This is a genomic window from Streptomyces sp. NPDC051740 (genome assembly GCF_044453165.1).
In the GTDB taxonomy this organism is placed as follows: Bacteria; Actinomycetota; Actinomycetes; order Streptomycetales; family Streptomycetaceae; genus Streptomyces; species Streptomyces atrovirens.
On sequence record NZ_JBITCL010000001.1, the window covers coordinates 278,504 to 336,174 of the forward strand.

Here is a 57,671-nt window from a genome sequence, read left to right on the forward strand (position 1 = left end):
CACCGCCTGGAACCCCCGTGGCCGTACCGCGTCGGCCGACACCGACACCCGTGCCCGCCGGCGGCCGTACCGCGTCAGCCGACACCGACACCCGTGCCCGCCGGGACGTGCCCTGCTCAGTGGAGGCAGAGGCAGAACGGGTGACCGGCCGGGTCCGCGTAGACCCGCCAGTTGGTTCCCGGGCGGAGCTGGTCCGTCCGCTCCAGCACGGTCGCGCCGAGGGCGAGCGCCCGCTTCTCCTCTCCGTCGAGGTCGTCCACGTCGAAGTCCAAATGGAGCTGCTGCGGGCGGTCCTGGCCGGGCCATTCGGGCGGCCGGTAGCCGTCGACCCGCTGGCAGGCCAGCGGAATCCCCTCGAAGCCGTGCACCTCGACCCACTCGGGAGCGTCCGGGTCCGCGACCACCCGGCCGCCGAGCAGATCCGCGTAGAACTGCGCGAGCCCGGCTGGATCGGCGCAGTCCAGTGCGACCATCTGCAGCTTTCGAATCACTTCCGGCACCCCTCGCCTCTTCGGCCGTTTCCGCGACACTCCCGTACGGGAGGGGCCGTACCCGCCACCGCGGCGGACATGCGCGGCAGGTGCTTTCGGGCCGGTCGGGACGACCGTGTACGCGTCGGTCCGGCGCGTACGCACCAGGGCGGGCGGGTCGGGAGACCGGTCTGGCGGCGTTGGCTCACAGATCCGTCGGTTCCAGCGCCCCCAGCCGCGCCATCAGCCCCAGCCGGTCGTACTGCCACCAGCCCTCGACGATCTTCCCGTTGTCGCCGAAGCGGAAGATGGTCGTGCCCGTCATGGCGGCCTTCCTCCCCGTCGCCGGGACGCCGAGGAAGTCGCCCTTGTGGGTGCCCTCCCAGCTCCACCGGGTGCACACCCGGTCCCCCTGCGCGAGCTGGTCCTCGATCCGGAACGCGAAGTCGAAGCCGCCGCGCCACACGTCCATCTCGCGCCGGAGGTGGTCGAGGCCGATGACGTCCTGCTCGTTGGCCGGATCGTGGTCGTGGTAGTGCTCCTCGATCAGGCCCGTCATCGGGGAGAGGTCGTCCTCGGTGGCCAGGATCTCGAAGAAGCGCCGCGCGGAGTCCGTGTTCAGCCGCGCGTCGCGCACCACGTCCAGGTCCGTGAAGGTCGGCATGCCGTCACACAGGGCCACCATCTCCCGGAAGATCCGGTCGGTCTCCGGCAGCTTCGAGTTCCGCATCGCCTCCTCGTACGACGGGAACTCCACGATCTCGACGACGTGCGACGTGTCCGCGCGGTCCTTGCCGACCACCGCGTGCGTCGCCGTCCGCTTCCCCCTGGTCTGCTCGACCCACTGGTCCAGGAGCCGGTCCATCTCCTCGAACCGGCTGGTTTTGCAGTCGATGAGCTGTAGGAAGGTCATGGCTCTCGCCTCCGGTCCCCCCTTGCGTCCGGGTCGGTTCCGTCAGCACCCATTTTCTCCCGGGGAGCGGGGTCCGTCCCGCTGTGGCGGAGCGGCCGTCGGGCTATCCCTGCCGGGGCCCGTACTTCCGTCCCGTCCGCGACGAGATCCCGCCCAGCAATCCGCGCGGGACCAGCTTCGCCGCCCCCATCAGCGCCTTGTACCGCGGATCCGGGATCGACAGCGTCTTGCCCCGGGCCAGGTCGGCGAGCGCCGCCGCGGCGACCTTGTCCGCGTCCAGCCACATCCAGTTCGGGATGTTGTCCGTGCCCATCCCGGCCCGCGCGTGGAACTCGGTGCGCACGAAACCGGGGCACAGCGCCATCAGCCGCACGCCGTGGCCCGCGAGATCCTGTGCCGCGCCCTGGGTGAACTGCACGACCCACGCCTTGGACGCCCCGTAGGTCCCGCGCGGCACGAACGCGGCGGTCGAGGCGACGTTCACGACACCTCCGCGCCCGCGCCCGCGCATCGCCTCCACCGCCGCCGACGTCAGCCGGAGCACCGCCTCGCAGTGCACCTTGAGCATCCTCAGCTCGTCGGCCATGGGGACCTCGAGATAACGGCCCCGGTGGCCGAAGCCGGCGTTGTTGACCAGCAGGTCGACGGGGTTCTTGCGGTCGCCGAGGCGGCCGGCCACCGCCTCGATGCCCTTGTCCTCGGCCAGGTCGGCGGTCAGCACCTCCGCCTCGATGCCGTGGCGGTCGTGCAGCTCGGTCGCCTGTTCGCGCAGCCGGACGGTGTCGCGGGCGACCAGCACCAGGTCATGTCCGTCGGCCGCCAGCCGCCGCGCGAACGCGGCACCGATCCCAGCCGTCGATCCCGTAATCAGAGCCGTTGTCATGGCGCAAGAGTAGTTACCCGGAGGGGAGGCGTCCGCTTCGTGTCATCCCATGGACATGCCGTCAGGCCGTCGGCTCCGTCCCGTACTTCTCCACGTACGTCCGCGCCGTCGCCAGAGCCTCCGGATGCAGTGCCTCGCCCGCCGCCAGCAGCCGGGGCAGCAGCGTCCGCTCGGTCGTCACCGCGCGGAACTGCAGCGCGACCGTCACCTCGTGCTCCGGCCGGTGCACGATCCGCACGGCGTCACCCGCGCGTATCCCACCGGGCCGGATCACCCGGAAGTACGCCCCCGGCGCGCCCCGCTGCGTGAACCGCTTCACCCAGCCCTTCTCGCCCAGATGGCCCTGGAAGGTGCGGCAGGGGACACGCCCGGAGGTGACCTCCAGCACCACCTCGGGACCGACGGCCCAGCGCTCACCGATCAGGGCGCCGGACACGTCGATCCCCTCGGTGGTGAGGTTCTCGCCGAACATGCCGTTCGTCAGCGGGCGCCCCAGCGCGCGCTCCCACTCGTCGAGGTCCTCGCGGGCCACGGCGTACACCGCCTGGTCGTCCCCGCCGTGATGCCGCCTCTCGCACACCGCGTCCCCGGTCAGGCCGCTCCCGCCGACCCCCATCGGCCCCGGCGCCGCCACCCGGACCGGCCCGTCCACGGGCTGCTTGTCGATGCCGGTCACGCCGTCGCGCTGGTCCGTGTACGGCACGGCCTTGGGACGACCCAGGTTCACAGACAGAAGCTTCATGGGTCGCACGGTAAGCGATGAACGTCAAAGCGTCGACGCGTTATCCGGCGCCATGTCAAAGTCCGGCTTATCCTTGAGGTGTGATCGAAGCCCGTCACCTCCGCGTGCTGCGCGCCGTGGCCACCTCCGGTTCCTTCTCCGCGGCGGCCCGCGAACTGGGCTGCACCCAGCCCGCCGTCAGTCAGCAGATGAAGGCCCTGGAGGCGTCCGTCGGGACGCCCCTGCTCATACGCAGCGGCCGTGAGATGCGCCTGACGCAGGCCGGAGAGGCGCTGGTGCGGCACGCGGCCGGGATCATCGCCGGACTGACCGCCGCCGAGGAGGAGGTCGCCGCCATCGCCGGGCTCCGCGCGGGCCGGGTCCGGCTCGTCTCCTTCCCCAGCGGCAGCTCCACACTCGTCCCCACGGCCCTCGCCGCCCTGCGCGCCGCCCATCCCGGCACCCGGGTCTCCCTGGAGGAGGCCGAACCGCCCCGCTCCGTGGAGATGCTCCGCGAGGGCGACTGCGACGTGGCCCTCGCCTTCCGGTACGAGGGGGCGGCGGGCGCCGAGGAGTGGGACGACCTCGTCGTACGGCCGCTGCTGTCTGACCGGCTGGTGGGGCTCGTGCCCGAACGGCACCGGCTCGCCCGCGCGGAGTCCGTCGCCATCGGCGAGCTCGCCGACGAGCCCTGGATCGCCGGCTGCCCGCGCTGCCGGGGCCAGCTGGTCGAGGTGTGCGAGACGGCCGGCTTCACCCCGCGCATCGACTTCGCGACCGACGACTACCCGGCCGTCGCCGGACTGGTCGGCGCCGGACTCGGGGTGGCGGTGCTGCCCCAGCTCGCCATCGAGTCGGTACGGCCCAGGGGAGTGCGCACCGTGGCGCTGGAGCCCGCCGTGCGCCGGGAGATCGTCGCGCTCACCCTCCCGGACCTCGCCCAGGTGCCGGCGGTCACCGCGACGCTGGAGAAACTGGCCGGGGCGGCTGCCCGGTAAGGGGGTCCCGGGTGCGCGGTCACCGCGCGTGAGGAGCGGTTGGTCACCCCCAGTGACGGAGCAAGGGCACGCGTACGGGCCCCGTCTTCCTGGAGAAACGTTCCTTCAGTTGTTCGAGGCGGTGTGCCCGCCGCCGGCCGATGCCGACACCAGCCGGTTGCGCGCCCGCCCCATCAGTTCTTCGCGCTCGTCCTCGGTCAGTCCGCCCCACACGCCGTACGGCTCGCGTACCGCCAGCGCGTGTGCGGCGCACTCGGCGCGCACCGGGCACCTCATGCAGACCTCTTTGGCCGAGTTCTCGCGAGCGCTCCGAGCCGCCCCACGCTCGCCCTCCGGGTGGAAGAAGAGCGAGCTGTCCACCCCGCGGCAGGCAGCCAGGAGCTGCCAGTCCCACAGGTCCGCGTTCGGTCCGGGAAGGCGGGAGAAATCTGCCATTGCGTGACCCCTTGTAGCCGTTCTGGGCGGATCCGGTGTCCACGACCGTACAACTACGATCAAAGGAGATGAAAATATGACTCATTGCGAATCTAGCCCCGGACACCAACAAAGGGGAAGAAAAGGGGCTGAATGGGGCACGGGTTGTGGTGAAAGTTCGGAGGTCCGTCGCGCGTATCTCCATCGTGTCCGTCTCCTCACGTAGAGTGCCGAAGGTGGCAGACGGCCCCGTAACTCTTTCGAGTGACCGTCGTTGAGAGTGCGAGGCGGTTGAAGGAACAAGCGCTCGGACGGACGTCCGAGACGGTCGACCGCACAGGTGACGATTTCGTACCAGCCTGGAGGCTCAAGGTGACGCGCATCAGCTGCGGAGGGCGGCCATGACTTCCGTCCTCGTCTGCGACGACTCCCCGCTTGCCCGAGAGGCGCTCCGCCGCGCGGTTGCGACCGTGCCCGGCGTCGAGCGCGTGACCACGGCCGCCAACGGCGAGGAAGTCCTCCGCCGCTGGGGAGCCGACCGCTCGGACCTGATTCTGATGGACGTACGCATGCCCGGTCTGGGCGGCGTCGAGACGGTCCGGCGACTGCTGTCCGCCGACCCCGGAGCGCGCATCATCATGCTCACGGTCGCCGAGGACCTCGACGGTGTGGCGCTCGCGGTGGCGGCCGGCGCGCGTGGCTATCTGCACAAGGACGCCTCCCGCGCGGAGCTGCGGGCCACGGTCACACAGGCGCTCGCCGACCCGACCTGGCGGCTCGCCCCGCGACGGCTGCGCTCCGCCGAGATGGGCGCGGCGCCCACACTCACCGCGCGTGAGATCCAGGTCCTCGAAGGCATGAGCCACGGCCGCTCCAACGCCGAGATCGGCCGCGAGCTGTTCCTCTCCGAGGACACTGTCAAGACACACGCGCGGCGGCTCTTCAAGAAGCTCGGCGCGTCGGACCGGGCCCACGCGGTGGCGCTCGGCTTCCGGTGGGGCCTGGTGCGCTAGGGCCGGCTCGCGTCGGGACCAGGCGGGGCAGCGAGCAGGGCCCCGGGCCCTGCACCGCGGGACGGCGGCGGAAGCCGGGGCGTGTGTGTGGCCTGGCGGGGTTCGGGGGCAGGTGCCCGGCGGTTTGGATCGGCGGGCAGCCGGGCGCGGCCGGCGCGGAAGCGAGGGCCCCGGGTTCGGCACGATCCGCACGAGAGGCCCTGGGCCCCTTCCGCCTCGGACCGGTCCACCCTGGCGAGCGGCGCCTGTGAACACTCCTGTCCGGGCCCGGCCACTGGGACCAGCGCAGCACACCCGTGTGACCGGCCACGCACGCACCGGGCCCGAGCGAAGCCCGCCGGCCACGAGGTCCCGCGCCCTGACGGGACGTGGTTCCTGCGGGGCACGGAGCCTGCGGCTGCGCGGGGTGCGCGGTGCGCTTCCGGTGACGGTGGGTATGCGGGTTGTGGCTCCGGGCGGTGTCTTTTCCGGTGTGCGGATCGTGACTCCGCGCGGTCCGTTGTCGGTGGGCGCGGGATTCGTGGTTTCGCGCGGTCTGTTGTCGGTGGGCGCGGGATTCGTGGTTTCGCGCGGTCTGTTGTCGGTGGGCGCGGGATTCGTGGCCTCGCGCGGTGTGCTGTCGGTGTACGGAAAGTCCGTGGCTGCGGTGGCGTGCCGCAGGTGGGGTGAAACCACTGGTCCCGCGCGACGCGACACGGACCCACGGACCCGAACCGAGCCGCACGGCAGACCATGGAGCCGACCGAGCGGGTCCCGGGGCAGGCCGCGCCGGCCCCGGAGCACACCGAGTCGGCAGAGTCCGCCGGATCCGCCGGACCTGGGATGTGCAAGCCCTCGTCGTCGGCTGTGCTCGAAGCGCGGGCATGCCTGTCGTCCGCCGCGCGGGGTGTGGAAGCCCCGTGGTCGGTCGGGCCTGGGGTGCGGGCGTGCCCGTTGTCCGCCGCGCGGGGTGCGGGGCTCTGTCGTCGGTCGGGCCCGGAGTGCGAGGGCCCTCGTCGTCGGTCGCGCCCGGAGCGCGGGCATGCCTGTCGTCCGCCGCGCGGGGTGTGGAAGCCCCGCCATCCGCCGCGCCCGGGGTGCGAAACCCCCGTCCACCAGCGCCTCGGCGGCAGCCGCCAGGCGCCCACTGCTCGTTTCGCCGCGGATGCCGCATCCTTGAGGTGTGGAGTTCCTCGGGGACGAGTCGGTCGAGCGGAAGGGGAGGGCGCAAGGGATGAGTTCCGGCGCACCTGCTCATAACGCTTCGGTGCACAACCAGGGACACGGTGCCGCGGACCAGACGTCCGCAAGGCACCATGGACCGATGCGCGACGACGAGGCGGGCACTGCCCAAGGGGCGATCGGTGCGCTCGTCCATCGCGCGGTCGACGGAGACGAGCAGGCCACGCACGATCTGCTCGCCCATGTCCACCCCCTGGCGCTGCGCTACTGCCGCACCCGTCTGTCGAGGCTGCCCGGCGACGCCCGGCACTTCGTCGAGGACCTCGCCCAGGAAGTCTGCGTCGCGGTGCTCCTCGCGCTGCCCCGCTACAAGGACACCGGCCGGCCCTTCGAGGCGTTCATCTTCGCCATCGCCTCCCACAAGGTCGCCGACCTGCAGCGCGCGGCGATGCGGCACCCCGGCTCGACGGCCGTGCCCTCCGACGAGATGCCCGAACGCCCCGACGACTCCCTCGGCCCGGAGGAGCGCGCCCTGCTCAGCAGCGACGCGGAATGGGCCAAGAAACTGCTGGCCAACCTGCCCGAGAACCAACGCGAGCTGCTTCTGCTGCGGATCGCCGTGGGCCTCACGGCGGAGGAGACTGGACAGATGTTGGGAATGTCACCCGGCGCCGTCCGGGTGGCCCAGCACCGCGCGCTGAGCCGGCTGCGCGCCCTGGCGGAGCAGTAACCCCCGCCACCGCGCCGCCCCTTCGGCATACGAACGGAATATGAACGGAAGACCAGCCGTTCCCGTACGAACATACGAAGCCCGGAGCCGTGCGGAACCGTGGAATGAGACACCCGCGCTTCCCGTTAGCATGGACATCCGCACCGATCAAGGCCATTTGGGGAAGGTGTCATGACTGCCAACGTCGACGGAGTGCCCGGTAAATTCGCGACACTCGGGCTGACCTACGACGACGTGCTGCTGCTGCCGGGCGCGTCGGACATGGCGCCCGACCAGATCGACACCGCCTCGTACGTCTCCAAGAACGTGCGGGTCAACATCCCGCTGCTGTCCGCCGCCATGGACAAGGTCACCGAGTCGCGCATGGCGATCGCGATGGCCCGCCAGGGCGGCGTCGGCGTTCTGCACCGGAACCTGTCCATCGAGGGCCAGGCCAACCAGGTCGACCTGGTGAAGCGCTCCGAGTCCGGCATGGTGACCGACCCGATCACCATCCACCCGGAGGCCACGCTCGCCGAGGCCGACGCCCTGTGCGCCAAGTTCCGCATCAGCGGCGTCCCGGTCACCGACGGCAACAAGAAGCTGCTCGGCATCGTCACCAACCGCGACATGGCCTTCGAGACCGACCGCTCCCGTCAGGTGCGCGAGGTCATGACGCCGATGCCGCTGGTCACCGGCAAGGTCGGCATCTCCGGCCCGGAGGCCATGGAGCTGCTGCGCCGTCACAAGATCGAGAAGCTTCCGCTGGTCGACGACGGCGGCGTCCTCAAGGGCCTGATCACGGTCAAGGACTTCGTGAAGGCCGAGAAGTACCCCAACGCCGCCAAGGACGCCGAGGGCCGGCTGCTGGTCGGTGCCGCGGTCGGTGTCGCCGGTGACGCGTTCGAGCGCGCCCAGGCACTGATCGAGGCGGGCGTCGACTTCATCGTCGTCGACACCGCGCACGGCCACTCCCGCCTGGTCGGCGACATGGTCGCCAAGATCAAGTCGAACTCCTCCGGCGTCGACGTCATCGGCGGCAACATCGCCACGCGTGACGGCGCCAAGGCCCTCGTCGACGCGGGCTGCGACGGCATCAAGGTCGGTGTCGGCCCCGGCTCCATCTGCACCACGCGCGTCGTCGCCGGCGTCGGCGTCCCGCAGGTCACGGCGATCTACGAGGCCGCGCTGGCCGCCAAGGAGGCCGGTGTCCCGGTCATCGGCGACGGCGGCCTGCAGTACTCCGGCGACATCGCCAAGGCCCTCGTCGCGGGCGCCGACACGGTGATGCTGGGCTCGCTGCTCGCGGGCTGCGAGGAGTCCCCGGGCGAGCTGATGTTCATCAACGGCAAGCAGTTCAAGTCGTACCGCGGCATGGGCTCGCTCGGCGCCATGCAGACGCGCGGCGACCGCAAGTCGTTCTCCAAGGACCGCTACTTCCAGGAGGGCGTCGCCTCCGACGAGCAGCTCGTGCCCGAGGGCATCGAGGGCCAGGTGCCCTACCGCGGCCCGCTCTCCTCGGTCGTCCACCAGCTGGTCGGCGGCCTGCGCCAGTCGATGTTCTACGTCGGCGGCCGGACCGTGCCCGAGCTCCAGGACAACGGCCGCTTCGTACGGATCACCTCCGCGGGCCTCAAGGAGAGCCACCCGCACGACATCCAGATGACGGTCGAGGCACCGAACTACAGCCGCAAGTAGTCAGAAGAGGCCTTCCTGGGCGGTCCCGGACACCTCCGGGACCGCCCTCGGCGTGTCCGTCGGGGATACTGGAAGGCGCTGCAACGCATCAGGGAAAGGCCACAGACGTGACTGAGATCGAGATCGGGCGCGGCAAGCGCGGCCGCCGGGCGTACGCCTTCGACGACATCGCCGTCGTCCCCAGCCGCCGTACGCGGGACCCGAAGGAGGTCTCGATCGCCTGGCAGATCGACGCCTACCGCTTCGAGCTGCCGTTCCTGGCCGCTCCCATGGACTCGGTCGTCTCGCCGGCCACGGCGATCCGCATCGGCGAGCTCGGCGGCCTCGGCGTGCTGAACCTCGAGGGCCTGTGGACGCGCTACGAGGACCCGCAGCCGCTGCTGGACGAGATCGTCGGCCTGCCCGCCGAGGTGGCCACCCGCCGCCTCCAGGAGATCTACGCCGCTCCCATCAAGGAGGAGCTGATCGGGCAGCGCATCAAGGAGGTGCGCGACTCGGGCGTGGTCACCGCCGCCGCGCTCTCCCCGCAGCGCACCGCCCAGTTCTCCAAGGCCGTCGTCGACGCGGGCGTGGACATCTTCGTCATCCGCGGTACGACGGTGTCGGCGGAGCACGTCTCCGGCGCGCACGAGCCGCTGAACCTGAAGCAGTTCATCTACGAGCTCGACGTCCCGGTGATCGTCGGCGGCTGCGCCACGTACACGGCCGCCCTGCACCTGATGCGCACCGGTGCGGCGGGCGTCCTCGTCGGCTTCGGCGGCGGCGCCGCGCACACCACGCGCAACGTGCTCGGCATCCAGGTGCCCATGGCCACCGCGGTCGCCGACGTGGCCGCAGCCCGCCGCGACTACATGGACGAGTCCGGCGGCCGGTACGTGCACGTCATCGCGGACGGCGGTGTCGGCTGGTCCGGCGACCTGCCCAAGGCGATCGCCTGCGGCGCGGACTCCGTGATGATGGGCTCCCCGCTGGCCCGCGCGACGGACGGTCCGGGGCGGGGCAACCACTGGGGCATGGAGGCCGTCAACGAGGAGCTGCCGCGCGGCCAGAAGGTCGACCTCGGCACGGTGGGCACGCTGGAGGAGATCCTCACCGGCCCGTCCCACAGCCCCGACGGCTCGATGAACCTCTTCGGCGCCCTGCGCCGCGCGATGGCCACCACCGGCTACAGCGAGCTGAAGGAGTTCCAGCGCGTCGAGGTGACGGTCGCGGACTCGCAGCACCGGCGGTAGTCCTTCGCACGTTGCATGAAGGGGCCGGTCACCCGGGTGGGGTGACCGGCCCCTTTCGCGTGTCCGCGTGCGCGGACGGGGCGCCCATATCCGAGGGCGGGCTATGGGCCGTCTCCGCAAGGCCCACCGCCTGGGACCGGATCCATCTGCGGATGGTGAAGTTCCGGAGGAGGCGTGTCGTGTGGCTTTGCGGAAAGTGAGCGGCCACCGTTCCTTCGAACTGAGCAGGAGTGAGCCCGTCCAGCCGCACGCCCCGAACGGTCTTGAGCGCACTGGTCCCCGGCATACTCAACCCCAGGACGGCGACACGCATCGTGTGCGTGGTCCGGTCCCAGGAGGCCAGTTCCCTGCGTGACCTGCTACGCACGTACGGCCGGAGGCGACGAGGAGGCCCCGAACCATCACTCCGGTGGAGCGGGGGCCCCGCACGCCCGGCGCCGTACCAGCGCCCAGATCGCACGATCACGTTAGCCCGGTCGGCCGAGTGCAGCGCAAGCCCGCGGGTATGCCTTCACTCGATCGAGTCAACTTGTCCTCCGCGTACTCCCTGGTAGGCGTTACCGACCCGTCGGCCATCCGGCGCTCCCTCACAACCGATGCGCCGCCCCCGTAGGAGTGGCCCCCCGCGTGTCCAGCATCAGCTGGGCCTTCACCGACAGGCCCTGGAGGTCGTACGTGCGGTGCTGCTGGAGGAGGATCGTCAGGTCGGCGTCGGCGGCGGCCTCGTAGAGGGAGTCCGCGCGGGGGACGGGGTGGTCGAGGACGTTCCAGGACGGCACGTGCGGGTCGTGGTAGCTGACGGAGGCGCCCAGCTCCATCAGCCGGACCGCGATCTCCTGGGCCGGGGATCCCTGCCGGTCGGCGAGGTCGGGCTTGTAGGTGACGCCGAGGAGCAGTACCCGCGCGCCGCGCGCGGACTTGCCGTGCTCGTTGAGGAGGGCGGCGGCACGCTGCACGACGTAGCGGGGCATGCGGCCGTTGACCTCCTGGGCGAGTTCCGCCATGCGCAGGGTGCGGCCCGCGTGGGCGGTCAGGTCCTGGGGGACGGCGTGGCCGCCGACGCCGGGGCCGGGGCGGAACGCCTGGAAGCCGAAGGGTTTGGTCTCCGCGCATCTGAGGACGTCCCACAGGTCGATGCCCAGGTCGTGGCAGAGGGCGGCCATCTCGTTGACCAGGGCGATGTTGACGTGCCGGAAGTTGGTCTCCAGGAGTTGTACGGTCTCCGCCTCGCGCAGGCCACGCGCGCGTACCACCTTGTCGGTGATCCGCCCGTAGAAGGCGGCGGCCGACTCCGTGCAGGCGGAGGTGAGGCCGCCGATGACCTTCGGGGTGTTGGCGGGAGTGTGGTCGCGGTTGCCGGGGTCGACCCGGCTCGGGGAGTAGGCGAGGTGGAAATCGCGCCCCGCGTGGAGGCCCGAACCCGATTCGAGCAGGCGCAGCAGGGGGCCCTCCGTCGTTCCGGGAGGCACGGGGGACTCGAGGATCACCGTGGTGTGCGGGCGCAGCCGGGCGGCGAGGGTGCGGGCGGCCGTCTCCACCTGGCCCAGATCCAGCCCGCCGTCCGCACCGCGCGGAGTGGGTGCGCAGATGACGGCGGTGCGCACCCGGCCGAGCTCGGCGGCGTTGGCGGTCGTACGGAAGCCCCGCGCGAGCATGCGGCGCTGTTCGGCGGCGCTGAGGGAGCCCTCCTCGGGGCCGGTCCGGTAGCCGATGGTGGAGATGCCGGCGGCGACGGCGGCCTGGGCCAGGGGCAGGCCGTACGGGCCGAGTCCGATGACGGCGAGATCTGCGGGCATGGCGTGGGCCGTCCTTCCCAATAACCGGAGTGCGACAGGTGCGCAAGCCCTGTGGACTGGACAGGCGAGCGCAATGTCAGACTAGGAGTAAATATGACCGATATAGGGGATTGGTCGGCTGAGTTTCGGTGAGTCGTTCCGCTGGGGGTTGTCCACAGGCTGGGGTCCGTGGTGGCTGAAGTCGGGCAAGCCGGTCAGAATTTGGGCATGAGGGTGGGGGACCGGGCTTCGCCCGACGGGTGCGGCCGATGCGACCGATGAGCGGGAGGCAGCGGTGAGGACAGCGACACTGGGGCCGGCGCAGCGCGCCGAATCACTCGCGTCCATGGCCGAGCACGAGCTGGACGTGCTGGTGGTGGGCGGCGGAGTGGTCGGCGCGGGTACGGCGCTCGACGCCGCGACGCGCGGCCTGTCCACGGGCCTGGTCGAGGCGCGTGACTGGGCGTCGGGCACCTCCAGCCGGTCCAGCAAGCTGATCCACGGTGGCCTGCGCTATCTGGAGATGCTCGACTTCGTGCTCGTACGGGAGGCGTTGAAGGAGCGCGGCCTGCTGCTGGAGCGGCTCGCTCCGCATCTGGTGCGCCCGGTGCCGTTCCTGTACCCGCTGCAGCACAAGGGCTGGGAGCGGTTGTACGCCGGATCGGGCGTCGCGCTGTACGACACCATGGCGATGGCCCGGGGGCGCGGGCGCGGCCTGCCCGTGCACCGTCACCTGACCCGTAGTCACGCACTGCGGGTGGCACCCTGTCTGAGGAAGGACGCGCTGGTCGGAGCCCTGCAGTACTACGACGCCCAGATGGACGACGCCCGGTTCGTGGCGACGCTGGTGCGCACGGCGGCGGCGTACGGCGCGAAGGCCGCCAACCGCGCGAGGGTCACGGGGTTCCTGCGCGAGGGCGAACGCGTCGTGGGCGCCCGGGTGCAGGACGTCGAGGGCGGCGGCGAGTACGAGATCCGCGCCAAGCAGATCGTCAACGCCACCGGGGTGTGGACCGACGACACCCAGGCGATGGTCGGCGAACGCGGACAGTTCCACGTACGCGCCTCGAAGGGCATCCACCTGGTCGTCCCCAAGGACCGCATCCACTCCACGACCGGGCTCATCCTGCGCACCGAGAAGTCCGTGCTGTTCGTCATACCCTGGGGCCGGCACTGGATCGTGGGCACCACGGACACCGACTGGGACCTCGACAAGGCGCACCCGGCCGCGTCCAGCGCGGACATCGACTACCTGCTGGAACACGTGAACTCGGTGCTCGCGGTGCCGCTGACGCGGGACGACGTGGAGGGTGTGTACGCCGGTCTGCGGCCGTTGCTCGCCGGTGAGTCGGACGCCACGAGCAAGCTGTCCCGCGAGCACACCGTGGCGCATCCCGTGCCCGGACTCGTCGTGGTGGCGGGCGGCAAGTACACGACGTACCGGGTCATGGCCAAGGACGCGGTGGACGCGGCGGTGCACGGACTCGACGTGCGCGTCGCCGACTGCGTCACCGAGGACACGCCGCTGGTCGGCGCCGAGGGCTACCACGCGCTGTGGAACGCGCGGGCGCGCACAGCCGCACGCACCGGCCTGCACACGGCACGGGTGGAGCACCTGCTGCACCGGTACGGCGCGTTGGCGGAGGAGGTCCTGGACCTCATAGCCTCGGACCCTTCGCTGGGCGAGCCGCTCCGGGCCGCCGACGACTATCTGCGTGCCGAGATCACCTATGCCGCCTCGCACGAGGGCGCGCGGCACCTGGACGACGTGCTGACCCGGCGCACCCGCATCTCCATCGAGACGTTCGACCGGGGGACGCGCAGCGCCCGTGAGGCGGCCGAGCTGATGGCGCCGGTGCTGGGCTGGGACAAGGACCGGATCGAGCGCGAGGTGCGGCACTACGAGAAGCGGGTGGAGGCCGAACGGGAATCGCAGCGGCAGCCCGACGACCTGACGGCGGACGCGGCACGGCTGGGGGCACCGGACATCGTGCCGTTGTAGCCGCAGGCCGCGGTTCGTGGGCTGTGGGCCGCTGGCCACCCGCCCGAATCACTCGAACGGGTGGCGGGATCCGGGATCTTCGTTCGGAACCCGGTCGTTCTAGGAGGTGCGAGGGCAGAACTCGGCCGCGAGCACCGCGGATTCGAGACCGGGGTCCGCCATCGCCTCCGTGTTCACGCGGAAGGTGAGGACACGCCGGCCGTCGACCGTGGCCGCGGTGCGCACGTAGCTGCCGGAGATACGCCCGTTGTGCCCCCACACCGTGGTGCCGCACGGAAGCGTCACAGGGAACAGGCCCATGCCGTACGAGCCGTGTGCGGTGCGGGTGTCGAGCATCTCGCGCAGCCGGCGCGGGGGCAGCAGTTCACCGCCGAGCAGGGCCGCGTAGAAGCGGTCCAGGTCGGCGAGTGTGGTCACCAGCTCGCCCGCGGCGCCGGCCACCCGCGGATCGAGCCGGGTGACGTCGGTTCCGTCGGTCGCGTAGGAGCGGCCGTGCGGCGAGGGCAGAGAGGTCAGGGAACCCGGGAAGGAGGTGCCCGTCAGGCGCAGCGGAGCGATGATGCGGCGCTCGGCCTCGGCGGCGTACGAGCGGCCGGTGACCTGTTCGACGACCAGGCCGAGCAGGACGTAGTTGGTGTTCGAGTAGGAGAAGCGGCCGGGGTCGGCCGGGGGGTGGGTGAGTGCGATGCGTACGGCCTGAAGAGGGAGGACCGGCACGGTGCCTCGCGTGTCCGCGGAGAAGTCGTACAGGCCGCTGGTGTGGGTGAGCAGGGAACGCAGGGTCAGCGCGCGGCCGTCGTTGCCCGCTCCCCGCACCAGGCCGGGCAGATGCTCCTCCACGGTGTCGGACAGCGACAGACGGTCTTCGTCGGCCAGTTGCAGGACGACCGTGGCGACGAACGTCTTGGTGATGCTGCCGGCGCGGAAGTGGTCGGCACGCTCGATACCCGGGCCGGCGTCGGCGTAGCGGGAGCCGGTCTCCTCCAGGGCCAGCAGGGCCGCGGCGGGGGCGCCACCCCGTGTGACCAGCAGCGGAAGGAGTGTGTCCGTGGGCGGGACGGCCGGGGCCGAGGAGGCGGTCGGGGCCAGGGCGAGCAGGGCCAGGGACACAGGAACGGCCAGTAGTGTCCGAAGCGGCGGCATCCCGGCTCCTCCCGTGTCGGAGGCCCATCATGCAGGGCGGGGGAACGCGTCCGTCACCCGGGTGCCGTGCGGGCCGGGCCCGGTGTGTGGCCAGAGGCACCCTGGGCGTCGACCACTTGTCGGGTGAGGGACAATGAAGGCTCTGTCAGGGCGGGTTGCATGAGGGGACGCATGTCGGAGGCGGAGCGGGCGGGGACATCCCGTCAGAACAAGAGCGCACGTCTCCTCGCCGGGCGGTACCGGCTGGGAGATGTGCTCGGCCGCGGCGGCATGGGCACGGTGTGGCGGGCCGAGGACGAGACCCTGGGGCGGACCGTCGCCGTCAAGGAGCTCCGTTTCCCGTCGAACATCGACGAGGACGAGAAGCGGCGGCTGATCACGCGGACCCTGCGCGAGGCCAAGGCGATCGCGCGGATCCGCAACAACAGCGCCGTGACCGTCTTCGACGTGGTCGAGGAGGACGACCGGCCCTGGATCGTGATGGAACTCGTCGAGGGCAAGTCGCTCGCCGAGGCCATCCGGGAGGACGGCCTGCTGGAGCCGCGGCGCGCGGCGGAGGTCGGCCTCGCCATCCTGGACGTCCTGCGCTCCGCGCACCGCGAGGGCATCCTGCACCGTGACGTGAAGCCGTCGAACGTGCTGATCGCCGAGGACGGCCGGGTCGTACTCACGGACTTCGGCATCGCCCAGGTCGAGGGCGACCCGTCCATCACCTCGACCGGCATGCTGGTCGGCGCCCCCTCCTACATCTCCCCGGAACGGGCCCGCGGGCACAAGCCGGGGCCGGCGGCCGACCTGTGGTCGCTCGGCGGGCTGCTGTACGCGGCGGTGGAGGGCACTCCGCCGTACGACAAGGGGTCCGCGATCGCGACGCTCACGGCGGTGATGACCGAGCCGCTCGACGAGCCGAAGAACGCGGGACCGCTCAGGGACGTCATCTACGGGCTGCTCAACAAGGACCCCGCCCAGCGGCTCGACGACAGCGGCGCCCGGGCCATGCTGAACGCGGTCCTCGACGCGCCCTCGCCCAAGGAGGCCGGGGAACCGGCGGACGCGACGAAGGTCGTGCCGCTGCCCGAGCTGCCGGACGGGCGGGCGGGCGCCGGGGGCAGGCGCGGCGAGGAGGCCGGGGAGAAGCTGCGGGGCGCGCTGCGTTCCGTGCGGAAGGCGGCGGTGGCGGCCGGCTCGGCCGGTGCCGCCGCGGCGACCCGCGTCAAGTCCGGCGGTGGCGGCGCCGCTTCGGCCGCCGAGCCGGCCGCGGGAACCAGGAGCACGCCGGCGGGTGCCTCCGGGACGAGGCCCGGCGTGGCGTCGTCCTCCGCCCCGGCCGTGAACCCTGCCGCGAAGCCGGCCCAGGCGTCCGGCCCGGGTGCGCAGGGGGCCGCGCGGCAGAAGCCGGCCACCGGTGGCCGTAGTTCGGGCTGGCCGGTGATGACGCCGCCGGACCTGCCGGCCAGGGCCGTGCCGCGGGCGCCGCTCACCGATGTGGTGCCGCGCCGGACGCTGATCATCATCGCGGTGGTCGTGGTGCTCGCCGTGCTCGGCACCGTGCTGGCCCTCACCCTCGGCGGCGACGACGAGGGTGACAAGGGAGCCAAGGGCAGCGGCGGGGGGACCGTCGTCAGCGGGACCCCGAGCGCCGACACCAAGGGTGACGAAAGCGACGGCACCCACACCGACGGCACGGCGACCGAGTCGACGGGCACGGGAACGGGAGCGGGTTCGGCGACCGCCACCGCGGGCGCCGGTGGATCGGCCGGGGACGAGGACGAGGCCGGGGAAGAGGCCGGGGAAGAGGAAGAGGACGGCGGCGGTACGTCGGCGGCGGAGACGTACAACGGGAATCAGGGGTACTCGATCGGGCTGCCCGAGGGATGGAAGTTCCAGTCGACGGGGGCCGCCGGGGACCGGTTCACCGGGCCGGACGGGCAGAAGCTGCTCATCGGCTGGACGACCACGCCGAAGGACGACCCGGTCGCGGACTGGAAGAACCAGGAACGCGCCATGGTGCGTTCCCAGTACCAGCGGATCCGTATAGAGGCGGTGGACTACCGGGGCTGGAACACGGCCGACTGGGAGTTCACCTATGTGGAGAGCGGGACCAAGTACCGGTCCATCGACCGGGGGACCGTCGTCGGCGACCGGCTCGGGTACGGGCTGATGTACACGGCCAAGGCCGCCGACTGGGGCAGCGATCAGCGCAAGGACACCTGGCGGACGCTGACGGAGACGTTCCGGCCGAAGTCCTGAGCATGACCGGTCCGCGGAATGGGGAGTCAGATGTGGCATCCCCTCTCTGCGGGTTGCCTCCGGCACGTATCGTGAATGCCTGCGGACCGTACGCAGCCGGAACGGCCCGCCGGGCGAACGGAACCGATCGACCGTAGTGCCGGGGGAGGCAACGTGGACGACTACGCGGGACGGGTTCTCGCCGACCGCTACCGCCTGCCGCTGCCGCCCTCCGACGAGTACGAACTGACCGAGACCCGCGCCTTCGACACCTACAGCGGGCAGGAAGTCCTGGTCAGGCAGGTGCCGTTGCCGGAGGTCGTCGAGGCCGAGGTACTGGACGCGGAGGGGCTGCCCGACGGTTTCACCGCCCGTGACAGGGGTGCGCGGCGTGGCGGACCCGGGCCCGCGCGCGGGGGCACGCGGCGGCCCGCCGATCCGGTCGTGCGACGCGCCGTCGAGGCCGCGCAGGCGGCGGCCGCCATCCCCGACCACCCGCGCCTGGACCAGGTCTTCGACGTGTTCGCGGAGGGCGGTTCGCTGTGGATCGTCAGTGAACTCGTGTCCGCGCGTCCGCTCGCCGCCCTGCTCGCCGAGAAGCCGCTGTCCCCGTACCGGGCGGCCGAGGTCGCCTCCGACGTCCTGACCGCACTGCGGGTACTGCACTCCCACGGCTGGGTGCACCGCAACATCACCGCGCGCACGGTGCTCGTCTGCGACGACGGCCGGGTGATGCTCACCGGTCTCGCGGTCGGTGCGGCGGAGGAGGCACTGTGCGGGTACGACCCGGTGCCCGCTCCGGACGAGGAGCCGGGGCGGACAGCGGGGGCGATCGAGACTCTGGGGCCGGTGGTACCCGCGGGCACGCCGGACGCCGGGCGCGGCCCGTCCTGGCCGCCCGGATTCACCCGCGAGCCCGAGCCCGAGCCCGAGCCCGATCCCGATGCCGCGCGTCGGGCCGCCATCGAGGCACGGGCCGGCCGGATGTCCGGCGGCGGGGCGGACACGGCGGGCGGCCTCTCGCCCGTGGCGGCCCCCAAGGCCCTCGACAGCGCGGGCGACGTGCGGGCGGCCCGCGCGGGGGCGATCGCCGCGTACCGGGCGGGCGCCCGTGCCGCCGCCCGGGTGCAGGAGGCCCAGCAGAACGGCCGTGCCGCCCTGCCCGGCGCCCGGCCCGCCCCCGAGGAGGGCGGCGGCCCGGCCTCCGCCCCGCGGCACGGCAGCGGCTCCGCGCAGCCGCCGTACGTCTCCCGGCCGGGGGACGAGGGCGCGGGCACGACGGCCGCCGCGATCCCGCCGGGACAGATAGCCGACCCCTACGGTGTGGGTGCCACCGGCTGGCACGGGGCCGCACCCCGTACGGGCAGCGGGGACGGCAGCGGACGCACCGCCCCCGGAGCACCCGAAACCCCGGCGGCCCTCGAACCGGCGGCCGCCGCCGCCCCGCCCGCACGCTGGGACGACCTGGTGGCCCACGCCCCCGCGCGCCGTGGCCCGACCACCGCGCTGGCCGCCGAGCGGGCGCGGCAGGCGCGCATGGCCGTCGTGGGGCCCGTGACCGAGCGGTGGGCGCCGGAGCAGGCCGGACCCGTGCACGAGAACTGGCAGCTGGCCGCCCCGATCGGCCCCGCCACCGACCTCTGGGCGCTGGGCTCCCTGCTGTTCCGGGCCGTACAGGGACACGCGCCCTACCCGGAGGAGTCGACGGCCGAGCTGGTGCAGATGGTGTGCGCCGAGCCGCCCGCGTTCGCCGAGGAGTGCGGGCCGCTGCGGCCGGTCGTGGAATCGCTGCTGCGTCAGGACCCGACCGAACGGCTCGACTTCGAGGAGCTGCGCGGCTGGCTGCGTTCGCTGGTGCGTTCCGCGCCCGAGCCCGAGGCGGGTGTGCACGTCATAGCGGCACCGCCCGCCGACGCGAGCAAGCTGCCCGTCATACGGCGCCGGGGCGAGCTGGTGCGCAGGCGCCGTGCCGGACTCCCCGCGCACCACGGGCGGCACAAGCGGGCCAAGCAGGAGGCCGGTTCCCCGCGTCGGCTCGGCCGCACCCTGCTCCTGCTGGTGCTGCTCGCCATGGCGGTGGCGGTCGCGTACGCCATGCTGTTCATGCCGAAGTCCGGTGAGAGCGAATCGGGTTCGGCCGACCGCACCGGAGCCGCCGGTGAGGTGAGCCCCGCGCCGAGCCCGCCGGACGCCGAGCAGAACTCACCGAAGCCCGAGAACGGTCCCGAGAACAGCCCCGGGGAGTCGGCCGCCTCCACCGAGACGCAGACCACCGGCCCCGAGGCCGCCGACGGTTTCACCCTGGCCAAGGACCCGGAGGGTTTCCGGGTCGCCGTCGCCGAGGGCTGGCAGCGCACCGCGAAGAACGGAAGCGGTCAGGTCGTCTACGCCAAGGGCGACTTCGAGCTCATCGTCGTACCGGGCCGGGACAGCGCGCAGCGGTACGGCGGCGACCCCATGGCCTACCAGCGGGACGACGAACGCGAACTCCAGCCCTACCGCGACTCCAGCTGGGCCACCTCCACCGGTCTGAAGACCATCGAGGTCGGCGGACGCACCATGGCCGAGGGCCAGTTCACCTGGACCGGCGACGGCGGCGAGCTGTACGTCCGCAACCTCGCGGCGCTGATCGACGGCCGCTACCACGTGGTGCAGGTACGCGGACCGGAGGCCGAACGGGACGAGGTGACCCGGCTCTACGAGCAGGCCGCGGCGACCTACCGGTACACCGGCTGAACCACCGACTCCACGCAGGCACAGGGGTTTTGGTTGCCTGACGCCCCATACAGCGACAACTGTCACAGTGCGGTCTCCATGGCACCCCCTCGGTTCCCAGGACGCACCGGGGTACTTACGCTGGCCCTGTCAAGACCATTGCGGGGCAACGTGAATCAGACGCAGGGCTCGCTCGTCGCGGGCCGCTACCGGCTCGGTGAATCCATCGGGAGCGGTGGCATGGGCCGGGTGTGGCGCGCCCACGACGAGGTGCTGCACCGGGTCGTCGCCATCAAGGAACTGACCGCGGCGCTCTACGTCTCCGACAGCGAACAGGCCACGCTGCTGGCACGCACCCGCGCGGAGGCACGGGCCGCCGCGCGGATCAACCACTCCGCCGTCGTCACCGTGCACGACGTGCTGGAGCACGACGGCCGGCCGTGGATCGTGATGGAACTGGTCGAGGGCCATTCGCTGGCCGACGCGGTGAAGGAGCAGGAGCGCGTCGATCCCCGCGAGGCCGCGCGCGTCGGCCTGTGGGTGCTGCGCGCCCTGCGCGCCGCGCACGCCGCCGGCGTACTGCACCGTGACGTCAAGCCCGGCAACGTCCTCCTCGGCCGGGACGGCCGGGTGCTGCTCACCGACTTCGGCATCGCGCAGATCGACGGCGACACGGCCATCACCCGCACCGGTGAGGTCGTCGGCTCGGTCGACTACCTCGCGCCCGAGCGGGTCCGCGGCCACGACCCCGGCCCCTCCTCCGACCTGTGGGCGCTCGGCGCGACGCTGTACACGGCGGTGGAGGGCCTGTCCCCGTTCCGCCGCACGTCACCGCTGACCACCATGCAGGCGGTCGTCGAGGAGGAGGCCGAGGAACCGCGGCACGCCGGCCCCCTCGGGCCCGTCATCAGCGCACTTCTGCGCAAGGATCCGGCCACCCGCCCCGACGCGGCCCAGGCCGAGCAGTTGCTCGCCGAGGTGGCGGAGGGGCGGCGTCCGCATGCGGCGCAGGTGTACGTGCCGACCCAGGCCGTCGACGCCCCTGCCCCCCGGCCGTACGAGGCCGGGCCCGAGGCGGTCCCGCGGTATCCGCAGGGCGGCCCCACGGTCGTCCAGCAGCCGTACGGGCCGCCCGCCGCGCCTCGTCGGCGGGTGCGCGGGCGGGTGATCGCCCTGGTCGTCGTCCTGGCGGCGATCATCGGCGGGGGCACCGCGGTGATGCTCCAGCAGCAGGAGGACCGGGGCACCACCACCGCCGGTCCCTCCCCGGCCCCGACGTCCAGCCCCACGGAGACGGGGGAGACCAGGTCACCGGGAAACCTTCCGGAGGGCTGGGTGCGCCGCGACGACCCCTGGGGCTTCAGCATCGCCCTGCCCGGTGCGGACTGGGAGCGCGAGGTCTTCGACGAGGAGACCCGGCAGGTCGACTACACGCCCGACGGCGGCAAGCACTTCATCCGCATCGCCGTCGACGACTCGTCCGACTTCGACGACCCGTACGAGCACCTGAGCTCCCTGGACCGGCAGATAGGGCAGCGTCTGGTCGACTACCAGCGGTTGGGGCTGGACCGCCGCGTCTACCGGGACCGCGAGAGCGCCCGGCTGGAGTACACCTGGACCGCGCTGGCCAAGGACACCGGGTTTCCGGGACCGCGCCGGGCGGTCGACCAGATGTACATCTCGTGGGACGGGATCGAGTACGCCCTCTACATGTCCGGGCCGGCCGAGGACTGGGCCACGACCAGCGAGCAGTTCGAGACGGTCCTGAAGGGGTGGCGCGAGCCCTGACCCCCGTGGCGGGCGCGGAGGCGCGCCGCTTGGCCGAATCGCCGTACCGGAGGGCACACATCCGGTGGGGCATGATGGGCCCATGGGGACCGACGGGGACGCCGAGAACGCGACCGCCAGGACCAACGGCCGTGTCATAGCGGGCCGTTACCGTTTGGAGGCGAGGCTCGGGCGTGGCGGCATGGGCGTGGTCTGGCGGGCCACCGACCAACTGCTCGGACGGGGTGTCGCCGTCAAGGAGCTCCCCCTCGACGAGACGCTCTCCGCGGCGGACGCCCGGCGGCAGCGGGACCGCACCCTGCGCGAGGCGCGTGCCCTGGCCCAGTTGAGCCACCCGCACATCATCGTCGTCCACGACGTCGTCGAGGACGACGAACGCCCGTACATCGTCCTGGAGCTGATCGACGGTCCGTCCCTCGCCGACCGGGTCGCCGAGCGGGGCCCGGTCGACGCCGCTGAGGCCGCGCGGATCGGCGTCGACCTGCTCGGCGCGCTGCGTGCCGCCCACACGGCCGGTGTGCTGCACCGCGACCTCAAACCCGCCAACGTCCTGCTGGAGAACGGCACCGACCGGGTCGTCCTCACCGACTTCGGCATCGCCCGGGTGTCGGGCGCCACCACGCTCACCGAGACCGGCTCCTTCGTCGGCTCGCCCGAGTACACCGCCCCCGAGCGGATGTCCGGTGCCAGGACGGGACCGGAGTCCGACCTGTGGTCGCTGGGCGCGCTGCTGTGTACGGCGCTCAGCGGCGAGTCGCCGTTCCGGCGGGACTCCCTCGGCGGGGTCCTGCACGCGGTCGTGGTCGACGAGATACGGCCGCCCATCGAGGCAGAACCGATTCTTCCCGTGGTGCGCGGCCTGCTGGAGCGTGACCCCGACCGCCGGCTGGACGCGGACCGGGCCGAACGGATGCTGCGGGCGTTCCGGGAGACGGGCCGTACGCCGGAGTCGGCGCCGCCCGGACTGCTGCCCCCGCACCGGGACGCGCCCCGTCGGCGGTCCCCGGTGCGGCGGGAGGAAGCGGGAGGGGGGCCCGAGGCGCGTCCGGTCCGGCGGCAGCCCGCCAGGGGCGCGCTCGTCGCGGCCCTGGCCGTCGCCGCCATGGCGGGAGCGGGGGTGTCCGCGGCGGCGCTGCTCCTGCAGGACCGGGGCGGCGACGGGGGCGGTACGCCGGCGAGCACGGCGCCGGAGACACCCGCGAGCGCATCACCCACCGGGACCCCGACGCCCTCGCCCACTCCCACGGCGACCGGCTCCCCGATCCGGCCGCATAACCCCGTAAACGGGAGATAAGTCCCCGCGAGAGTCACGGGTCTGTGACCGGTCGGCATCCGCTGTGGATACGTGAGGGCTTGGCGCGATATGGATGGACCATGAGCAGCAACGGGGGAGCCCGCCACGGGGCCGACGAGCCAACCAGTTTTGGTCTGCAACCGCCGAACCCGAACCCGCCCACGTCCGTTCCGCACCCCGGCAACCCGTACGCGGCACCGACCGAGGTGGTTCCGGCACAGACGCGGCCGCAGCCGCAGAACGACCCGGGCACCGGGCGGCTGATCGGCGGCCGTTACCGGTTGCTCGCCAAGCTCGGGCACGGCGGCATGGGCACGGTGTGGCGGGCCAAGGACGAGACCGTGGACCGCGAGGTCGCCGTCAAGGAGCCCCGCGTCCCGGACCACCTTCCCGAGCGCGAACGCTCCAACGCCTCCGAGCGGATGCGCCGCGAGGCCCGCGCCGCCGCCCGGCTCGACCACCCCGCGGTGGTCAACGTCCATGACGTCGCGGTGGTCGACGGCCGGCCGTGGATCGTGATGGAACTGGTCCAGGGCCGTTCACTGGGCGCCGTGCTGCAGGAGGAGGGCACCCTCTCCGCGCGCGAGGCGGCGAGGGTCGGCCTGGAGGTGCTCGGCGCGCTGGAGGCCGCCCACGCGGCGGGCATCCTGCACCGGGACGTCAAACCGGACAACGTGCTGCTCGGCCGGCACGGCCGGGTCGTCCTCACCGACTTCGGCATCGCGCAGATCGAGGGCGAGACCAGTCTGACCGACACCGGCGGCTTCGTCGGTTCGCCCGAGTACATCGCCCCGGAACGGGTGCTGGGCCAGCGCCCCGGCCCCGCATCCGACCTGTGGTCGCTCGGTGTGGTGCTGTACGCGGCGACGGAGGGCGTCTCGCCGTTCCGCCGCAGCAACACCCCCGCCACCCTCCAGTCGGTCCTCAACGCCACCCCGGCACCGCCCGCCTCCGCGCGGGGGCCGCTGGCCGAGGTCATCACCGGTCTGCTGCAGAAGGACCCGGCGAGCCGTCCGGACGCCGCCCGGGTCCGTGCCGTACTGGAGACGGCCGCGAACCCGCCCGTCCCGCAGCCCACGCAGGCCGTCCGGTTCCCGGAGGCGGGAGCCGGCGGCAAGGGCGTCCGGATCGGCCGCAGGACGCTGGCGGGGCTGGGTGCGGCGGTCGTCGCGGGAGCGCTGGCCGCGTATCTGGTGATCGCCGACCCGTTCGCGGGGCCGTTGCCGGACGGCTGGAAGAAGCACGACCTCGGGAGCAAGGTCGGCGCCGGGATCGCGGTGCCCGAGGACTTCGCGCAGGACGAGCAGGCCGAGGACTCGGACGGGACCGTCGCCTCCTTCACCGACCCGAGCGGACTGGTGCGGGTCGAGGTAGACCGCGACATCAAGGCCGAGGACAGGAACGGCGACATCGAGGCATCGGCCTCGGAACGGGCGTTCGCGCACTGGGAGGAGCTGAAGGACGGCGAGTACGGCTGGGGGATCGCCGACACGCCGGCCCCGAAGGGCAAGCCGCGCGAGACGACGTACAAGGACCGCGAGGCGGCCACGAACACCATCGTCTACACGACGACCACCACTCCGGCGTTGGTGCGCGAGGCGCAGGTCATGTACTACCGGAACAAGGACGGCGACATGTACCGGCTCTGGGTCGTGTACCCGGGCGAGGGCTACTTCGCCGAGGCCGGCCGGGAGATCGCCCGTACGGTCGCCGACTCGTGGGACATCCGCCGGCTCTGAACGGGCCGATGTCCGTCAACGCCCTGATCAGGGGCTTTGTTGCCAGCGCTCACTGGCGTGATGTGTGAGCGGTGGGTGAATCCGTTACCGACGGGTACACAAAGTGTTCCCCCGGGCATACCCTGCGGCTCATGACGGACGCGCAGACCCGGGAAACGACCGGCACCAACCCCCTCGCCCCCGCGCCGGCGGGTGCCCGCACCGCCGCCGACGTGGTCACGCCGGAGCTGGTCGCCCAGCTCACCAAGGGCGTGGCCGGCTCCGGCCGGACCGCCAACCACACGCCGTTCACCGGCGAGAAGCTGGCCGACCTGCCCGAGTCGACGCCCGAGGACGTGGAGAAGGCCTTCGAGGCGGCCCGCGCCGCCCAGGCCGTCTGGGCGAGGATCCCGGTACGGGAGCGCGCCGCCGTCCTGCTGCGCTTCCACGACCTGGTGCTGAGCCGCCAGGCCGAGGTGCTCGACCTGATCCAGCTGGAGACCGGCAAGGCCCGGCTGCACGCCCACGAGGAGGTGCAGGCCGTCGCCGTCGCGGCCCGCCACTACGGCCGCCGGGCCGCCGCCTACCTGCGGCCCAAGCGGCACGCGGGCGCCATGCCGACCCTCACGAAGGTCACCGAACTGCGCCACCCGCGCGGTGTCGTCGGCCAGATCGCCCCCTGGAACTACCCCCTCGAACTCTCCGTCGGCGACGCGCTCCCGGCGTTCGTCGCGGGCAACGCGGTCGTCATGAAGCCCGACACGGAGACCTGCCTCACCGCGCTGTGGGCCCGTGACCTGCTGATCGAGGCCGGACTCCCCGCCGACTTCTTCCAGGTCGTCCTCGGCGAGGGGCCGGTCGTCGGCCCCGAGGTCGTCCGGCACGCCGACTACGTCTCCTTCACCGGCTCCACCCGCACCGGCCGCGAGGTCGCCCAGGGCGCCGCCGCCCGCCTGGTCGGCGTCTCCCTCGAACTCGGCGGCAAGAACGCCATGCTGGTGCTGGAGGACGCCGACCTCGACAAGACCGCCGCGGGCGCCGTCCGCGCCTGCTTCTCCTCCGCCGGCCAGCTGTGCATCTCCATCGAGCGGCTGTACGTCCACGAGTCGGTCGCGGACGCCTTCCTGGAGCGCTTCGCCGCCCGGACCAGGGCGATCCGCCTCGGCACCTCCCTCGCCTACGGTGCCGACATGGGCTCCCTGGTCGGGCAGCGCCAGCTCGACGCCGTCACCCGGCACGTCGACGACGCCGTCGCCAAGGGCGCCAAGGTGCTCGCGGGCGGCACGGCCCGCCCGGACATCGGCCCCTACTTCTACGAGCCGACCATCCTCGACGGCGTCGAGGCCCCGATGAGCGTCTGTTCCGAGGAGACCTTCGGCCCGGTCGTCTCGGTCTACCGCTTCTCCTCCGACGACGAGGCGGTCGAACGCGCCAACGCCACCCCGTACGGCCTGAACTCCTCCGTCTGGACGAAGGACGCCCGACGCGGCCGCGAGGTCGCCGCGCGCCTGCGCACCGGCACGGTGAACATCAACGAGGGCTACGCCCCCGCGTACGGCAGCGTCCAGTCGCCGATGGGCGGCATGAAGGACTCCGGCCTCGGCCGCCGCCACGGCTCCGAGGGCATCCTCAAGTACACCGAGGCCCAGACGGTCGCCCATCAGCGCCTCCTCCCGATGGCCCCGTCACTGGGCATGGACGACGAGAAGTACGCGGCCTTCATGAGCCGCAGCCTGAAGGTGATGAAGGCACTCCGGTTCAGGTGACCGACCTGAAGGGGGCGCGGGGCTGCATCGACATGCGGCTCCGCCGCGCGAGCGCGACCAGCCACATACCACCCGCATGCGAACTCAAAGGGGAGCTCTCCGTGCCCAAAGACGCTTACGACTACGACGTCCTCATCGTCGGTTCCGGCTTCGGCGGCTCCGTCTCGGCCCTCCGCCTGACGGAGAAGGGCTACACCGTCGGCGTCCTGGAAGCCGGCCGCCGCTTCACCCGCGAAACCCTGCCGAAGAACTCCTGGGACCTGAAGAACTACCTCTGGGCGCCGAGACTCGGCATGTACGGCATCCAGCGCATCCACCTGCTCGGCAACGTCATGGTGCTGGCCGGCGCGGGCGTCGGCGGCGGCTCGCTCAACTACGCCAACACCCTCTACATACCGCCGAAGCCGTTCTTCGACGACCCGCAGTGGGGGCACATCACCGACTGGCAGGAGGAGCTGGGACCGTACTACGACCAGGCGAAGCGCATGCTCGGCGTACGGCTCAACCCGACGATGACCCCGTCGGACGTGCACCTGAAGGCGGCGGCCGAGCGGATGGGGGTGGGCGACACCTTCCACATGGCCCCGGTCGGCGTCTTCTTCGGCGACGGCGAGGACGCCGACGGGAAGGCGAAGGCGAAGCCGGGGCAGGAGGTGCCCGACCCGTACTTCGGCGGGGCGGGGCCGTCGCGCCGGGCCTGTGCCGAGTGCGGCGAGTGCATGACCGGCTGCCGGCACGGCGCGAAGAACACCCTCAACGAGAACTACCTCCACCTCGCCGAGAAGGCGGGCGCGGTCGTCCACCCCATGACGACGGCCGTGTCGGTGACGGAGGACTCCCGAGGCGGATACGCGGTCGCCACGCTCCCCACCGACGACCGCCGCAGGGGCGAGGGCCGTACCTTCCGCGCCCGCCGGGTCGTCCTGGCCGCCGGCACCTACGGCACCCAGACGCTGCTGCACCGCATGAAGGCGGGCGGTCAGCTTCCGCACCTGTCGAACAAGCTGGGTGAGCTGACCCGTACCAACTCGGAGGCCCTCGTCGGCGCGCAGACCGACGACCGCCGCTACCGCAGGGCCACCGGCGCGCCGAAGGCCGACTTCACCCGCGGTGTGGCCATCACGTCGTCGATCCACCCCGACGAGAACACCCACATCGAGCCGGTCCGCTACGGCCGCGGCTCCAACTCGATGGGCGGGCTGTCCATCCTCCAGGTGCCGTACGCGGGCCGCGGTTCGGGTGCGGCCAGGGCGCTCGGCTGGCTGGGCAACGTGGCGAGGCACCCCTGGCTGCTCATGCGTTCGCTGTCCAACCGGCGCTGGTCGGAGCGGACCATCATCGGGCTGGTGATGCAGTCGCTGGACAACTCCCTGACGACGTACCTCAAGCCGTCCGGGGCCGGCCGCGGGCTGCTCACCGCCCGGCAGGGCCACGGAGCCCCCAACCCCAAGCAGATCAAGGCGGCCACGGACGGCGCGTCGGCGCTGGCGGCCGAGATCAACGGCTTCGCCGGCTCCAACGTCGGCGAGCTGACGGGGATGCCGCTGACCGCCCACTTCCTGGGCGGCTGCCCGATCGGCGCGTCCCGCGAGACCGGTGTGATCGACCCGTACCACCGTCTCTACGGCCACCCCGGCATCTCGGTCGTGGACGGGGCGGCGGTCTCGGCGAACCTCGGGGTCAACCCCTCCCTGACCATCACGGCGCAGGCCGAGCGGGCGATGTCGTACTGGCCCAACAAGGGCGAGACCGATCCGCGCCCCGCGCAGGGGGAGGCGTACCGGCGCCTGGAGCCGGTCGAGCCGAAGTCCCCGGCGGTCCCGGCGGAGGCGTTCGGCGCGCTGCGGCTGCCGTTCCTGGGGATGCCGGCGGTGCCGCCGAAGCGGAACTGAGACGGCCGGGGAAGGACGGCGCAGAGGAAAGACGGCGCAGAGGAAAACGGACAAGGGAGAAGGACCTGTGCCCCCCTCCGAGCTCAGGTCCTTCTCCCTTGTCCGTGTGGTCCGTGAGGATCTCAGTGAGTGTGATCAACAGGGCGCGCGGATGGTTGTCCTGTCACGCGGGGAATTTTCATGTGAGCTGGATCACACATGAAGGGTGATCATCGCTGGCGTACGCTCTGCCGCCTACGACCGCCATCGAGAGAAAGTCCGCGACCCCGTGGCCGAGCAGCCGTCCGAAGAGCGCAGACCGGAGTCCTCGTCCCTCCCTGACGACGTCTGGGAGAAGTTCGTCCGGGACAGTGAGCGCGACATCCGTGTCTCCGCCCCCAAGGAGCCGTCGGCACGGGCGCGCATGGTGACCGAGCGGCTGCGGGCCATGGACGAGGCGCAGGCCAGGACGGCCGGTGGCGGCGGGAAGCGCCGCTGGGGCCGGAAGCGGACGCCCGCCCGGCCCGCCCGGCCCGAGGGGTGGCGCACGGGCCCGGCCCCGCAGGTGTTGGACGGCCGCCGCTCTTCGCGCCGGCGCCGGGTCTGGAGCGCGGTGGGGGTGGTGGTGGCCGCGGCGCTGGCGGTGGTCGCCGTCAATCCGTCCGCCGCGCTGTCCTGGCTGCCGGGCGGCCTCGGTGAGGGTTCCGGCACGTCGGACGGGGCGCGGGCGGCCGACGCCACGCCACTGGCACCCGAGACGGCCCGTCCCGGCACCGCGCCCTCCGACGCCCCCGCCGGTATCCCGACGAGGGAGGAGCCGTTCGCCGGGTCCCCGGCCGCCCGGTGGGAGGCGGGGGCGGACGCCATCCGGCTGCCCGAGGCGGAGGTCGTCAACGGGGTCCCCGCCGCCCGGATCCGGGCCGTACTGAAGGGGACGAAGGAGTTCCTGGTCGCCTCCAACCTCGATCCCGCGGTACTGGAGGGCGGCCTTCCGAAGAAGGCGCTGGACCTCGTGGACCCGGCGGAGAAGGAGTACCTCGCCGAGCTGCGCGCCGCCCTGCGCGAGCCCACGGTGAAGAACGACCCGGTGTGGACGTTCACCCGGTTCGACCCCGAGGAGGTCGAACTCGCGGGCGACGTGCGGGTGCGTGGCCGTATGACGGTCGAGGCCGTGGAGGGAACGGCCGGGAAGGCCGTGATCAAGGCCGACTACACCTTCGTGTACCCGATGGCCCGAGTCGGCGGCGGTGACGAGGTGAGCCGGTCCATCGTCCGCCGTTCGGTCGAGGTGGAGGCCGTGGACCCGGCCAGGTTCCAGGCCGGCGAGGGACACATCTGGATCACCGACCTCAACAGCGAGATATCCAACGACGACTGCCGGGAGGGCGACGGCCTCATCCGTCCGGGGTTCTTCGCCGACCGGGGGACCGGCCCCGAGCCGTCCGGGAGGGCACACGACCCGTACGACCGCAGCAAGGAGCTGAAGCCGGCCGAGGACGACGAGGACTGCGGCGTCGTGTCCCGTACCTGAGGCGTACGGCGGGTTTTCCGCGCGCTCTCCGCCGGCCGGTCCCGGGCGTCCCGGGACCGGCCGTTCTCCGGGGTGACCGGGCCGCTGTCCCCTGCCGTCCGGTCACTTCTCCGGAGCGAGGTCCCACGACGTACGACACGATCCGCACGTCTCATCGCTCCGGCGAGCCACGCGTGGTGCTGCTCGGGTCCGCCCCTGGCCGACGCGGACACCGGTACCGACTAGGCGGTTCCGGTACCGGTCACGCGCCGTACGGGTGAGGAGCGTGCGTACGTCTGTACCGTGAACGCGGATTCAGATCCTGCCGCGGCACAGCTCCAGCAGGGTCATCGCGAGCGTGGTGCCCGGCTTGCCCAGGGCGTCCCGGTAGTGGGCGAGGACCTCCATCTCGCGGGACAGGTTCACCCGCCGCCCGCCGGAGGCGATCCGTTCCTTCTGGATGACGGCCGACACGGCCATCCGTTCCTGCATCAGGCCGATGATCCGGTCGTCGAGCGCGTCGATCCGCTCGCGGGCGCCAGTGATCAGCTCGGCGGCCTCGGTGGTGCGGGCGCCGGTCTTCTCGGTCGACTCCGTCGTGGTGGTGGTCATGCCGGGCTCCTCGTGGAGGGGTGCGGTGCCCCGGAGCGACAGGGTCCGGAGGAAAACGCCAGGCGCCCCGGACCTTGTCGGCCCGGGGCGCCTGGGAAGTCGCTTGTCAGTTGCTCAAGCAGCACGACCATGGCAGCCGGCGGGCCGGTCGCCATAGGTAAAGAGGAAGGTCGGGTGCGTGAGCATGGGGCAAGTATGCCCGGCCGGCCGCGGCTGTCCAACGCGGGCCGCATGGTGAGACGGGGCCCGGTTCCGGCGGCGGGACGTGGTCCGCCGCCGCCTCGGTAGAATTGGGGGGCACAAGACCCCCGCCCCACCGCCGGAAGGCACCTCGTGTCATCAGCGTCTCCCGCTGCCAACGCGCCCGACACCGTCCTGGTCGTCGACTTCGGCGCGCAGTACGCCCAGCTCATCGCCCGTCGCGTCCGCGAGGCGCGGGTCTACAGCGAGATCGTGCCGAGCACCATGCCGGTCGAGGAGATCCTCGCCAAGAACCCCGCGGCGATCATCCTGTCCGGCGGCCCCTCGTCCGTGTACGAGGAGGGCGCCCCGAGTCTCGACCGCGAGATCTTCGAGGCCGGCGTCCCCGTCTTCGGCATGTGCTACGGCTTCCAGCTCATGGCCCAGAGCCTGGGCGGCCAGGTGGACAACACCGGTGCCCGCGAGTACGGCCGTACGGACCTGCACGTCGCCAAGAACTCCTCCACCCTCTTCGAGGGCACCCCGGACGAGCAGGACGTCTGGATGTCGCACGGCGACGCCTGCTCCGCCGCCCCCGAGGGCTTCACCGTCACCGCCTCGACGGACATCGTCCCGGTCGCCGCGTTCGAGAACGACGACAAGAAGCTCTACGGCGTCCAGTACCACCCCGAGGTGATGCACTCCACGCACGGGCAGCAGGTGCTGGAGCACTTCCTGTACCGGGGCGCGGGCCTCACCCCGGACTGGACCACCGGCAACGTCATCGACGAGCAGGTCGACGCCATCCGCGAGCTGGTCGGCGACAGGCGCGCCATCTGCGGTCTGTCCGGCGGCGTGGACTCCGCCGTCGCCGCCGCGCTCGTCCAGAAGGCCATCGGCTCCCAGCTGACCTGCGTGTACGTCGACCACGGCCTGATGCGCAAGGGCGAGACCGAGCAGGTCGAGAAGGACTTCGTCGCCGCGACCGGCGTACAGCTCAAGGTCGTGGACGCGCAGGAGCGGTTCCTCACCGCGCTCAAGGGCGTCTCCGACCCCGAGGAGAAGCGGAAGATCATCGGCCGGGAGTTCATCCGGGTCTTCGAGCAGGCCCAGGCCGAGATCATCGCGGACGAGGGCCCGGCCGTGGAGTTCCTGGTCCAGGGCACCCTCTACCCGGACGTCGTCGAGTCCGGCGGCGGCACCGGCACCGCCAACATCAAGTCCCACCACAACGTGGGCGGCCTGCCCGAGGACCTCGAGTTCAAGCTGATCGAGCCGCTGCGCAAGCTGTTCAAGGACGAGGTCCGGATGGTCGGCCAGGAGCTCGGCCTGCCCGAGGAGATCGTCCAGCGCCAGCCGTTCCCCGGCCCCGGCCTGGGCATCCGCATCGTCGGCGAGGTCACCAAGGAGCGGCTCGACCTGCTCCGCGAGGCCGACGCCATCGCCCGCGAGGAGCTGACCGCGGCCGGTCTCGACCGGGACATCTGGCAGTGCCCGGTCGTCCTGCTCGCGGACGTGCGGTCGGTGGGCGTCCAGGGCGACGGCCGCACCTACGGTCACCCGATCGTGCTGCGCCCCGTCTCCAGCGAGGACGCCATGACCGCCGACTGGTCCCGGCTGCCGTACGACGTCCTCGCGAAGATCTCGACCCGGATCACCAACGAGGTGCGGGACGTCAACCGCGTCGTCCTCGACGTGACCTCCAAGCCGCCGGGCACCATCGAGTGGGAGTGACCCTTCCGGGTCCTCAGGTCCGTCTGAGGGTGCGCACCGGCTCTCCGGGCTTCCAGACCTGGACGACGAGGTACTTCTCGTCCTCCACGTAGGTCCTCACGACCTCCGTCAGTTCGGTGCGGAAGAGGTGGAACGGCTCCGGCGGTTCCACCTCTTCGGCGTATCCGCGCCGGGTCCGGGTGTCGTCGTCGGCGATCTCGGCCGCCCGGCCGCCGATCCGGACGTCGCCGCCGCCCATGCCCGTACCGTCGCCCGGGTTCGCCTGGAGCGCGAAGCGCGGATCGCGGCGCAGGTCGAGCGCCTTGAGCGAGTCCGGCATCATGCCGAACCACAGCTCCCCGTCCAGGAAACGGACCTCCAGACCGGTGGTACGCGGTGAGCCGTCCTTGCGCAGGGTCGCGAGGACGTGGTGGGTGTACGCGGCGAAGCGCTCCTCCACGGTCTGCGCGAACTCCGGTTCGGCGGCGGTGAAGGCCGCCCAATTGGTGTGCATGGACCGAGTGTGACGGGGATACCGGACATCTTGTGTCGGGTATCCGGCGTTACGGAACAGAGCTGTCGTCCGGTGCGGCCCGCCGGTAACTTCCGCCCCGTACGCACACCCCCCGCGGGAGGACTCATGCACGGGCCCACGCCGCCCCTGCCACTGCCCACCGACAAACTGCGCTTCGCCATGCCGCCCATGCACGAGTCGGTCGACGACGAGCGCCGGCACCGCAAGGAGCGGCTCGCGGGCGCGCTGCGGCTCTTCGGGCGGCTCGGCTACGAGGACGGTGTCTCGGGGCACATCACCGCACGCGACCCGGAGTTCAGCGACTGCTTCTGGGTCAACCCGTTCGGGATGCCCTTCCGGCAGGTCACCGTGAGCGACCTGGTGCTCGCCAACCGGGACGGCCAGGTCGTCGAGGGCGGCCACCACGTCAACCAGGCCGCGTTCACCGTGCACGCCCAGGTGCACGCGGCCCGGCCCGACGTCGTCGCCGTCGCCCACTGCCACTCGGTGCACGGCCGAGCCCTCGCCGCCCTCGGCGACCTGCTCGACCCGATCACCCAGGAGAGCTGCGCCTTCTACGAGGACCACGCCCTCTACGACGCCTACAGCGGTGTCACGGTCGACGCCGAGGAGGGCAGGCGGATCGCGGATGTGCTCGGCTCCCGCAAGGCGCTGGTGCTGCGCAACCACGGACTGCTCACCGTGGGCGACTCGGTGGACGCGGCGGCCTGGTGGTTCGTGACGATGGAGCGGTCCTGCCAGGTGCAGCTCACCGCGAAGGCGGCGGGCCGGCCCGTCCTCATCGGCCACCGGCAGGCGGTGGCGACGCGGGAGCAGCTCGGCGGGGACCTGGTGGCGTGGATCAACTACCAGCCGATGTGGCAGGACATCAGCCGGAGCGAGCCGGATCTGCTGGAGTAGACGGCAAGGTCAACACGGCGCCGTGAAATTCACCCGTCCGGACCGGGCCTGCCGGACGGGGAGGCGGCGGGGTAGGGCACAATTCGCTTTCGTCGTGGGGGACTTGTGTCGTGTTTTTTGACGGCCTCGATGACTTCGGTGGCTTTGACGGTGGGGAAGGCGGGCTTCGGGCGTGGCGGTGCAGGAGGCGAGGCGGGGCGGCCCCGACATGGGCGCCCACCAGGGGGGCTGCACCTGCGGGGACTGTCCGCACGGGGCGCGTGAGGGGCATCGGCGGGCGGTCGCCGCGTTCCTGCTGAAGCGGGACGAGTTCGCGGCCGGACAGGGAGTGCCGGTCGCGGTGGCCCACTCCGCCTCCGCCTCCCGGCAGTGGGTGTCGGAGGAGCTGACGCAGGCCGCTGAGATCGTCGCCGAACGGGGGCGGGCCGAGGGCGCGGCGTGGCTGGTACGGCTGTGGCGGCGGACCGCGGGTGTGGTGTGGGCGGGTGTCGTGCTGCTGCTCCTGGGGCAGGCGCTCACGGCGATCGGCGCGGGGTGGAGTGCCGCCCGCACCGCCGGGCTGCTGGCCGCGCTGGTGGTGGCCGGGGCGCTGACCGCGGCGTCGTGGTTCCACCGGGCGCGCGGAGGTGTGCTGGCGCCGGTGATCGGGGAGGACAACCGGCTCTCCACGTCCCGTGCGGTGGCCGCGTGCTGGGTGCTGTTCCTGGCGTTCGCGGTGCTCGTTCTGGTGGGGCAGCTCGCGGCCGCCTCCGGGAACCGGGAGCGGGACGCGCTGATCGACGGGCTGGAACTCGCCCGCGGCGCCGGTGTGGTGACCGTGCTGGCCGTGGTGTGCGGGATCGCCGTGCTGGTGCGGCGGGTGGTCGGACTGCGGGTGCTGGGACAGCGGCTGCAGAAGGTGCGCGCGTACCGGCCCAGGGCGGCGGACCTGCTGACCGACGACTCGGGGCGGGGGAACTTCGCCGACATCCAGTACGTCGTGATCAGCGGTGTCGCCCTGGTGTTCGCGGCGGTGCGGCTGGCCCGGCGGCCGGACCAGCTGCCGGATCTGCCGTGGGGCCTCGCGGTGGTGGTGCTGGTGTCGGCGGCGACGTATCTCGCGGGGAAGTACGCGGAGGGCGGCCGTCCGGTGATCCTCTCGGTGGTGCGGGCGCGCGAGGCCGGTGATCTGGACGCGCCGATCCGCACCGGGGACGACATCGAGATCCGGGGCGCCGGGTTCGTGCCGGTGGGCGCCCAGGGGGCGGACCGGCTGTCCCGGATGGTGGTCCGGGTCGGACCGGTCCATGTGCACGTACCGCTGGTCCCGGTCGCCGGCGGCTTCGACAATCCGACGGACGCACTCCTGACCGTCCCGGTCCCGGCAGAGGTGGAACCGGGCCGAGTGGAGGTCCAGGTCATCACGGCGGCGGGCACAGAAACAAACCGCTACACAATCGACGTAACGGACTAGGTGGACATTCGCCCCGTCTGCCGCCGCATGCCGCCGTTCCCGCGGGCAGTCGTGCCGCAGGGCGGCACGGGTGGGCGCGACGGCACCCCGTAAGCGCCGGGCTGCGCGAACACCCCCCGGTCCACACCCGCGCGGGGCGCCCCACAAGTACCGCACCCCGAAGAAAAACCCCGCCCCCAGGGTTGAGCCGCCCTCATTCGTCGTACGTATGGTCTGTCAAAAAGTGCCGGCACGGCAGTGAGAGGCGGCGGACAGCGATGACTCACGGTATGCGCACGGACACGTACTCCCCACACCTCGACAGCGACAGGGACTGGCGGGACACCGCCACCCGCTACGCCCTCGTCCCCCTGCGCCTCTTCCTCGGAGTCACCTTCCTCTACGCCGGCCTCGACAAACTCACGGACAGCGCGTTCATGAAGGACTCCGGCGCCGGCTCGATCGGCGACATGATGCGCGGCGTCCGCGACTCCTCCGCCCTCCCCGCCCTGGTCGACATGGCGCTGGAGAGCCCCGTCGCCTTCGGTTACGCCATCGCCCTCGGGGAGCTGGCCGTCGGCATCGGCACCCTGCTCGGCCTGCTCACCCGTCTGGCCGCCCTGGGCGGCGCGCTGATCTCCCTCAGCCTGTGGCTGACCGTGAGCTGGGCCGCCGATCCGTACTACTACGGCAATGACCTCCCGTATCTGCTGGCCTGGACCCCACTGCTGCTGGCGGGCGCCCCACTGCTGTCCGTGGACGCCGCTCTTCGTACCCGGCGGCGGCAGCGAACGGGGGAGTACCGGTAGCGCCCGCTCAGGGCGCCGTCTCCGCGTCGGCCTTCCGGGGAGCCGTCCGACCCCGGCGCCGCCGTACGAGGCCGGTCAGGGAACCCACCGCGCCGGCCAGACAGAGCCCGCCGGTGACCACGGGGATCACCACGAACCACGGAGTGTCCCAGGCGCCGCCCGCGTCACCGGCGTAGATCACCGCGGCGAGAACGAGGAAGGCGCCGGCCACCAGCCTGCCCGGCTGGAACTCATGACGCGGCACGGCTCACCTCCGCCTGTCCCGCGCCGACCTGGAGGTCGAGGTCGAGCGTGCCCGCCTCCTCGACGCCGGCCGGCGGCTCCAGGGTCACCTCCTTGTGCTTGCCCGGTGCCACGTCCACGTCCTTCTGTCTGTCGCCCGGCAACTGGATGTCCCCCACTCCCACATCGACGCTCAGCCTCACGGTCACGTCCCTGGGCACGATCACATGGATCCGGCCGAGGCCGACATCGGCCCGCGTCGAGACGGTGCGGTCCTCGGGGACACGTACCGCGGACAGGTCCAGTTCGCCCTCGCCGGCGCCCAGGTCGTAGGCCGGGCGTATCTGCGCGGCCGAGGCGGGCGCCCAGGTCGTCTGCTTCCAGTCGGTGCCGATGTCCTTGGGCAGGGCGGCCGAGCCGGCGAGCAGGCCCGCCGTGACGACCGCCAGGATGATCGATCCCGCCCCGGTGCGGCCGAGGAACGCGCTGACGGCCACGCCGAGACCGAAGACGGCGAGCGCGCAGGCGAGACCGGTCTGCAGGCTGGTGCCGAGGGGGTGGTTCTCCCACGTCAGCCCGGCACCGAGGCCGCCCGCGAGCAGGGCGAGCAGGAAGACCCGGCCGCCGATCCCGTCACGGGGTCCGCGCGGGAACGGGGGACGGAGGGGCGGCGCGTACGCCTTCCCACGGGTGCCGGTGCGGGGGTCGAGCCCGCTGTCGACGGCGGCGGCGACGTCCATGTCGCGGGCGTCCCGGGGGCCCCACAGGTAGCCCGTGCCCCCGACGTGGGTGCCGTCCTTGACGATGGGGTCACGCCACCACGACGGGAAGGCGGAGGGGGCCGGCGGTGCCTGGGGCTCCGGCGGGGCGTCGGCCACGGCCTGGGCGGCTATGTGGTCGGGGCTGGGCGCACCGCGCCGCCGTGACCAGTACCCGGCGCCGGCGAGCAGCAGGGACAGTATGACGGCGAAGCTCAGCACTCCGTCGTTGCTCAGCATGGTGAGGAAGACGCCGCAGCCGACCAGCGCGAACAGCACGGCCGTCAGGGTGTGGCCGTTGACCCGGCCGGTCAGCAGCCGGCGGATCTCGTTCTCCTCCTCGTCCTCGTACGGGACGAAGAGCCAGGCGAAGCCGTAGAAGATGAGGCCGATGCCGCCGGTGGCGGACAGGACCGCGAGCGTGATCCGGAAGATCACCGGGTCCATGTCGCACTGCCGGCCGAGCCCCGCGCACACCCCGCCGAGCATCTGGTGCCGGCGGTCGCGCCGGAAGTGCCCGCTCTCGTCGGCCGGCTCCGGTGGCGGGGCGGTCGCTCCCTCCGGGCCCGCGACGGGTCCCGGACCCGTCGCGGCGTGCTGGTGATCGGTCATGGGTCCATGGTGACGGGCGAGCCGCCGTGGCGGCAGTCGGTACGACCCTGGCCGGACCCTGATATCGGTCCCCGAGTGGGACCGGGGGAGCGTTCGACGGACCAGGGCCGCGGAGATCAGGGGAGTCTCCGGGGCCGACCCTGATGCTCCGGTACTCCGGGCGTGTGACCATCATTGGCATGTCGGAAGCCGCAGCAGCGCCCGTAGTCGAGCCGCGGCCGCCGCGCAAGCTCTACCGCAGCAGTGACGGACGCTGGCTCGGTGGTGTGGCGCGGGGGCTCGCCGGACACCTCGGGCTGCCCGTGATCTGGGTACGTCTCGTCTTCGTCGGCCTGTTCATGGCCGACGGTCTGGGCGCGCTGCTGTATGCCGCGTTCTGGTTCTTCGTACCGCTGGGCGTCGGCGGTGTGGACGCGCAGAAGCCGCCCTCGCTGGTGACGACGGAGACCTCGCCGGACGGCCGGCGCAGACTCGTCACCCGGAAACCGGACAAGGGGCAGATCGTCGCCCTGCTCCTCATGGTCGTCGTGGCCATGATCTTCGTGGGCAACGTGAACCTGACCAACGGGGCCAGGGCCTACCTCTGGCCGACCGTGCTGGTCGGCGCGGGCGTCGCCCTGGTCTGGCGGCAGGCGGACAACGCCCGCCGGGCCCGCTGGATGGAGGTCGGCCGCCGCCGGCGCACGGTCACGCTGCTGCGGGCCGGGGCCGGTGTGCTCCTGGTGACGGCGGGCGCCTCGGGCATCTTCGTCCTGCGGGGCTCCGGCAGCCACCTCGGCTCGGTGCTCCAGGCGGCCCTCGCGGTCCTCGTCGGCATCACCCTCCTCGCCGGCCCCTACCTCGTGCGCATGACCCAGGACCTCTCCGAGGAGCGCCTGATGCGCATCCGGGCGCAGGAACGCGCCGAGGTCGCCGCCCATGTCCACGACTCGGTGCTGCACACCCTCACCCTGATCCAGCGCAACGCGGACAACGCGGGCGAGGTGCGCCGCCTGGCCCGGGCCCAGGAACGCGACCTGCGCGCCTGGCTCTACAAGCCGGAGGGCAACGGCAAGGACGAGGACGACGAACCCGCCACCCTCGCCGAGGCGGTGAAGCGCAACGCCGCCGAGGTGGAGGACAAGCACGGCGTCCCCATCGAGGTGGTGGTCGTCGGCGACTGCCCGCTCGACGAGAGAATCGGCGCGCAGATGCAGGCCGCGCGCGAAGCGATGGTCAACGCCGCCAAGTACGGTGGCGAGGGAGGCGCGGTGCAGGTCTACGCCGAAGTCGAGGGAAGGACGGTCTTCGTGTCCGTCCGGGACCGCGGCCCCGGCTTCGACCCGGACTCGATACCCGCCGACCGCATGGGCGTCAGAGAATCGATCATCGGCCGCATGGAGCGCAACGGAGGCACGGCGCGGCTGCGCGCGGTGCCGGACGGCGGCACGGAGGTCGAGCTGGAGATGGAGAGGGCGGAGAAGACGTCATGAGCGAGCCGACCGAGGCGAACGGAACGACGGGACCGGCGGAGAGTGCCGGGCGTCATGCGCGGGTGGTCCTCGTCGACGATCACCGCATGTTCCGCACGGGTGTCCAGGCGGAGATAGGGCAGACCGCGCAGACGGGTGTCGAGGTGGTCGGTGAGGCCGCCGACGTCGACCAGGCGGTCACGGTCATCACCGCGACCCGGCCCGAGGTGGTCCTGCTCGACGTGCACCTGCCCGGTGGCGGCGGTGTCGAAGTGCTGCGCCGCTGCGCCCCGTTGATGGGTGACGCCGAGCGGCCGGTCCGTTTCCTCGCCCTGTCCGTGTCGGACGCGGCGGAGGACGTGATCGGCGTGATCCGGGGCGGTGCCCGCGGCTACGTGACCAAGACGATCACCGGCACCGACCTGGTCGACTCGATCTTCCGGGTCCAGGAGGGGGACGCCGTCTTCTCCCCCCGCCTGGCCGGCTTCGTCCTGGACGCCTTCGCCTCGACCGACGCCCCGCCGGTCGACGAGGACCTCGACCGCCTCACCCAGCGCGAGCGGGAGGTCCTGCGGCTGATCGCCCGCGGCTACGCCTACAAGGAGATCGCCAAGCAGCTGTTCATCTCGGTGAAGACGGTCGAGTCCCACGTCTCGGCGGTCCTGCGCAAGCTCCAGCTCTCCAACCGCCACGAACTGACCCGCTGGGCGACGGCGCGGCGACTGGTCTGAGCGGGTCGTTCAGACCACGCGCGTGGCGCCCGCGAAGGGCATCTCGTCGATCGGGGCCACGCGGACCGGGGCCGAGGGGTTCGGGGCGTGGATCATGCGGCCGTCGCCGACGTAGATGCCGACGTGACTGATGCCGGAGTAGAAGAAGACCAGGTCCCCGGGGCGGAGTTCGGAGCGGGTGACGCGGCGGCCGGCGTCGATCTGGGCGTAGGTGGTGCGGGGCAGGGAGACACCGGCGGAGCGGTACGCGGCCTGGACGAGGCCCGAGCAGTCGAAGGCGTCCGGGCCGGTCGCGCCCCAGACGTAGGGGCTGCCGAGCTTGGCGTAGGCGTAGGAGACGGCCTCCGCCGCGCGGGGGCCGGGGGCCGCGAGGGCGGCGTCCCGGGCGTCCGTCGAGGAGTGCGGGGCGCGGTCGGTTCCGTCGGTGAGTCCCGCGCGTTGCCCGGGGGTCAGCCGGGACAGCAGCCGGCGGGCGGCGGTCAGCTTGGCGTTGATCGTCTTCTTGTGCCGCTCGAGTTCGGCGCGGCGGGACGTCAGCGATTTCACCTCGACGCGTGCGGCGCCGCGCAACCGCTCGATCTCCCGGAGCTGTGTGCGTACGCGTCCCACCGCCGCCTGGCGGCGGCTGCCCGCCCGTTCGGCGAGCGCGGCGCCGTCCAGATAGCCGTCGGGGTCCTCGGAGAGGAAGAGCCGCAGGGCGGGGTCGAGGCCGCTGCCGCGGTACTGCGCCGCGGCGACCGTGCCCAGGGCGTCCCGCGCGGAGTTGAGCCGGTCCTTCCTGCGGGCCGCCTCGTCCTGCAGGTCGCGCAGCCGCCGCTGGGCCGACTCGGCCTTCTCCTTGACGCCGTTGTACTTCTCGGTGGTGGTCTCCGCCTCCCGGTAGAGCCTGTCGACCTCGGCCTTGACCTGGCCCGGTGTCAGCTGCGGTTCGGCGTGTCCCGTCCCGTCGAGGCCGGTCGCGGTGGCCGCGCCGGCGAGGGCGAGGGCGATGGCCGCGCGGGCCGCGGTGCCGCCCGCGACGCGCTGTCGGGACCTGCGGTGCGCTGCCACCTGGATTCCCGTCCTTTCCGACGACCGCGCGGAGCGGACTGCCGTCCGGTGGTCCGGCGGCGGGGGTGCACAGGGGAGCCGTCCGCCGCCGGACCTTCTCGGCGGTGGTGTCCGGTCGCCGCCCCTGGACCGGGCGGCGGTGGAGAGCCGGTCACCTGGAGGAGGACGCTAGGCCCGGTCGCGTGGCCCCGGTAACGGGTTGTGCGGAAGTGGCGTGAGCGGACAGCCGGGTGACCGTAAGTGACCGGAATCCTGTTCCGGCTTCGTCGTCTTCACTCAGGGTGATGACCGATATGGCGGAGGAGGGACGGTTGAGGGCGCCGGAGTGCTACGAGGCGGCTATGGCTAGGCTCCGGCCTCATGGACGTACTCATCCACCTCTTCGTCGGTCTGCACATCATCGGCATCGCGTCGCTCCTCGGTGGCTTCCTCACCCAGATGAAGGCGATGGGCGCGGGCACCGCCCGGTTCGTCCCCGCGATGCTGCACGGCGCGCTGACGATGCTGGTCACCGGTGTGGTCCTGGTCGGCCTCAACCAGGCCCAGGACTACTCCGTCGACAACATCAAGATCGGCGTGAAGCTGGCCCTGCTGATCGTGATCCTCGGCCTGGTGTACGTGAAGCGGGACGACGAGAAGGTGGACAAGGGCCTGTTCGGTCTGGTCGGGCTGCTGACCGTGACGAACGTCTTCGTCGCGGTGCTGTGGACCTGACCCCCGCTCCACGGGCCCGGACGTGACCGCGGCCCACGACAGAACACGCCCCGGGCCCCGAGCCAGGGGGTGCCGGCGGCGGTGGACGCGGACAGCGTCACCGCCGTCGGCGTTCGCGGGGGGAGTGCGGGCGCCAGGCGCCGCGTGCCGCGGCACGGACCGGCACGGAAGGGGGGAGGAGGCGGGGACGATGCCGGAGGACCGTCCCCGCCCCTTTTGGGCGGGTCAGGCGGGGCGCACCACGCTGTGGATCGAGGACTCGCCGTCGTAGTAGATCGACTCCTCGCGGACGTACGTGCCGGGCTTCGGCGCGTGGATCATCATCCCGTTGCCGATGTAGATGCCCACGTGGGTGATGTCGTCGTAGAAGAAGACCAGGTCACCGGGTTGGGCCTGGGAGACGGGGACCGTCGTGCCCGCGTTCACCTGGTCGTAGGTGGTGCGCGGAATGGTGACGCCGGCGGCCTTCCAGGCGGCCTGGGTGAGGCCGGAGCAGTCGTAGGATCCGGGGCCGGTGGCGCCCCAGACGTACGGCTTGCCGATCTGCGCGCGGGCGAAGGCGAGGGCCTTCTCGGCCTTGGTGGCGTACGAGGAGTCCGTCGACGTCGACGGCGTGGTGGCCGAGCCGGCCGACCCGGAGGCGCTGTCCGAGGTGCCGCTGTCCTGCTGGGCGGCGGCCTCCTCCTGGGCCTCCTCCTGGGCCTTCTGCTGCTCGGCGAGTTCGGCGGCCTTGCGGGCGGCCTCCTTCTGCTTCTTCTTCTCGATCGCCGCGAGCCGCGCCTTCTCCTCGGCGGTCAGCTTCGACATCAGCTCGCGCGCGTCGGTGAGCTTCTTCTGGACGGTGGCCTTGGCCGTCTTCAGGTCACCCTGGGTCTCGGTGAGCGTCTGAAGGCTCTCGGTGGCCTCCTGGCGCTTCTTCATCGTCTCGGACTGCTGGGTGACGTAGTCGTCGACCGCTTCCTTCTGGCGGCCGGTCATCCGGTCCATCACCTGGCGCTGGTCGAAGACGTCCTGCGGGGTGTCCGCGAGCAGGAAGGCCGCGGTGTCGGGGACGCCGGCGCCGGTCCGGTACTGGGCGGCGGCGAAGGAACCCAGCTCCGCCCGCGCCTCGTTGAGCTCCTGGGTGCGCTTGGCCACGTCGTCGAGGAGCGTGTCCACCTGCCTGCGCTGCTTCGCGGTCTTCTCCTTGGCCGCGTTGTACTTCTCGGTCGCCGACTCCGCCTGGCGGTAGAGGTCGTCGACCTTCTTCTCGACCTCCTCCAGGCTCGGCCTGCCGTCGTCGGAGGGGGCGGCGGTGGCCGTCTGGGACAGCAGGGCCACGGAGGTCAGGGCGGCCGTGGCGAGGGCCGGGGTTCGTATGCCTGCCACGCGCGTGCCGGGGGTGCGCGACTTGCGGTGCGACGCCAAGGGAGGCGACTCCTTCCAAAGCTCCGCCTACCGGGTTAGCTGTCGGGTTCGGGCGGGTGGTTCGGAAGGGTTGCCCTACGGCCGCTCCGCGAGGGAGTGGGCCGATTCACCCCATGGTCTCGGTGGGTCCCCGGCTCCGGCTGCCGCGAGGGCAGTGACGGATTCGGCGGAGGCCGCGCGGCCCGGCGAGGTTCGCCGGTGGGGGTCGTGCGGCCCGCCCGCACCGTAGCCAACTGGTGTGGCCCCTGTGAAGGTTGATGGGTGATATGCCCGATACATTTTCGTGACCTTGTGTGCGGTGTCACTCAGGGTGAGGCGGTGGTTCTGGAGGGTGCGCGTCCCGTCCCGGGCGCCGGATTCCGGGGATGTTCCCGGGGCGGCCCCTGGTTGTCGGTGGGGCGGCCTAGACTCGGAGAGCGATGAGCAGCCTCTTTGACGACAGCTTCCTGGCGGACCTCCAGGCCCAGCGGGGCCCCGAGGGCGAGCCCCCGCCACCGCCCGAGGACGAGCACGTACCGGAGCGGATCCCGGACGACCTGTTCGGCGGTAAGTTCGACGTGCCGCCGGACCGGGACACCTACTACCGCGACGGCGCCCCGCGCCCGGTGATCGACGCCGCCGCGCTGCTGGAAGGGCTGAACGACAACCAGCGCGCCGCCGTCGTGCACTCCGGCTCCCCGCTGCTCATCGTGGCCGGCGCCGGCTCCGGCAAGACCCGTGTGCTCACCCACCGCATCGCCCACCTGTTGGCCGAGCGGCACGTCCATCCGGGCCAGATCCTCGCGATCACCTTCACCAACAAGGCCGCGGGCGAGATGAAGGAGCGCGTCGAGCAGCTCGTCGGCCCGCGCGCGGGCGCCATGTGGGTCATGACGTTCCACAGCGCGTGCGTGCGCATCCTGCGCCGCGAGAGCAAGAAGCTCGGCTTCACGTCGTCGTTCTCGATCTACGACGCCGCCGACTCCAAGCGTCTGATGGCCCTGGTCTGCCGCGACCTGGAGCTCGACCCCAAGCGCTTCCCGCCGAAGTCCTTCAGCGCCAAGATCAGCAACCTGAAGAACGAGCTGATCGACGAGGAGGACTTCGCCGCCCGGGCCGCCGACGGTTTCGAGAAGACCCTCGCCCAGGCCTACGCGCTCTACCAGTCGCGGCTGCGGGAGGCCAACGCCCTCGACTTCGACGACCTGATCATGACGACGGTCAACCTGCTCCGCGCCTTCCCGGACGTCGCCGAGCACTACCGCCGCCGTTTCCGGCACGTCATGGTCGACGAGTACCAGGACACCAACCACGCCCAGTACGCGCTGGTCCGCGAGCTCGTCGGCACCTCCGAGCACCCCGCCGGCGCACCGTCCGAGCCCGAGGTGCCGCCCGCCGAGCTGTGCGTGGTGGGCGACGCCGACCAGTCGATCTACGCCTTCCGCGGCGCGACGATCCGCAACATCCTCCAGTTCGAGGAGGACTACCCGGACGCGACCACGATCCTGCTGGAGCAGAACTACCGCTCCACGCAGACCATCCTGAGCGCCGCCAACGCCGTCATCGAGCGCAACGAGTCGCGCCGCCCCAAGAACCTGTGGACCAACGCCGGCACGGGCGCGCGGATCACCGGGTACGTCGCGGACACCGAGCACGACGAGGCCCAGTTCGTCGCCGAGGAGATAGACCGCCTCACCGACGCGGGCGAGGCCAAGGCGGGCGACGTCGCCGTCTTCTACCGCACCAACGCCCAGTCCCGTGTCTTCGAGGAGATCTTCATCCGCGTCGGCCTGCCCTACAAGGTCGTCGGCGGTGTCCGCTTCTACGAGCGCAAGGAGGTCCGGGACGTCCTGGCCTACCTGCGGGTGCTCGCCAACCCCGAGGACTCGGTGCCGCTGCGCCGCATCCTCAACGTCCCCAAGCGGGGCATCGGCGACCGCGCGGAGGCGATGATCGACGCCCTCGCCCAGCGCGAGAAGATCAGCTTCCCGCAGGCGCTGAGGCGCGTCGACGAGGCGTACGGCATGGCCGCGCGCTCGTCGAACGCGGTGAAGCGGTTCAACACGCTGATGGAGGACCTCCGTACGGTCGTGGAGTCCGGGGCGGGCCCGGCGACGGTCCTGGAGGCGATCCTCGAACGCACGGGCTACCTCGCGGAGCTGCAGGCCTCCACCGACCCGCAGGACGAGACCCGGATCGAGAACCTCCAGGAACTCGCGGCCGTCGCCCTGGAGTTCGAGCAGGAGCGCGGCGAGGGCGAGTCGGTCGCGCTGTCCGACTTCCTGGAGCAGGTCGCCCTGGTCGCCGACTCCGACCAGATCCCCGACGAGGACGAGGACGGCTCCGGCGTCATCACGCTGATGACCCTGCACACCGCCAAGGGCCTGGAGTTTCCGGTCGTCTTCCTCACCGGCATGGAGGACGGCGTCTTCCCGCACATGCGCGCCCTCGGCGAGACCAAGGAGCTGGAGGAGGAGCGGCGCCTGGCGTACGTCGGCATCACGCGCGCGCGTGAGCGGCTGTACCTGACCCGGTCGACGCTGCGCAGCGCGTGGGGCCAGCCGTCCTACAACCCGCCCTCGCGGTTCCTGGAGGAGATCCCGGCCGCCCACCTGGAGTGGAAGCGGACGGGGGCGAGCACGCCCGTCTCCTCCGGTCCGGTGTCGGGGGTGGCGGCCTCGCTGTCGTCGTCCCGCTCGCGCTCGTCGGCGTCGGGCGGTTCCGGTTTCGCCACCCGGCGGACCGCGGACAAGCCCGTGGTGTCACTGGCGATCGGGGACCGGGTCACGCACGACCAGTTCGGCCTCGGCACCGTGGTCGCGGTGAAGGGCACGGGTGCCAACACGGAGGCGACGATCGACTTCGGGGACACCAAGCCCAAGCGGCTGCTGCTGCGGTACGCGCCGGTGGAGAAGCTGTAGCCGGGCGCTGAGACCCGTCGTGGGGGACGGACCTACGACGGGTCGAGGCCGTGGCTGCGGAACCAGGCGAGCGGGTCGATCGCCGAGCCGCCGCCGGGGCGGACCTCGAAGTGCAGGTGCGGACCGGTCGAGTTGCCGGAGTCCCCGGAGAAGGCGATCGGGTCGCCGGCCTTCACGGTCGTACCGGAGGCGACCTGGTAGCTGGAGAGGTGGCAGTACCACGTCTCCGTGCCGTCCTTCGCCGTCACGATCATCATGTTGCCGTAGGCGGAGTTGAACTGCGTGCGCACCGTGCCGTCGGTGGCGGCCATCACCGTCGCGCCGTACAGGACGGGGAAGTCGATGCCGGTGTGGACGGACATCCAGTTGATGCCGGACTGGCCGTAGTAGGCGCTGAGTCCGTGCTGCGCGACCGGGAGCGCGAACTTCGGCCGCAGCCGCTCCTTGCGGGCCGCCTCCTCGGCGGCCGCCCTGCGCTCGGCCGCCTGCTGCGCCTTGAGGTCGATGCGCTCCTGGGTCCGGCTGGCCCGGTCGGCGAAGTCGTCGGCGCCGGCGGCGAGGCTCTCCAGCTGGGTGTCCAGCTTCATGTTGGCGGCGGACGGTTTCACCGGCTGGGCGTCCGCCGCGGTCGTCGTCGTTTCCTGGCCGCCGTCGTCGGTCAGGTTGCCGACCGAGGCCGCGGCGATACCGGCGACGCCCATCACGCACGCCGAGGGCACGGCCACCGTCAGCAGCGCGGAGCGCTTGGCGGGCGTACGGCGGCGGGAACGCGACCCGGCGCGCGAGGCCGCGCGCGGAGACGGGGCGGGGACGGTCTCCTCCTGCCCTTCGAGCAGGTGCACCACGGGCAGCTCACCGGTGTCGGCAGGCTCCTGGGCGGTGGGCTCCTCGTAGGGCTCCTGGTCGAAGGAGTCCGCCTGCGGCTCGTAGGCGTCGGACGCGGGCGCCGGGGCGGCGGTGTCGCCGCCGTCGGAGTTCCACTGCGTGGCGTCGTAGACACCGCTGTCGAAGGTCTGCGTGCCCCAGTCCCACTGCTGGGTCCGGTCGGCGGGGTTCCCGGCCTGATCGGGCTGGAGCCACTCGCCGGAGTCCCACTGACCGCTGGTCTCCGGCGAGGCCGCCTGCGGCGGGATCACCGTCATCGGGTGGTGGCCGGTGGTCCAGGCGGTCGTGTCGTAACCGCCGGTGTCGTACGAGGACACGTGCTGGGCCGCGTACATGTCGTAGTGGCCGGTGTCCTGGCCGTCCGTGGGCCAGTGCCCGGTGGTGTCGTACGCGCCCGTGTCCTGGCCGCCGCCCGGGAGGTGGCCGAAGAGGGGATCCGTGACGAAGCCCCCGGCGGTGTGGCCGCCCGTGCCGAAGTGGGTGGCGGCATAACCGGTGGCGTCGTGGCCGCCGTACGTGGTGAAGTCGCCGTACTGGGCTTCTTGGGTGTCGTACGACGCATAGGGCGCCGAAGCGGCATCGGAAGCCGGAGCCGGGTCCATGGTCCCCGACGGGTGACGGTCGTTCACCAACTTCTCTTTCGCCTCGACAACAGGGGCTGCCAGAGCAGTGCGGCGACTGTACCCGGCGGTATGCGGGCACGACAATCTTCCGCAGGTTTCGCGCGCGCAGGAAACGGGCAATCGGTTGCCTTTTGGCGGACGACGGGCGCGGTCTTGGCTTTTTGTTCGAGATTTGTTCGAGGCGGTGGGCGGTCGGCGGCGATAAGTGGGCCGTCCCGGACCGTTGTTGTTCGGATCGCTGTCGAGGGGGGCGCGCGGTTCCGGTTGTCCCGTGGCGCCGGTGCCGGGCGTGTCGCGCTCGGGCCGCGGGCGGGCCTTCCGGGCGGCCCGCCGTCAAGCCACGGTCAGGCCTTCCGGGCGGCCGGTGGACGGCTCTCCGGGGTGCGCCGTGTCCAGGGCCTGCCGTATGCGGGTCGCCACGGCCGGGTGCACGGGCAGGGCGAGATGGCCCACGCCGCTCACCCGTACGTTCACCGACGTCAGGTCGGGGTGCTCGACGCACGCCGACTCCAGCGGGTCCATGATGTGGTCGAGGTCGCTCCAGAAGGCGACGAAGCGCGTACGGCAGCCCGGCGCGGGCTGGGTGAGCTCCTCGAGCACCGGTGAGCCGGGGCGCATCTGGCGCACGATGGGGTGCGCGTTGGCCAGCGGTGCGACGCGTGTGCCGGAGTGCGGGGTGCCGAGCGTGACGAGCGTCCGCACGCGGGTGTCACCGCCCAGCCGCTGCACGTAGTACCGCGCGATGAGCCCGCCGAGGCTGTGCCCGACCACGTCGACCCGGCGACTGCCCGTGCGTTCGCACACCTGCTCTATGTGTCGGCCGAGCAGTTCGGCCGCGATACGGATGTCGCAGGTCAACGGGGAGTAGTTGAGCGACTCGATCTGCTGCCTGCCGTGCTGGGCGAGGCTGCGGCGCAGCAGGACGAAGACCGACCGGTTGTCGATGAAGCCGTGCAGCAGGACCACCGGCGGCTTGGCCTCCGCCGGCAGCTGCGCGGCGCCGTCCGGGGAGGGCAGCGCGGGGCGTGCGTCCCGGCGCTCCTGGACGATGCCGGCGGGATAGAGCAGGAGGTGGCCCGCCAGGATCGCCAGCTCCAGGGCGGTCGCCTTCAACAGGGTCAGGGAGAGATCCGCCAGCCGGGTCGGCAGAAGACGCCGGCAGAGCGGCAGGAAGGGAAGAGCTGCCTCGGTGACCTTCATGGCCGACCTCCTGTCGGCACGCGGGAGGACAGCCCTGTCCCCCGTGTGCCCTCATGGGAAATCGCTGCGAGAGCGGTCGACGGTGCGCGCGTGCGACGTGTGGAGGGGGCGCGGTGGTGCGGCGGCCTCGGTGCGAATCCCTTGTACGCATGTTCCCACCGCTGCCCGAGTGGTGCACGGGCGTGCGGTGCGCGGGGCCCGGAGCCCGGGAACGCTGCGCGGTGAACGTGTCCCTCCGTGTGATTTGCCCCTCGCTGCGCACCGTGAAACTGCCGGTTGCGGGATGCTGGAGATAACGTTCGTTCACTTCCCCGGCCGGTTCGGGACGGGGCGCCCGAGCGATGTGTACGGCATGACGGATGTGTGCGGTACTTGTCGGCAGGGATGGATGCAGTCGCTTCATGGAGGCAGTGATGGGTGTGGCAGCCGGTCCGATCCGCGTGGTGGTGGCCAAGCCGGGGCTCGACGGCCACGATCGCGGGGCCAAGGTGATCGCGCGGGCGCTGCGCGATGCCGGTATGGAGGTGATCTACACCGGGCTTCACCAGACTCCCGAGCAGATCGTCGACACCGCGATCCAGGAGGACGCCGACGCGATCGGTCTGTCCATCCTCTCCGGGGCGCACAACACGCTTTTCGCGGCCGTGATCGAACTGCTGGCGCAGCGGGACGCGGCGGACATCCTGGTCTTCGGGGGCGGGATCATTCCCGAGGCGGACATCGCTCCGCTGAAGGAGAAGGGTGTTGCGGAGATCTTCACTCCGGGGGCGACCACGGCGTCGATCGTGGACTGGGTGCGGGCGAACGTGCGGCAGCCCGCGGAGGCGTAGGGCGCGTTCGTGACGCCTCGCGCGCCGCGTTCGGGCCGGGGCCTCGGCCCCGCCGCCCCGGAGCCGGAGCTGGGCGGGGGTGGGTCGCGCTGCCCGGCGCTTGCGGGGTGCCGTCGCGCCCACCCTCCCCCACTCTCGGCTCCGCTCGAGCGGGGGGACCCCCGTCGCCCCAGCGGCACGACTGCCCGTGGGAACGGCGGGACGGGTCACGAGGCGGGTGGGGTCAGTTCTGTGAGGATGGTCGCGCGTAGGTGCAGGGTGGTGACCAGGCGCTGGAAGGCTTCCGACCAGTAGCCGCCGGCTCCGGGTGACGCGTTCTCCGGCTCGTCCGGTACCGCCAGGAGCGCGTCGAGGCGGCCGGCCTCGGACGGGTCGAGGCAGCGTTCGGCCAGGCCCATGACTCCGCTGAAACTCCATGGATAACTCCCTGCGTCACGCGCGATGTCGAGCGCGTCGACCACCGCCCGTCCGACCGGCGCCGCCCAGGGCACGGCGCACACCCCGAGCAGCTGGAACGCCTCGGACAGACCGTGCGTCTCGATGAATCCGGCCACCCACTCGGCCCGTTCGGCGGCGTCCAGCGTGCCGAGCAGCTTGGCGCGTTCGGCCAGGGACACAGCCCCCGGACCGCCCGCCTCCGGCGCGGAGGGCTCCCCGAGCAGCGCCCGGGACCACGCCGCGTCGCGCTGCCGTACCGCCGCCCGGCACCAGGCCGCGTGCAGCTCGCTCCGCCAGTCGTCCGCCACCGGCAGCGCCACGATCTCCCGCGGCGTACGCCCGCCGAGCCGCCGCGACCAGCTTCCCAGGGGTGCCGCCTCCACCAACTGGCCGAGCCACCAGGACCGTTCGCCCCGGCCCGCCGGGGCCCTGGCCACCACACCGTCGCGTTCCATGCCCGCGTCGCATTCGTGCGGCGCCTCGACGGCGATCGTCGGTGTGTCCCGTGTGTGGTCGACGGCCACACACGCCCCGGCCCGGACCGCCATGCGTTCCGCCAGCGCGGAGCCGGGCAGCGCCGACAGCAGCTCCGCCGCCGTCGCCCGTACGTTGCGACTGCGGTCGGCCAGGGCCTGCTCCAGGAAGGGCTCGTCGTCCGGGCCGAGCCCGGTGCGCAGTGAGTCCAGGAACATCAGGCGGTCCTCCGCCCGCTCCGTCGCCCAGCCCGTCGCGAGGAGTTCCCGCGCGGTGGCCGGCTTGCGGGAGCGCAGGGCGGTGAGGAGGGCGACCCGTTCGGCGAAGAGGCCCTCCTGCCAGAGCCGCCGTATGCCCTCCGTGTCGTGAAGACGGGGCACGGACGCGCCCCCGCCCGGTGTGGAGCGCAGGGCGAACCGCCAGTCCGGGTTGAACCGGGCCAGCCACAGGGCGCGCGGCCCCGCGAACCGCAGCGCCGCCGGACGCAGGTCGGTCCGTCCCCGCGCGGCGTCGAGCAGGGCGGGCAGCGCGGCCGGGGGCGCCGCGAAACCGCGGGCGTTCGCCGTCGCCAGCCACTGGGGCAGCAGCTCCATGAGGTCCGGAGCCGCGCCCCGGCGGCCACCGCCCGCGGTGCCGGGACGGTCGGCGAGCAGCATCGCGAGCCGGCGCGCGGCGGCGGACGGCAGCGGAGGGCGCGGGTCCTCGGGGGCCGGCCGCGGACGCTCCGCGGCCCGCGCGGGCCGCAGCCCGGCACGTCGCCGTACGGTCGCCACGGCCGCCGCGTCCAGCAGGGCCGACGGCGCGTCCGGCCCGGGCGCGGAGCCCGCCGGTGTACGCCGGTCCGTGCCCAGCAGGGCCGTGGTCACCAGCTCCTCCCAGGAATCCGGGAGAGGCGCGTCCACGGCGGTGGTCGTCCTGCTCATGAGCTTCCTTTCCGACGGGCGTCCCGGCACGGTCGAAGACTCACACGCGTCGAGTGTCCAGTGATGTCCGAAAGATTCCTGGGGTGGACGGGAACGGGGGTGGGCGCGCCGCTCAGCACAGCGGCACCGCCTCACCGGGCCCCTCCGGCCATACCGCCAACGGAGTGAATCCCTGGTGGCCGCACTCACCGAAGACCCTGACCGGGACGCCGCCCGACAGGGCGACCAGACGCCACAGACCGGGGCGGGACCGCGCGGCCGGCGTGAGCGGCAGGGCCGCGTCCTCGTCGGCGTCGGCCAGCTGCCAGCCGTCACCGTCCGGAGTCGGTATCACCCGGTCCAGCGTCACCGGGACCGAGTCCAGCCAGGGGTCGTCGCGCAGCGCCTCGCCGTAGCGGGCTGCCGCCCGGGCCGTCGTCGTCCCCGGTGGCCGTACGTCCGTCGGCGCGGCCGGCGCGAACCGCTCGCCCAGGGCCGCCCGTGGCTGTCCCGCGCCCGGGTACGCGGACAGCTCCGCGTCGAGGGCCAGCCCGACCGGCAGCGCGAGCTCCGGGGCGCGGCCCGCCGCACCGTAGGAGAGGAGCAGCGCCGTGCGCCCCGAGTCCGTGCCGTACAGCCAGACGCGGCGGGTCGTCAGACGGCTGTCCGCCGTGTCGTACTGGGCGAGGACCAGCCAGTGGTCCCGTATCGCCGGACCGTCCGCCGGCGCGGGCAGGCCGATACGGGAACGGACCGTCGCGGCCAGGCCCTCCGGCAGCCGCTCCCGGCGCAGCCAGCCCCGGCCGAGGAGGTGGAGCAGCGCGCACTCCTCCAGCAGCCGCATCGGCCGGCCCGGTCCGGTGCCCGCGAGCGCCCCCAGCTCCCGCACCCGGGCGGCCAGCCCCGGCGCCTGGGCGTCGACCATGCGGGCCGCGGTCTCCTCCCACAGTCCGTCCCCCGACTGCTCGGCCGCCGCCAGGCCGCCGCGGAGCAGATCCGCCAGGCGCTGCTCCAGCTCCACCGCGCCCGCCGTCACCCGCTCGGCCCGGCGCTCCGCCCTGCGCCGCGCCGCCTCCGGACCGGCGGAACCCGAGGAACCCGAGGAATCCGAGGTGCCCGCGGTCCGCTTCTCCTCCGTACGCGTGCGCCGGCCCGCGATCCACTGCTCGGCCCACTCCGGCGCCTCCCCCCGCGGCACCGCCCCGTCCCCGCCCGACCAGAGCAGCAGCAGACCGAGCGCGTGCTTGCACGGGAACTTACGGCTCGGGCAACTGCAGTGGTACGCGGGCCCGGAGGCGTCCGCGACGTCGACGACCGTCCGGTACGGAGTGCCCCCACCGCCCGCGCACAGCCCCCACACCGTCCCCTCTCCCGAACTGCCGGTCCCGGACCACGGACCGGCCGCGCCGAGTCTGCTCCCCGCCGTGCGTGACGCGGGGTCAGGCGCCAGTGCCAGCACCTGGTCCGCGGTCCAGCGCACCCCCTGCTGAGTCATGCCACCGAAACTAGATCCCGGCACTGACAATCGCCCCGGCGAGCGCATTCGCGCAGGTCAGAGCGATTGTCAGTGGCGTGGTGCACGGTTGGTGGCAGATCCGAACCGGCCGAGCTGGAGGGGGACTCCGCCATGACTGTGTCCGTTGGACCGACGCCCGTCGACCCGACGCGGAACGGCTCCGCGCCCGCGAACGCCGCGCCCGCGACCGTGTCGCCCGCGCAGACGCTTCGACCGCACGCCGAGGACGCCTTCGCCGCCGAACTCGCCGCGCTGGCGGCGCAGGACGACCGCCCCCGCCCCGCCCGCTGGCGGCTGTCGCCGTGGGCCGTCGCCACCTACCTGCTCGGCGGCACACTGCCGGACGGCACGGTCGTCACGCCGAAGTACATCGGCCCGCGCCGCATCGTCGAGGTCGCGGTGAGCACCCTCGCCACCGACCGCGCCCTGCTCCTGCTCGGCGTGCCCGGCACCGCGAAGACCTGGGTCTCCGAACACCTGGCCGCCGCGGTCAGCGGCGACTCCACCCTGCTCGTGCAGGGCACGGCCGGCACCCCGGAGGAGGCCATCCGCTACGGCTGGAACTACGCCCGGCTGCTCGCCCACGGCCCCAGCCGCGACGCCCTCGTGCCCAGCCCGGTGATGCGGGCCATGGCGGAGGGCATGACGGCCCGCGTCGAGGAGCTGACCCGCATTCCGGCCGACGTCCAGGACACGCTGATCACCCTCCTGTCGGAGAAGACGCTGCCGATACCGGAGCTGGGCCAGGAGGTGCAGGCCGTCCGCGGCTTCAACCTGATCGCCACGGCCAACGACCGCGACCGCGGGGTCAACGACCTGTCCAGCGCCCTGCGCCGCCGCTTCAGCACCGTGGTGCTGCCGCTGCCGGAGACCCCGGAGGCGGAGGTCGACATCGTCTCGCGCCGGGTCGACCAGATCGGCCGCTCCCTCGACCTGCCGGCCGTGCCCGACGGCATCGACGAGATCCGCCGGGTCGTCACCGTCTTCCGCGAGCTGCGCGACGGGGTCACCACCGACGGCCGCACGAAGCTCAAGTCGCCCAGCGGCACGCTGTCGACCGCCGAGGCGATCTCCGTCGTCACGGGCGGGCTGGCGCTCGCCGCCCACTTCGGGGACGGCGTGCTGCGGGCCGGGGACGTCGCCGCGGGCCTCCTCGGCGCGGTCGTCCGGGACCCGGCGGCGGACCGCGTCGTCTGGCAGGAGTACCTGGAGACCGTGGTCCGCGAACGCGACGGCTGGAAGGACTTCTACCGGGCCTGTCGGGAGGTGAGTGGATGAAGAACGACAGGAAGGCGGACACCGTGGGGCCGCTCCTGCTCGGCGTGCGGCACCACGGGCCGGGGTCCGCGCGGGCGGTCCGGGCGGTCCTGGAGGAGGCCCGGCCGGGCGCCGTGCTGATCGAGGGCCCGCCGGAGGCGGACGCGCTGGTCCCGCTCGCCGCCGAGGAGGACATGCGGCCGCCCGTCGCGCTGTTCGCCCACGCGGTGGACGAACCCGGCCGCTCGGCCTTCTGGCCGCTGGCCGAGTTCTCCCCGGAGTGGGTCGCGCTCCGCTGGGCGCTGGAGCACGAGGTCCCGGCCCGTTTCATCGACCTGCCGGCCACGCACACCCTGGCCTGGGAGGACGACGAGGACCCCGGGCCCGGCGCGGGCGACGACGTGCGGGCCGACCCCCTGGGGACGCTCGCCGAAGCCGCCGGGTACGACGACGCGGAGCGGTGGTGGGAGGACGTCGTCGAGCACCGGGGCGTGGGCGAGGGGGACGCGATGGCGTCGTTCACCGCGCTCGAGGAGGCCATGACCGTGCTGCGGGAGGAGTGCGGAAGCGGGGGACACCGGCGGGACCTCGTGCGCGAGGCGCACATGCGGCTGCGGATCCGGGCGGCGCGGCGGGAGTTCGAGGACCGCGTGGCCGTGGTCTGCGGGGCCTGGCACGTGCCGGCGCTGCGGCGGAAGGCCACCGTCGCCGCCGACCGCGCCCTGCTGAAAGGGCTGCCCAAGGTGAAGACGGACATGACCTGGGTGCCCTGGACCCACCGCAGACTCTCCCGGACGAGCGGCTACGGCGCGGGCATCGACTCCCCGGGCTGGTACGGGCACCTGTTCGGCGCCCCGGACCGGCCGGTCGAGCGGTGGCTGACCAAGGTGGCCGGACTGCTGCGGGCCGAGGACCGGACCGTCTCCTCCGCGCACGTCATCGAGGCCGTACGGCTGGCGGAGACCCTCGCCGTGCTGCGCGGTCGTCCGCTGCCCGGCCTGGGCGAGACGACCGACGCCGTACGGGCGGTGATGTGCGAGGGCTCCGACGTGCCGCTGGCACTGGTGCACGACCGGCTGGTCGTCGGCGACGTGCTCGGGGAGGTGCCGGCGACGGCACCCGCCGTGCCGTTGCAGCGGGACCTCGCGCGGATCCAGCGCCGGCTGCGGCTGAGACCCGAGGCCGGGGAGCGGGAACTGGAACTCGACCTGCGCAAGGAGACCGACGCGGAGCGCGGCAGACTGCTGCACCGGCTGCGGCTGCTCGGCATCTGCTGGGGAGAGCCGGCCGCCGCCCGCGGCGGCACGGGGACCTTCCGGGAGACCTGGCGGCTGCGCTGGGAGCCCGAGCTGTCCGTGCGGGGCGCCGAGGCCGGGGTCTGGGGGACGACCGTGCTCACCGCCGCGACCGCCAAGGCGGAGGCGGACGCCGTCGGCGCGCGGGGCCTCGCCGAGGTCACCGGGCTCGCCGAGCGCTGCCTGCTGGCCGCACTGCCCGAGGCGCTGCCCACGGTGATGCGGGTCCTCACCGACCGCGCGGCCCTCGACACGGACGTCGGCCACCTCGCCCAGGCCCTGCCCGCCCTGGTCCGCTCGCTGCGCTACGGCGACGTACGCGGCACCGACACCGCGGCGCTGGCCGAGGTCGCCGCCGGTCTCGCCGAGCGGGTCTTCGTCGGACTGCCCCCGGCCTGCGCGGCGCTGGACGCGGACGCCGCCGACGAGATGCGGCGCCATGTCGACGCGGTGCACGGCGCGGTGGGTCTCCTCGGCGACGCCCCCGCACCGGGCCACGGGAAGCTGCGCGCCCGCTGGCAGTCGGTGCTGCGGACCCTGTCCGCACGGGACACCGTGCCCGGCGTCATACGGGGGCGGTCCGTGCGGCTGCTGCTGGACGACGGGGAGCTGGCGCAGGACGAGGCGACGCGGCTCATGGGGCTCGTGCTGTCGCCGGGCACCCCGCCGGCGGACGCGGCCGCGTGGATCGAGGGCTTCGTCGGCGGCGGCTCGGGCGGCGGACTGCTCCTGGTCCACGACGAGCGGCTGCTCGGACTGGTCGACACCTGGCTGACGGACGTACCGGCGGAGGCGTTCACGGACGTACTGCCGCTGCTGCGGCGGACGTTCTCGGCGTACGAGCCGGGGGTGCGGCGCACCCTCGGTGAACTGGTCCGGCGCGGTCCGGGGGCACGCGGGAGCGCGGCGACCGCGGTGTCCGGCACCCCCGGCTTCGCCCCCGATCCCGACACCGCCCGCGCGGACGCCGTGCTGCCGGTGCTGCGGCTGCTGCTCGGGCCGGACGGGGACGACGGGGGAGCGCGCGACGAACCGGCGGAGGTGACGGCATGACGGACACACAGGGCGAGGCGGCCACGACGACGGGCCCGGCGCGGGAGCGGCTGCGGCGCTGGCGGCTCGTGCTCGGCGGGGACCCGGCCGACGGCACCGGACACACCCTGTCCGGGCAGGACGCCGCGATGGACGGAGCGCTCGCCGCGCTCTACGGCAAGGGGGACAGACCGCAGGCGGGCCGGGACCGTTCGGCGGGGCTCGGCGCGTCGGCACCGTCGGTGGCCCGCTGGCTCGGGGACATCCGGACCTACTTCCCGTCCTCCGTCGTCCAGGTCATGCAGCGCGACGCCATCGACCGGCTCGGCCTCGCCACGCTCCTGCTGGAACCGGAGATGCTGGAGGCCGTCGAGGCCGACGTCCACCTCGTCGGCACGCTGCTGTCGCTCGACAAGGCGATGCCGGAGACGACGAAGGAGACGGCACGAGCGGTCGTGCGCAAGGTCGTCGAGGACCTGGAGAAGCGGCTCGCCACCCGCACCCGGGCCGTCCTCACCGGCGCCCTCGACCGCAGCGCCCGCGTCAGCCGGCCACGCCACCACGACATCGACTGGAACCGCACGATCGCCGCCAACCTCAAGCACTACCTACCGGAGCACCGGACGGTCGTGCCCGACCGGCTCGTCGGCCACGGGCGTGCCTCGCGGTCGGTGAAGAAGGAGATCGTCCTCTGCGTCGACCAGTCCGGGTCGATGGCCGCGTCCGTCGTGTACGCCTCGGTGTTCGGGGCGGTGCTCGCCTCCATGCGGTCGGTCGACACCCGGCTCGTCGTGTTCGACACGGCGGTCGTCGACCTCACCGACCAGCTCGCCGACCCCGTCGACGTGCTCTTCGGTACGCAGCTCGGCGGCGGTACGGACATCAACCGGGCGCTGGCGTACTGCCAGTCGCGGATCACCCGGCCGGCGGAGACGGTGGTCGTGCTGATCAGCGACCTCTACGAAGGCGGCATACGCGACGAGATGCTCAAGCGGGTGGCGGCGATGAAGGCGTCGGGGGTGCGGTTCGTGACGCTGCTCGCGCTGTCCGACGAGGGGGCGCCCGCGTACGACAGGGAGCACGCGGCGGCGCTCGCCGCGCTGGGCGCACCGGCGTTCGCCTGCACACCCGATCTGTTCCCGGAGGTGATGGCGGCGGCGGTCGAGAAGC

Annotated in this window: 43 protein-coding genes and 1 riboswitch (1 of these 44 cut by a window edge); of the genes, 26 read left to right on the plus strand and 17 right to left on the minus strand. The window is 72.5% G+C overall.

Features of this window, described 5'->3' with window-relative positions; translation table 11 throughout:
• Window positions 1–116: 116 nt before the first annotated feature.
• The 4 genes from ACIA6T_RS01445 to ACIA6T_RS01460 form a co-directional block, all read right to left on the minus strand.
• Complete coding sequence (locus ACIA6T_RS01445) at window positions 117–491, minus strand: VOC family protein (RefSeq protein WP_399444509.1); 375 nt, start codon at window positions 489–491, stop codon at window positions 117–119.
• Window positions 492–675: 184 nt separating this feature from the next.
• On the minus strand, window positions 676–1,383 hold the full coding sequence (locus tag ACIA6T_RS01450) for an ester cyclase (protein ID WP_399444510.1): 708 nt from the start codon (window positions 1,381–1,383) through the stop codon (window positions 676–678).
• A gap of 103 nt (window positions 1,384–1,486) precedes the next feature.
• Window positions 1,487–2,266: an SDR family NAD(P)-dependent oxidoreductase gene (locus ACIA6T_RS01455; RefSeq protein WP_399444511.1), complete on the minus strand. Its 780-nt coding sequence runs from the start codon at window positions 2,264–2,266 to the stop codon at window positions 1,487–1,489.
• A gap of 61 nt (window positions 2,267–2,327) precedes the next feature.
• Window positions 2,328–3,008 carry an MOSC domain-containing protein gene (locus ACIA6T_RS01460; RefSeq protein WP_399444512.1) on the minus strand — a complete coding sequence of 227 codons (681 nt, stop codon included), beginning with the start codon at window positions 3,006–3,008 and terminating at the stop codon, window positions 2,328–2,330.
• 80 nt (window positions 3,009–3,088) lie between these two features.
• On the opposite strand from ACIA6T_RS01460, the gene ACIA6T_RS01465 reads away from it, so the two are divergent.
• Window positions 3,089–3,985 (plus strand): LysR family transcriptional regulator, encoded by an 897-nt coding sequence (locus ACIA6T_RS01465; protein ID WP_073932703.1) that lies wholly within the window; start codon window positions 3,089–3,091, stop codon window positions 3,983–3,985.
• Window positions 3,986–4,090: 105 nt separating this feature from the next.
• Here ACIA6T_RS01465 and ACIA6T_RS01470 read toward each other — a convergent pair whose 3' ends face one another.
• Window positions 4,091–4,420, minus strand: coding sequence for a WhiB family transcriptional regulator (locus tag ACIA6T_RS01470; protein WP_385048197.1), 330 nt, complete (start codon window positions 4,418–4,420; stop codon window positions 4,091–4,093).
• A 380-nt stretch (window positions 4,421–4,800) separates the two neighbouring features.
• Between ACIA6T_RS01470 and ACIA6T_RS01475 the strand changes: the two genes are divergently transcribed.
• The 4 genes from ACIA6T_RS01475 (at window position 4,801) to ACIA6T_RS01490 (ending at window position 10,212) form a co-directional block, all read left to right on the plus strand.
• Window positions 4,801–5,412 carry a response regulator transcription factor gene (locus ACIA6T_RS01475; protein WP_003948568.1) on the plus strand — a complete coding sequence of 204 codons (612 nt, stop codon included), beginning with the start codon at window positions 4,801–4,803 and terminating at the stop codon, window positions 5,410–5,412.
• Between the two features lie 1,303 nt (window positions 5,413–6,715).
• On the plus strand, window positions 6,716–7,303 hold the full coding sequence (locus ACIA6T_RS01480; protein ID WP_030829597.1) for a sigma-70 family RNA polymerase sigma factor: 588 nt from the start codon (window positions 6,716–6,718) through the stop codon (window positions 7,301–7,303).
• Between the two features lie 171 nt (window positions 7,304–7,474).
• Window positions 7,475–8,980, plus strand: a complete 1,506-nt coding sequence (gene guaB / locus ACIA6T_RS01485; RefSeq protein ID WP_399444513.1) for an IMP dehydrogenase — start codon at window positions 7,475–7,477, stop codon at window positions 8,978–8,980.
• A 107-nt stretch (window positions 8,981–9,087) separates the two neighbouring features.
• Window positions 9,088–10,212, plus strand: coding sequence for a GuaB3 family IMP dehydrogenase-related protein (locus ACIA6T_RS01490; RefSeq protein WP_399444514.1), 1,125 nt, complete (start codon window positions 9,088–9,090; stop codon window positions 10,210–10,212).
• Window positions 10,213–10,799: 587 nt separating this feature from the next.
• Here ACIA6T_RS01490 and ACIA6T_RS01495 read toward each other — a convergent pair.
• Complete coding sequence (locus ACIA6T_RS01495) at window positions 10,800–12,008, minus strand: nucleotide sugar dehydrogenase (RefSeq protein WP_399444515.1); 1,209 nt, start codon at window positions 12,006–12,008, stop codon at window positions 10,800–10,802.
• Window positions 12,009–12,282: 274 nt separating this feature from the next.
• On the opposite strand from ACIA6T_RS01495, the gene ACIA6T_RS01500 reads away from it, so the two are divergent.
• Window positions 12,283–13,989, plus strand: coding sequence for a glycerol-3-phosphate dehydrogenase/oxidase (locus ACIA6T_RS01500; RefSeq protein WP_399444516.1), 1,707 nt, complete (start codon window positions 12,283–12,285; stop codon window positions 13,987–13,989).
• Window positions 13,990–14,088: 99 nt separating this feature from the next.
• On the opposite strand, the gene ACIA6T_RS01505 is transcribed toward ACIA6T_RS01500, so the two are convergent.
• Window positions 14,089–15,132: a serine hydrolase domain-containing protein gene (locus ACIA6T_RS01505; protein WP_399444517.1), complete on the minus strand. Its 1,044-nt coding sequence runs from the start codon at window positions 15,130–15,132 to the stop codon at window positions 14,089–14,091.
• A 171-nt stretch (window positions 15,133–15,303) separates the two neighbouring features.
• Here ACIA6T_RS01505 and ACIA6T_RS01510 point away from each other — a divergent pair, with 171 nt between their 5' ends.
• The 8 genes from ACIA6T_RS01510 to ACIA6T_RS01545 all read left to right on the plus strand — a co-directional run bounded on the left by ACIA6T_RS01510 (window position 15,304) and on the right by ACIA6T_RS01545 (window position 30,044).
• On the plus strand, window positions 15,304–17,382 hold the full coding sequence (locus ACIA6T_RS01510) for a protein kinase (protein WP_399444807.1): 2,079 nt from the start codon (window positions 15,304–15,306) through the stop codon (window positions 17,380–17,382).
• 153 nt (window positions 17,383–17,535) lie between these two features.
• Window positions 17,536–20,097, plus strand: a complete 2,562-nt coding sequence (locus ACIA6T_RS01515; RefSeq protein WP_399444518.1) for a protein kinase — start codon at window positions 17,536–17,538, stop codon at window positions 20,095–20,097.
• A 150-nt stretch (window positions 20,098–20,247) separates the two neighbouring features.
• Entirely contained in the window at window positions 20,248–21,864 is a 1,617-nt protein-coding gene (locus ACIA6T_RS01520) for a protein kinase (RefSeq protein ID WP_399444519.1), read from the plus strand.
• An 82-nt stretch (window positions 21,865–21,946) separates the two neighbouring features.
• Window positions 21,947–23,158, plus strand: coding sequence for a protein kinase (locus ACIA6T_RS01525; protein ID WP_399444520.1), 1,212 nt, complete (start codon window positions 21,947–21,949; stop codon window positions 23,156–23,158).
• A gap of 80 nt (window positions 23,159–23,238) precedes the next feature.
• On the plus strand, window positions 23,239–24,897 hold the full coding sequence (locus tag ACIA6T_RS01530; protein ID WP_399444521.1) for a serine/threonine-protein kinase: 1,659 nt from the start codon (window positions 23,239–23,241) through the stop codon (window positions 24,895–24,897).
• Between the two features lie 131 nt (window positions 24,898–25,028).
• Window positions 25,029–26,642, plus strand: coding sequence for a succinic semialdehyde dehydrogenase (locus ACIA6T_RS01535; protein ID WP_399444522.1), 1,614 nt, complete (start codon window positions 25,029–25,031; stop codon window positions 26,640–26,642).
• A 101-nt stretch (window positions 26,643–26,743) separates the two neighbouring features.
• Entirely contained in the window at window positions 26,744–28,534 is a 1,791-nt protein-coding gene (locus tag ACIA6T_RS01540; RefSeq protein ID WP_399444523.1) for a GMC oxidoreductase, read from the plus strand.
• A gap of 268 nt (window positions 28,535–28,802) precedes the next feature.
• Window positions 28,803–30,044, plus strand: coding sequence for a hypothetical protein (locus tag ACIA6T_RS01545; protein ID WP_399444524.1), 1,242 nt, complete (start codon window positions 28,803–28,805; stop codon window positions 30,042–30,044).
• 294 nt (window positions 30,045–30,338) lie between these two features.
• On the opposite strand, the gene ACIA6T_RS01550 is transcribed toward ACIA6T_RS01545, so the two are convergent.
• Window positions 30,339–30,635 carry a chorismate mutase gene (locus ACIA6T_RS01550; RefSeq protein ID WP_385048158.1) on the minus strand — a complete coding sequence of 99 codons (297 nt, stop codon included), beginning with the start codon at window positions 30,633–30,635 and terminating at the stop codon, window positions 30,339–30,341.
• 333 nt (window positions 30,636–30,968) lie between these two features.
• Here ACIA6T_RS01550 and guaA point away from each other — a divergent pair, with 333 nt between their 5' ends.
• Window positions 30,969–32,549 (plus strand): glutamine-hydrolyzing GMP synthase, encoded by a 1,581-nt coding sequence (gene guaA / locus ACIA6T_RS01555; RefSeq protein WP_399444525.1) that lies wholly within the window; start codon window positions 30,969–30,971, stop codon window positions 32,547–32,549.
• Between the two features lie 13 nt (window positions 32,550–32,562).
• Here the strand turns inward: guaA and ACIA6T_RS01560 are convergent, their stop codons facing one another.
• Entirely contained in the window at window positions 32,563–33,042 is a 480-nt protein-coding gene (locus ACIA6T_RS01560) for a pyridoxamine 5'-phosphate oxidase family protein (RefSeq protein WP_399444526.1), read from the minus strand.
• A 126-nt stretch (window positions 33,043–33,168) separates the two neighbouring features.
• Here ACIA6T_RS01560 and ACIA6T_RS01565 point away from each other — a divergent pair, with 126 nt between their 5' ends.
• The 3 genes from ACIA6T_RS01565 to ACIA6T_RS01575 all read left to right on the plus strand — a co-directional run bounded on the left by ACIA6T_RS01565 (window position 33,169) and on the right by ACIA6T_RS01575 (window position 36,204).
• Window positions 33,169–33,963 (plus strand): class II aldolase/adducin family protein, encoded by a 795-nt coding sequence (locus tag ACIA6T_RS01565; protein WP_399444527.1) that lies wholly within the window; start codon window positions 33,169–33,171, stop codon window positions 33,961–33,963.
• A 172-nt stretch (window positions 33,964–34,135) separates the two neighbouring features.
• Entirely contained in the window at window positions 34,136–35,416 is a 1,281-nt protein-coding gene (locus ACIA6T_RS01570; RefSeq protein WP_399444528.1) for a hypothetical protein, read from the plus strand.
• Between the two features lie 269 nt (window positions 35,417–35,685).
• A complete protein-coding gene (locus tag ACIA6T_RS01575; RefSeq protein WP_399444529.1) occupies window positions 35,686–36,204 on the plus strand; it encodes a DoxX family membrane protein in 519 nt (172 codons plus the stop codon).
• Between the two features lie 7 nt (window positions 36,205–36,211).
• Here ACIA6T_RS01575 and ACIA6T_RS01580 read toward each other — a convergent pair whose 3' ends face one another.
• A complete protein-coding gene (locus ACIA6T_RS01580) occupies window positions 36,212–36,448 on the minus strand; it encodes a hypothetical protein (RefSeq protein ID WP_399444530.1) in 237 nt (78 codons plus the stop codon).
• Window positions 36,435–37,796: a PspC domain-containing protein gene (locus tag ACIA6T_RS01585; RefSeq protein ID WP_399444531.1), complete on the minus strand. Its 1,362-nt coding sequence runs from the start codon at window positions 37,794–37,796 to the stop codon at window positions 36,435–36,437. Before ACIA6T_RS01585 ends, ACIA6T_RS01580 begins: the two co-directional genes overlap by 14 nt.
• 179 nt (window positions 37,797–37,975) lie before the next feature.
• Between ACIA6T_RS01585 and ACIA6T_RS01590 the strand changes: the two genes are divergently transcribed.
• Window positions 37,976–39,268: a PspC domain-containing protein gene (locus ACIA6T_RS01590; protein ID WP_399444532.1), complete on the plus strand. Its 1,293-nt coding sequence runs from the start codon at window positions 37,976–37,978 to the stop codon at window positions 39,266–39,268.
• Window positions 39,265–39,978, plus strand: coding sequence for a LuxR C-terminal-related transcriptional regulator (locus ACIA6T_RS01595; RefSeq protein WP_399444533.1), 714 nt, complete (start codon window positions 39,265–39,267; stop codon window positions 39,976–39,978). The genes ACIA6T_RS01590 and ACIA6T_RS01595 overlap by 4 nt, the downstream gene beginning before the upstream one ends.
• A gap of 9 nt (window positions 39,979–39,987) precedes the next feature.
• On the opposite strand, the gene ACIA6T_RS01600 is transcribed toward ACIA6T_RS01595, so the two are convergent.
• Window positions 39,988–41,028 (minus strand): NlpC/P60 family protein, encoded by a 1,041-nt coding sequence (locus ACIA6T_RS01600; protein ID WP_399444534.1) that lies wholly within the window; start codon window positions 41,026–41,028, stop codon window positions 39,988–39,990.
• A gap of 360 nt (window positions 41,029–41,388) precedes the next feature.
• Here ACIA6T_RS01600 and ACIA6T_RS01605 point away from each other — a divergent pair, with 360 nt between their 5' ends.
• Complete coding sequence (locus tag ACIA6T_RS01605; protein WP_399444535.1) at window positions 41,389–41,742, plus strand: hypothetical protein; 354 nt, start codon at window positions 41,389–41,391, stop codon at window positions 41,740–41,742.
• A gap of 225 nt (window positions 41,743–41,967) precedes the next feature.
• On the opposite strand, the gene ACIA6T_RS01610 is transcribed toward ACIA6T_RS01605, so the two are convergent.
• Window positions 41,968–43,149, minus strand: a complete 1,182-nt coding sequence (locus tag ACIA6T_RS01610; RefSeq protein WP_399444536.1) for an NlpC/P60 family protein — start codon at window positions 43,147–43,149, stop codon at window positions 41,968–41,970.
• Between the two features lie 7 nt (window positions 43,150–43,156).
• Window positions 43,157–43,328: riboswitch (cyclic di-AMP (ydaO/yuaA leader) on the minus strand.
• Between the two features lie 240 nt (window positions 43,329–43,568).
• On the opposite strand from ACIA6T_RS01610, the gene pcrA reads away from it, so the two are divergent.
• Window positions 43,569–46,049, plus strand: a complete 2,481-nt coding sequence (pcrA, locus tag ACIA6T_RS01615; RefSeq protein WP_399444537.1) for a DNA helicase PcrA — start codon at window positions 43,569–43,571, stop codon at window positions 46,047–46,049.
• Between the two features lie 32 nt (window positions 46,050–46,081).
• Here the strand turns inward: pcrA and ACIA6T_RS01620 are convergent, their stop codons facing one another.
• On the minus strand, window positions 46,082–47,536 hold the full coding sequence (locus ACIA6T_RS01620; protein WP_399444808.1) for a peptidoglycan DD-metalloendopeptidase family protein: 1,455 nt from the start codon (window positions 47,534–47,536) through the stop codon (window positions 46,082–46,084).
• A 354-nt stretch (window positions 47,537–47,890) separates the two neighbouring features.
• Window positions 47,891–48,757 (minus strand): esterase/lipase family protein, encoded by an 867-nt coding sequence (locus tag ACIA6T_RS01625; protein WP_399444538.1) that lies wholly within the window; start codon window positions 48,755–48,757, stop codon window positions 47,891–47,893.
• Window positions 48,758–49,170: 413 nt separating this feature from the next.
• On the opposite strand from ACIA6T_RS01625, the gene ACIA6T_RS01630 reads away from it, so the two are divergent.
• Complete coding sequence (locus tag ACIA6T_RS01630) at window positions 49,171–49,587, plus strand: cobalamin B12-binding domain-containing protein (RefSeq protein ID WP_030871236.1); 417 nt, start codon at window positions 49,171–49,173, stop codon at window positions 49,585–49,587.
• A 206-nt stretch (window positions 49,588–49,793) separates the two neighbouring features.
• Here ACIA6T_RS01630 and ACIA6T_RS01635 read toward each other — a convergent pair whose 3' ends face one another.
• Together ACIA6T_RS01635 and ACIA6T_RS01640 are read right to left on the minus strand one after the other, a co-directional pair.
• On the minus strand, window positions 49,794–51,422 hold the full coding sequence (locus ACIA6T_RS01635; RefSeq protein WP_399444539.1) for a DUF5691 domain-containing protein: 1,629 nt from the start codon (window positions 51,420–51,422) through the stop codon (window positions 49,794–49,796).
• A 112-nt stretch (window positions 51,423–51,534) separates the two neighbouring features.
• The gene (locus tag ACIA6T_RS01640) at window positions 51,535–52,896 is read right to left on the minus strand and encodes an SWIM zinc finger family protein (RefSeq protein ID WP_399444540.1); all 1,362 of its coding nucleotides are present in this window, start codon (window positions 52,894–52,896) and stop codon (window positions 51,535–51,537) included.
• 132 nt (window positions 52,897–53,028) lie between these two features.
• On the opposite strand from ACIA6T_RS01640, the gene ACIA6T_RS01645 reads away from it, so the two are divergent.
• The 3 genes in view from ACIA6T_RS01645 to ACIA6T_RS01655 are tightly spaced (each overlapping or abutting the next) and all read left to right on the plus strand, a layout consistent with a single transcriptional unit that may run on beyond the window.
• Complete coding sequence (locus tag ACIA6T_RS01645) at window positions 53,029–54,195, plus strand: AAA family ATPase (protein WP_399444541.1); 1,167 nt, start codon at window positions 53,029–53,031, stop codon at window positions 54,193–54,195.
• Window positions 54,192–56,522 carry a DUF5682 family protein gene (locus ACIA6T_RS01650; RefSeq protein ID WP_399444542.1) on the plus strand — a complete coding sequence of 777 codons (2,331 nt, stop codon included), beginning with the start codon at window positions 54,192–54,194 and terminating at the stop codon, window positions 56,520–56,522. Before ACIA6T_RS01645 ends, ACIA6T_RS01650 begins: the two co-directional genes overlap by 4 nt.
• Window positions 56,519–57,671 carry the 5' portion of a VWA domain-containing protein gene (locus ACIA6T_RS01655; protein ID WP_399444543.1) on the plus strand. 29 nt of this gene lie beyond the right edge of the window, so only the first 1,153 of its 1,182 coding nucleotides appear in the window; its start codon is at window positions 56,519–56,521; its stop codon lies off the right edge, out of view. The genes ACIA6T_RS01650 and ACIA6T_RS01655 overlap by 4 nt, the downstream gene beginning before the upstream one ends.

Excerpts from the sequence above, each read along its gene's own strand:
- ACIA6T_RS01450 (WP_399444510.1), bottom strand. The coding sequence starts at position 1,383 with ATGACCTTCCTACAGCTCATCGACTGCAAAACCAGCCGGTTCGAGGAG.
- ACIA6T_RS01455 (WP_399444511.1), bottom strand. The coding sequence starts at position 2,266 with ATGACAACGGCTCTGATTACGGGATCGACGGCTGGGATCGGTGCCGCG.
- ACIA6T_RS01460 (WP_399444512.1), bottom strand. The coding sequence starts at position 3,008 with ATGAAGCTTCTGTCTGTGAACCTGGGTCGTCCCAAGGCCGTGCCGTAC.
- ACIA6T_RS01470 (WP_385048197.1), bottom strand. The coding sequence starts at position 4,420 with ATGGCAGATTTCTCCCGCCTTCCCGGACCGAACGCGGACCTGTGGGAC.
- ACIA6T_RS01475 (WP_003948568.1), top strand. The coding sequence starts at position 4,801 with ATGACTTCCGTCCTCGTCTGCGACGACTCCCCGCTTGCCCGAGAGGCG.
- ACIA6T_RS01480 (WP_030829597.1), top strand. The coding sequence starts at position 6,716 with ATGCGCGACGACGAGGCGGGCACTGCCCAAGGGGCGATCGGTGCGCTC.
- guaB (WP_399444513.1), top strand. The coding sequence starts at position 7,475 with ATGACTGCCAACGTCGACGGAGTGCCCGGTAAATTCGCGACACTCGGG.
- ACIA6T_RS01495 (WP_399444515.1), bottom strand. The coding sequence starts at position 12,008 with ATGCCCGCAGATCTCGCCGTCATCGGACTCGGCCCGTACGGCCTGCCC.
- ACIA6T_RS01505 (WP_399444517.1), bottom strand. The coding sequence starts at position 15,132 with ATGCCGCCGCTTCGGACACTACTGGCCGTTCCTGTGTCCCTGGCCCTG.
- ACIA6T_RS01510 (WP_399444807.1), top strand. The coding sequence starts at position 15,304 with ATGTCGGAGGCGGAGCGGGCGGGGACATCCCGTCAGAACAAGAGCGCA.
- ACIA6T_RS01525 (WP_399444520.1), top strand. The coding sequence starts at position 21,947 with ATGGGGACCGACGGGGACGCCGAGAACGCGACCGCCAGGACCAACGGC.
- ACIA6T_RS01530 (WP_399444521.1), top strand. The coding sequence starts at position 23,239 with ATGAGCAGCAACGGGGGAGCCCGCCACGGGGCCGACGAGCCAACCAGT.
- ACIA6T_RS01535 (WP_399444522.1), top strand. The coding sequence starts at position 25,029 with ATGACGGACGCGCAGACCCGGGAAACGACCGGCACCAACCCCCTCGCC.
- ACIA6T_RS01550 (WP_385048158.1), bottom strand. The coding sequence starts at position 30,635 with ATGACCACCACCACGACGGAGTCGACCGAGAAGACCGGCGCCCGCACC.
- ACIA6T_RS01560 (WP_399444526.1), bottom strand. The coding sequence starts at position 33,042 with ATGCACACCAATTGGGCGGCCTTCACCGCCGCCGAACCGGAGTTCGCG.
- ACIA6T_RS01565 (WP_399444527.1), top strand. The coding sequence starts at position 33,169 with ATGCACGGGCCCACGCCGCCCCTGCCACTGCCCACCGACAAACTGCGC.
- ACIA6T_RS01575 (WP_399444529.1), top strand. The coding sequence starts at position 35,686 with ATGCGCACGGACACGTACTCCCCACACCTCGACAGCGACAGGGACTGG.
- ACIA6T_RS01585 (WP_399444531.1), bottom strand. The coding sequence starts at position 37,796 with ATGACCGATCACCAGCACGCCGCGACGGGTCCGGGACCCGTCGCGGGC.
- ACIA6T_RS01590 (WP_399444532.1), top strand. The coding sequence starts at position 37,976 with ATGTCGGAAGCCGCAGCAGCGCCCGTAGTCGAGCCGCGGCCGCCGCGC.
- ACIA6T_RS01595 (WP_399444533.1), top strand. The coding sequence starts at position 39,265 with ATGAGCGAGCCGACCGAGGCGAACGGAACGACGGGACCGGCGGAGAGT.
- ACIA6T_RS01605 (WP_399444535.1), top strand. The coding sequence starts at position 41,389 with ATGGACGTACTCATCCACCTCTTCGTCGGTCTGCACATCATCGGCATC.
- pcrA (WP_399444537.1), top strand. The coding sequence starts at position 43,569 with ATGAGCAGCCTCTTTGACGACAGCTTCCTGGCGGACCTCCAGGCCCAG.
- ACIA6T_RS01620 (WP_399444808.1), bottom strand. The coding sequence starts at position 47,536 with ATGGACCCGGCTCCGGCTTCCGATGCCGCTTCGGCGCCCTATGCGTCG.
- ACIA6T_RS01625 (WP_399444538.1), bottom strand. The coding sequence starts at position 48,757 with ATGAAGGTCACCGAGGCAGCTCTTCCCTTCCTGCCGCTCTGCCGGCGT.
- ACIA6T_RS01630 (WP_030871236.1), top strand. The coding sequence starts at position 49,171 with ATGGGTGTGGCAGCCGGTCCGATCCGCGTGGTGGTGGCCAAGCCGGGG.
- ACIA6T_RS01635 (WP_399444539.1), bottom strand. The coding sequence starts at position 51,422 with ATGAGCAGGACGACCACCGCCGTGGACGCGCCTCTCCCGGATTCCTGG.
- ACIA6T_RS01640 (WP_399444540.1), bottom strand. The coding sequence starts at position 52,896 with ATGACTCAGCAGGGGGTGCGCTGGACCGCGGACCAGGTGCTGGCACTG.
- ACIA6T_RS01645 (WP_399444541.1), top strand. The coding sequence starts at position 53,029 with ATGACTGTGTCCGTTGGACCGACGCCCGTCGACCCGACGCGGAACGGC.
- ACIA6T_RS01650 (WP_399444542.1), top strand. The coding sequence starts at position 54,192 with ATGAAGAACGACAGGAAGGCGGACACCGTGGGGCCGCTCCTGCTCGGC.